Here is a 56,640-nt window from a genome sequence, read left to right as displayed (position 1 = left end):
CTTTTCCTCCCGCAATGCGCTGCTTCGTCGTGGCTCGTTTGGCAACTAATGCGTCCAGACAGGCGGCACATTCCATTGCTGAGCCACGCGCATCGTCGAAGTATCTCGCTCGCTGCTGAGTGGCACGCTTGCCGTTACCCTCGGCGGTGTTGAGCAGAATGGATAAACTCGCTCGATCAAGCTGGTCGAACGTCTCACGGAGGTGGGGATGTTGTGTGGCGCGTATTTCGATCATCAGGTCGGTGACCCAGGTGAGGATCTCGAGTTCGAGTTGATACACTTCGAGTTTCTCATGGTCGAATTGGATGCTGGTGGGCATGCGGAGCGATTTGATCGAGGACGAGTAGGAGAACGAGGACGAGTCTGAGGAGATCGCGGTCAGGCCTTCGCGAGTTCTTCGACCAAACGTTTCGCCACATCGCGGCTCGTCACGCCATCGCTCTCGGCGGTGAACGTCGTCATCACACGATGACGCAGCACTGGATCAGCGACTTCGATGACGTCCTCTAGTCGCACCATGTAGCTGCCCTGCAATGCAGCGCGTGCTTTGGCACCAAGGATCAAATTCTGCACGGCACGAGGACCCGCGCCCCAGCTGACGAGTGGCTTGAGCCACGCGGGAGCTTCGCTGCTGGCGGGGCGAGTCTTGCGCGCGAGATCGACGGCGAATTCATAGATGTGATCCGGCACGGGAACTCGACGGACGAGATCTTGAAAGGCCAAAACCTTCGGGCCATCCAAAACGTGCTCCAGTTTCGGCAAGGACTGACCGGTGGTGCTTCTCGCGATGGCGATTTCTTCATCGCGGCTGGGGTAATCGACGCCGATCATGAACATGAAGCGGTCGAGCTGTGCTTCGGGCAGCGGGTAGGTGCCTTCTTGCTCGATGGGGTTCTGCGTGGCGAGGACGAAGAACGGGCTGTCGAGCGTGTAGGTGCGGCCGGCGACGGTGACTTTGTGCTCCTGCATGGCTTCAAGCATCGCGGCCTGGGTCTTGGCGGGAGCGCGGTTGATTTCGTCGGCGAGGACGATGTTGGCGAACACAGGGCCTTTGGCGAACTCGAAGGCGCGTTTGCCGCCGGGGAGTTCTTGAAGGATGTCGGTGCCGGTGATGTCCATGGGCATCAAATCCGGCGTGAACTGGATGCGGCTGAAGCTGAGCGACATCGTTTCGGCTAGGCGTGAGATGAGCAGTGTCTTGGCGAGGCCGGGCACGCCCATGAGCAGGGCGTGACCGCGAGCGAAGAGGCAGATGGCGAGTTGCTCGACGACTTTGTCCTGGCCGACGATGATTTTTTTCAGCTCGGTGCTGAGCCGGAGGTAAACCTGGCGCAGTTCATCAATGGCGGCGACGTCGTCTTGGGGGAGTGGGGAATTGGACATGCAACCACATGGCATCAGAAAACAGGCGCTCTGGCAAGGACGTGCTGTAGAAATTGTGCGTGGGTGACGCTGAAAGTTCGGATGGCTTAGCCGTTGAGCGTCTGCACGTGGCTTTTCACGGCGCTGGCGAGGCCTGAAATGTTGTAGCCGCCTTCCAAAACGGAGACGAGGCGGTTCTGGCAGTGTGTGGCGGCGGATTCGAGCAGGAGCTTGGTCAGCGTGATGAAATCGTCGTCGGTGAGACGGAACTGGCCGAGGGGATCGTCGATGCGGGAGTCGAAACCGGCGGAGATGAGGATGAGATCGGGTTTGAACTTGTCGAGGGCGGGCAGGAGGCGGTCGGTGAAGGCGGCACCGATGTCGCTCATGCCGGTGCGGGCGGGGAAGGGGAGGTTCAACGTGCTGCCCTTGCCTTTGCCGTTGCCGGTTTCCTCAGCATGGCCGGTGAAGGGATAGAGCGGGCTTTGGTGTGTGCTGGCGAAGAAGACGCTGCCGTCTGCATAGAAGATGTCCTGCGTGCCGTTGCCGTGGTGCACGTCCCAATCGACGATGGCGATCTTCTGTGCGCCGTGCTGCTTTTGCGCATGACGGGCGGCGATGGCGATGTTGTTGAATAAGCAAAAGCCCATGCCCTGCGCCGGTCGTGCATGATGGCCTGGCGGACGCACGGCACAGAAAGCGTTCTGCGCTTTGCCAGTGAAGACCGCATCCACCGCGTTCAAGACGCCGCCGACGGCCTGCGTCGCGACATCGAAGGAGCGGGCGCAGATTTGGGTGTCGCCGGTGCTGAGATCTTCGAGGCCGGATTCGACATCGTCTTTGGCGGTTTTGATGTAACTGCGGTCATGGCAGAGGGCGAGTTCATCGAGCGTGGCGACGCGAGGATGAATGGCATGCGTTTTGGCGACGAGACCGGCATCCGTGAGCGCTTTGGTGATGGCGACGTGACGCTGGATGCTTTCAGGATGACCCGCGCCGGTGTCATGCTGCTGGTAGATGGGATCGAGTAAGAGGGCTGTCATGAGTTTACGGTGGTTGACGATGGTTTGGCCAAACCTCGTCAACCACGGTCAACAACTGTAAACTACCGTCAACTCTTCCTTAGCGTTTGCCGAAAAACTCAGCCAGCTTTTGCAGGTCTTTGCCTTCGGCGGGCTTCATGGCGCTGGCGATGGCTTCGTCCTGGATGGCGACGAGTTCTTTGATGCCTTTGCGGCCGTATTCGAGCATGGAATGAAGCTGCGCCTCGGTGAAGGTGGCTTCTTCGCCGCTGCCCTGGATTTCGACGAATTCGCCGTCTTCGGTGAGGACGATGTTGCTATCGACATCGGCGGCGGCGTCTTCGACGTAGCAGAGATCGAGGAGCGTTTCGCCTTTGACGATGCCGACGCTGACAGCGGCGAGTTTCTTCTTGAGCGGCTGACGGGTGATCTTGCCTTTTTCGAGCAGGCGGTTGAAGGCGATGGAGACGGCGATGCAGGCGCCGGTGATGGCGGCGGTGCGGGTGCCGCCATCGGCCTGGAGCACGTCGCAATCGACGTAGAGAGTGCGGGGGCCGAGTTTTTCGAGATCAACGACGGCGCGGAGGCTGCGACCGATGAGACGCTGGATTTCGGTGCTGCGGCCATCGGGCTTGCCGCGTGAACTTTCGCGGTCTTTGCGTTCCAGAGTCGAATACGGCAGCATGGAGTACTCGGCGGTGAGCCAGCCGCCTTTGACGTTCTGCACTTTCATCCAGCGCGGGACTTCCTCATTGATGCAGGCGGTGCAGATGACGCGGGTGTTGCCAAAGGCGATGAGCACGGAGCCCGCAGCGTGCGGGGCGACGTCGAGGACGTATTCAATGTTGCGAAGCTGGTCTGGGGCGCGTCCGTCGGTTCTGGGCATGGGCGTGCTTAGCACGGTGCATGGATGCGCCCAAGGGATTTGTGAAGCGGTGCTTATAAAGGTCGGGCGAACGTGATTGAACATCCGGCATGGCCGTCATTTCAAAGTGACAAACTCAACTGGCATCTGTTATGCTTGCGGTAGAAGACAGTTCACACTTGATCTCCATGACGCGCTTCCCTCGCCCTGGCTGTTGGTTCCGTTTTACTCCGACGGATTGGAATTTCATCTGCGACACACTCGCTCTGAACGAGCGCGGCAAGGCGGGCTTCAAGGCGATGATCGACGATCCCGATGCGGTGCCGATCATCCTGGACAACGACAAGCTGTTTGAAGCCGCGATCATCTCGCGCAAGGCGGCGCTGCTGTCGCCGGAGCTGTTCTTTTTCATCGTGGTGCGGCACTCGCTGAAGGAATTTGGCATCACAGAAGTCGCGGTGGCGGATTACATGGCGGTGGTATGCGCTGACTTCGGCTGCACGCCGACGAAGGGGCCGGACGAGATCAATCACAGTGTGGACAGCCTGTACAGCGTCGATTATTTGGAGGCGATTGAGAGCGCGAGCAGGCATCAGAAGTTTTTCCTGCATGTGCAGTGTGCGAACCAGTTCCTCGTGCTGACCTGCCTGTATCCCGACTTTTTGCATCGTCGCGCGGAGCGCCGTGGTGCGCCGGATGTGGACTATTACGAGCAGGTGGTCGTCAGCCATCTCGATGCGGCCCGCCAGCATGTGCTGGCGGACGAGTTTGCGCTGGAGGAGACGTTTGAAAAGGTGGCGGGATGCTTCCCGCCGGCGCGACGTGCGATGAATCACACGGTGCGTGAGTATTTGAATCTGGGGCAGTGAGCGTGGCTCAAAGCTGAGACGTGGTGAGCGTGATGGCGATGTCCTCGCGACCACGCCAAGCGCTGCGGCACCATTTGCCCTGCATGCCGCGCATGAGGTCACTGGCGCAGATCACCGTCGAAGTAGATAAGTCATTCTTCAAAGCGCTCTTCAAGCGTTTGGCATAGGCTCTCAATTCCTGCACAACGGATTCACCGCCCTTTCGAGAGCTTGTTGTACTTCTCTACCACCTCGTTGAACTCAATGGTGCGGGCGTTGAGCTTTTCGATGGCGGCGTCGCGTTCCTTGGCGAGCTGCTTGAGCAGTTCGTTCTGTTTTTCGATGGTGCTGTTCTGGGCGGTGACGGCGGCGTTGTGTTCCTTCATCACACTGCTGCCCTGGCCGAGGGCGGACTGGGCGGCGGCGAAATGGGCCTGCGTCTGCATGAGTTCGCGCATGTAAACGGCGATGGTGATGCCACGGGCGACAGAGTCGGCGGAGAGGTCGTTGTACTCGCGGGTGACTTCGACCAGCTTGGCCTCGACTTCGGCACGCAACTCGGTGAGGCGCTCGATTTCCTTCTCGTACTCGCGCACTTTGCGCTCGGCCTCAATGCGCAGGGCATTTTCGGCCTCCAGGCGTTTCACGAGGTCGGTGATGTGGCCGCGCAGGCGGGCCTCACGCTGCCATTGCACGACGCAGACGACGCAGAGGCCGAGCGCGATGAGGGCGAGCAGCGTGGTAAGCAGGCGCTTCATTTCGTGCCGGTGCTGACGGGTTTGACGTTGAAGGCGACCTTGGTGAAGCCGACACGCTTGGCGGCGTCGAGCACTTTTACCAAGTCGGCGTAGCGCGTGTTCACATCGGCGCTGATGTACACCGGCGTGGCGGGGTCTTTGCCGAAGCGTTCGGACAGTTTGCGGTCGAGTTCCGGCAGTGTGGTGGCGGTTTTGTCGAAAAAGACATCGCCGGTGGCGTTCACGGCCAGATTGATCATGTCCGGCTTGAAATCAGACTGCGCGGACGAGGCGACGGGCAGGTTGACCTTGATGGTCTGCTGCTTCGACATGGTGAGGCTAACCATCATGAAAGAGGCGAGCAGGAAGAACATCACGTCGATGAGCGGGATGATCTCGAGGCGGGTCTTTCGTTCTGGGAGTGGAGAGTGAAGCTTCACGGAGAAAATGACGAAATCAGAATGACGAATGACGATGGAATGACGAATTCCAAATGACGAACATAGAACAGGCTTGGGGGACTTTAGGCATTCGAGCTTCGGGTTTATTTCGTCATTCGGATTTACTCATTCGTCATTTCCCAGCTCCGCTTCACGCTTTCACTGCAACTTTGTCAAACCCATGCTGCGCGGCCAAAATGAGCACGTTGTTCGCAGCGGCTTCGAGATCGAACTTTAGGGCGGCGAGGCGGCTGTGGAAGTAGTTCATGGGCACCAGCGTGCCGATGGCGATGCCGAGACCGGCGGCGGTGGCGATCAGCGCCTCGCCGATGCCGCCGGTGACTTTTTCGACGGCGAGTTCGCTGCTGCCGATGCTGGTGAAGCTGCCCATGATGCCGGTGACGGTGCCGAGCAGCCCGAGCAGCGGCGCGAGTGTGACGATGGTGTCCATGGCGCTCAAAAAGCGGCCCGCATCGCGCAATTCTTGGCCGGCGGCGACTTCGAGCGCGCCCTGCATGCTGCTGTGACGATGATGGAGGCCGTGATGAATCATGCGCACGACCGGATCGCTTGATTGGGCGGATTGCGCGATGGCTTGGGCGAGGTTTCCGGCCTCAAGAGTCTCATAAACGGCATCCAACTGCTTCACGGAACGCTTGGTGGCAAAACGCAGCCACCAGAACACACGTTCGACGAAGATGCAGACGGCCACCAGCGTCACTAGCGCGATGGGATACATGATGGGACCGCCTTTGAGGAAGAGATCGACGACAGCGTTGGCGAGAAGAGGCATGGGAATGGAGGATGTTTAGCGCAGACGGAAGGTGAGCGGCAGGGTGTAGCGATTGGAGGCTCCGCCGGGCCAGCGCCAGTTGCGGCGCACCCAGGAGGCGGCGTAATCGTCCAAGGCGCTGAATCCGGTGCTGCCGATGACGCTGACGCCTTCCACGGCACCGGAGGGGCCGACGCTGATGCTCAGACGCACGGTGCCCTGCATCCCGGCTCCACGCGCGAAGCTCGGATAAGGCGGCGCGGGGAATTTTCCTTTGCCGCCGCTGCCAGAGGCGCCGGTTCCGCCTGCGCTGCCAGCTTGTGACGTCGTAGAGCGCGTGCCGCTGCTGGCCACCGGTGTGCGTGGACGCGGTGGTGTCGGTGCCGGCTTCGGTTTGACCACGGGATCGATGGGTCGCAGGGCGTCTTCGATTTTCGGCGCGGTGGGAATGGCGAAGATGTCTTCCAGCGTCATCGCTTCGGCGATCTCAGGCAGGTCGAGTTGCTCCGGCGGCGTCTCAACGGCTTCAGGAATCTCAACCGGGAGCACAGGTTCGGTCTCTGCTGGCGGATTTTCACTTGTTTCGAGCGTTTGCAGCTCGGCCATCGAGGTCTCGATCATCGGCACCTCAACGGCGTTATCGAGGTCGGCGAGCGATTTGAGATGGATGGGCGGCAAATCGGCGGCCAACATGCCAATGATGGCGATCGCCAGAAAGCTCGCGCTGATGCCCACGATCCAAGAGAGCGCGGTGACCGCCTGAACGGTGTCCTGCCGACGCCAGACACCCGCAGCGCGGGCAGTAATGGGCAAAACAGGCGTGCTGGAGAGTTCGAAGCCCATGGTGGGCAGGGAATTTATCACGAGGGAGCTCATGGCACAATGAGAGGGGCGGTTGTTGAGCATGAATCGCAAGAAAGGAGCGTCAACTTGCAATTGAGACTCTATCGCAAAAAGAACTTGCGCGTTACCTTGATCCGTTCACTCTCCGCGTCGCTGCGACACAATCTCAATAACAACCCTCTCATGAAGCCCTCCCCCAAACTCGCTCGTGCTACCGGACCCGTCATGGCTGCCGTTGCCCTCCTTTTCCTAGCCATTGCCTCCCACGCACGTTCCCAGAGCGTGAGCAAACCAAAGACGGTCACCGAACTGCCGAACATTGTCATCACCGCATACCCCCCGGAGGAGGCACAGATCAAAATCCCCTACCTGCCACCAGTCGAAGGCACCAAGATTTATGCGGGAAAGCGTGCCTCCATCATTGAACTCAAGGCGCTGCCGGAGGTGATTTCCAACAACTACCGCCAGGCGTTCGCGCTGACCCCCGGTCTGCTCGTGTCGGAGGAAACCACGCCGCTGGTCAGTTTGGGGTATCGCGGCATCGGCAGCCCGGATCGCGCCCAGTTCATGCAGATTCTGCAGGATGGCATTCCCATCAGCGCCGATCCCATCGGCTATCCCGAAGCGTACTGGACACCCCAGTTGGAGTCGGTGCAACGCATCGACTTTCTACGCGGCGGCGCCTCGCTCCTTTATGGCCCCCAGCCTGCCGGAGCCCTGAACTATGTGACGCTCATGCCGCGTGCCGACCAGCCGCTGGGCGTGCGCCAGCAGTTCATCATGGGCACGGATGATCTCATTTCTTCCTACACCGCCGTGGATGGCACGATCGGGAAGCTCGGGTATCACGGCTACTTTGCTCATCGCTCCGCCGATGGCTTCCGTCAGGCCAACAGCGACTACGAGACCAACGGCGGCCGGGTGAAACTGGTGTATCAGCAGGATGAAGACACCCGCTGGATTCTTGGTGTGGACGCCTTTGAGCAGGAAAACGGCGAGCCAGGAGGACTGAGTGCTGCCCGTTACGCTGCCGCCCGCGATCAAACGGTGCGCTTCAACGACCGCTTCAAGCTCAGCCGCTACGCGATGAGCATCGAACTACAGCACCGCATGTCCTCAGACACCGAACTCAGCATCAAAACCTGGGCGGCCTACTACGACCGCTGGAGTCGCAGACAGAATGGTGGTGGCTTTGGCATCGTGCCCGTGGGCGTGACCACCAGCATCGACCGTCAGGAGTTCTACAACTGGGGCATCGAACCACGCATCCGCCATGACTACGAGGCATGGGGCGGCAAACACACGCTCAGCGCAGGCATGCACTTCTACATGTCCCATTCCCCCACCACCACCAAAACGGGGGCCACCGTGACCTCAAATGACGGCCCCATCCTGCGCGACGCGCAGCGCGACATCATCTACGGTGCCCTCTTTTTGGAGAACAAATTCACCTTCGGCCGCCTCACCATCACGCCGGGTTTTCGCATGGAACTCGTGAATCAAGACATGACCCTGCAAAATTTCGCCGGGGGTGCCGTGCCTGAAACCAACAACAGCAAGTTCGACCGCCAGCCGCTCTTTGGTCTGGGTCTGGCCTACGATCTTGGCAGTGAAACCACCGTCTATGCCAACATCTCGCAAAGCTATCGTGCCACCACCTTCGCCCAGTCGCTCATTCCGGTGGCCGGCGGCACGGCAAACGATGCCGCACCCAGCGTCGGCTGGCACTACGAACTCGGCATGCGCGGCACGCCACGCCCCTGGATCACCTGGGACAGCGCCTTCTTTCTGGTCGATCTGGACAACAAATTCGGCACCACCGGCACGGCGCTCACCAGCGTCGGACGTTCCATCAATTACGGCTGGGACGGCGCCCTGCAGTTCGATGTCATCGGCGCCCTTGACGCCGCCAATGGCACCCATCGCGGCGATCGCCTCGGCGCATTGAACCTGTATGCGAACGCATCGCTTCTCGAAGCCCGCCTCAGCGGTGGCCCCAACAACGGCGGCACACCGCAGTTTGCCCCGTCCTACATGGTGCGCACGGGTGTCATCTACAGCCGCAAGAGCAAACTCAAGCTCGCCTTCCTCGGCACCCTGATGGCACGCCATAGTGGCAGTGACACAGCCGCCGCCGGTTTCGACATCCCCGCCTACACCACCTGGGATCTCACCGCTGAAATCCCCGTGACGCAAAACCTCAAGCTCATCGGCGGCCTCAACAACGTCTTCGACAAACAGTACTTCGCCCGCGTCAACGCCGGCGGCATCGACCCCGCCTACGGTCGCAACTTCTACTTCGGCGGCAGTGTGACCTTTTGATCCTTGTTAGGTTGGATCGAGTCCCTGCGGGGCGCGGAAGTGGTGTTTCGCCCTCGCAGGGATTTTTTTTGTGCTTTTAACCCAGCCCTTCGATCTTCCAGCCGTCGCGATACTCGCGCTTCACCAGCGCGTTGGCGGCTTCGAGGTTGGTGAATTTCAAACCGGCACGGTCCCATTCGAGCCACTGGTTGGGGAAACGATCGGCGATGGTGCCGACGACGACGGTTTCGGTCAGCGGGCCGCCGTGGCTGAAGTCGCCGCAGCTTTTTGTGCCAGCGAGAATCGCATCGACCCAGTCGAGGTAATGATCCTGTGGTTTGATGCCGCGCGGATACTTTTCCGCCGGGAAATCGGCCTCGGGCAGCACGAAAGGACGCACGCCGTAAGGTTTGAAGATCGCGCCATGCTCACCGATCCAGTAGCCGCCGCTGGCGGGGAAGTTCGTGAGCGCGGCAGGCATTTTCACCACATTCCTGTCGGGTTCGATGCCACCATCGAGCCAGGTGAGCTTCAGCGAGTCACCGGCGATGAGTTCATTGCCCGCGAACTCGAATTCGACGCGGCGTTTGTCGGCCCACAACGCACCGCTGCTGCCTGCCGTGAGCTGGCGCACGCGTTTCGGTGCGCCAAGCTTCAAACCATCGAAGGTCGCATCGAAATGATGGCAGCCCATGTCACCGAGTTCACCGCAGCCGAAATCGAACCACGCACGCCACGTCTGTGGATGATAGGTGTCGTTGAGATACGGCCGCAGTGTGCGCACGCCGAGCCAGTGGTCCCAATCGAGTCCTTCTGGGATCGCATCGCCCTGCGGCCGCAGTTCGGTGTTCTTCGGCCACCAGTTGAGCTTTTTGTTCTCCCACATGATGACCTCTTTGATTTTGCCGATGGCCTTGGTGCGCAGCAGTTCCACCATCATGCGGCTTTCGATGCTGGAGCGGCCTTGATTGCCGAGCTGCGTCACCACCCCGGCTTTGACGGCCTCTTGCGCGAGAACTCGGCATTCATGCGGCGTGGGAGCCATCGGTTTCTGCAAATAGACGTGCTGCTTGCCGCGCAGGGCCGTGATGGCGATGGCGGCATGCATGTGATCCGGCGTTCCCACCGTCACCGCATCGAATTTGTCGCCATGCTTCGACAACAGCTCGCGCCAGTCCTTGTGCTGCGTGGCTTCCGGAAAGTCTTTGGCCGCCTGGGCGATGTGGCGGGCATCCACATCACACAGCGCGACGATCTTCACCTTCGCGTGCTTCGCCACACTGCGCATCGTGTTCCCGCCCATGCGGGCGACACCGATGCTGGCGACCTGCAGCATCGAGTTCGGTGATGCAGAACGCAGAATGGCGGGAAATCCCAGCGCAGATGCAGCGCTGGCTTGCTGGATGAAGTGGCGGCGGTTCATGAGGCCATCCAAACGACCGCATGCCGCGCAATACTTCAGCGCTAAATGTCACCAAGCGCCAAAGGCGCGAAACTCCTCAGCCCAAGGTGAAACCTTGGGTCAACGATCGCGCAAGCCCGTCAGCCCTGAAAGGGCGGCACTTGACTCAGGGCTTGCACCAACATGCAAACACCCACGGTGTCGAATCCCGCGCTTTCAGCGCTCCCGCCGGTTGATCACCAAACCCAGGGTTTCACCCTGGGCTTGAGAGTCACGCGCCGTTGGCGCTCAAGATGTCGCTTACTTCCGAAACGGTGACGCGGGCATGCCCGCGCCGTTGAAAAGCGTCGCTACAGGATTGTCTTTCCACGCGTAACGAACGCCCTTCGGCTCCGCAACGGGCTTGGCGGAGACGATCACAGTTTCGCCGTCGATCTTCGCCTCCGCAGGCTGCCACTGGCCGTCAGCTCCGGCGATTTCAAATTCGGTGAGATCACCTTTGGCCTGCAAACCCTTCGCATGCTTGAAGGTGAGCACGAGTTCGCTGCCTTTGGCCGTCGCGGTGTCAATCAGCGGGCCGCAGATGGCGGGAACATCCTTTTGATACACAGTGCCGAGTGCCCACTGCGCGAGACGATAACCAACGTCCTGCTTGTTCTTTGGGTGGATGTCCTTGGCATCGCCGATGTCGAGCGTGACGGCCATGCCGCTGTTGGGAATCGTGTTGAGCGAGTTCAGCATCGACTCGCGCATGAGCGGCCATGAGTCGCCGGGGCGGGTGTAGTTCGGGAGCTGCACCCAGGCGAAGGGAAATTCGTCGGCCCAGCGGGTGCGCCAGTCTTTGGCGAGGAGCGGCAGTTGATATTGATAAAACGCCACCTTGGTCGGCTGGGCGTTGGCTTCGCCCTGATACCAGATGGCGCCGCGAATCGCGAATGGGATGAGCGGCGCAATCTTGCCGTTGAACAGACCGCCGACATCGCCTTTGCGCTCGCGGGTGGCGACGGGGTCACGCGGCTTGCGCGGCAGTGGTTGGCCGTCGGCTTTCGCCTTTCTCACGTCCTCGGTCCATTTGGCAACCTGGCGTTCATACAGCGCCTTCATTTTGACCGGATCAAACTTGGCGTCGTCCTGCTGCATCGCTGCAAAGAACGGTTTCAGCTCGGCGCTCGCGTGCTGTGCCTCGGGACTGATCCAGGACTCGATGGGCGTGCCGCCGACGGAGGAGTTGATGAGGCCGACCGGTGTTTTGAGCGCCGCATGCAGCGTGCGGCCAAAGAAAAATGCCGTGGCGGAGAATTTACCGACCGTTTCGGGCGTGCAGATGATCCAAGCGCCTTTGCCCTCCGATTTCGCCGTCGGGGAAGCACCACTGCCTTCAGTGAAGACGCGGATGAGCGGCAGATTCGCGGCGGCCTTGCTGCCTTCGAGGTCGTTGCTGCGCTCCACGGTCATCGCCATGTTTGACTGGCCGGAACCGAGCCACACTTCGCCGATGAGCACGTCCTTGATGGTTTTGTCGCCGATGGTGAGTGTTTGTGGTTCGGCGGCAGCGGTGAGCGCATCAAGTTTGAGCGACCATTTGCCTTCGGCATCGGCGGTGGTGGTCTTTTTCTGACCGGCGATGGCCACAGTGACTTCAGCGCCAGGAGCAGCAGCGCCCCAAACAGGAACAGGCTTGCCGCTTTGCAGGACCATGTGATCGGAGAACACGGCGGGCAGCGTGATGGCGGCATGCGTTGAGAGAGTGAAAAGGAGGAGGGCGGCGAGTGTTTTCATGGCTGGAATGAGAAGCGGCTTGTCAACGTCCGCGCCTCCACCTTTGATTCACCAATGTCATCCGCTCTTTATTCCGCCGGACTTGGGGATGTGATCCGAGTCTGCTACCTAAACGCCGCCTATCGGATCCTCAGCGAGACCACGCAGCCGCTGCCGGTGCTCGTGGCGTCGCACAATCCGTTTGCGCTGGAGATTTTCCGTCATCATCGCAACGCGAAAAACTTCATCCTCTACGACCTGGGGCATAAGTATCAGGAGTATCTCGACGCCGGGCTGCGTGGCGCGGACATCAGCCGGGCGTTGTGCGAATTTGCGGGCGTGGACTACGCAGGCATCATTCGTGGCAACGCGGACGGACATGTGCCGGTGTTTGATGCGCCGGATGACGTGGATTCGAACGGGCACATCGTGTTCCAGCCGTTTGCGGGTGTTCCGCAGCGCTCGCTGTCGCCGGCGTTGATCGAAACGATCGTGGGCATGCTGCGCACGCTGCCGTGGCGGACTTTCATCGTGACACGCAGCTATCCACGTTCCGGTGGCAGTGGGAAACTCATCCACGCTGCCGAGGATGCGCGCTGCTTTGAGGGCGGCAATGTGACGGTGTTGGAGAATCTCTCCACACCGGCGGCGCTGAACCTCATCAAGACGTGCCGCGCCTATGTGGGAAGCTGGTCTAGCCTCCAGCAGGCGGCGTGGTTTGAACACAAGCCGGTGGCGGTGTTTTACCCGGTGGATTACGTCGATGTGAAACAGCGCACGGGCTACGCCTTTGGCATGGACCGTGAGAACACGCTGGGCCGTGAGTTTCCGCAGGTGGATGCAGTGGAGTTGGAGGCGTTTCTGCGGCGCTGGTGAGCGGAGTTTGCCAGAAGTGCTCAGTGCTCAGTGCTTAGTGCTCAGTCAGGAATGACGTCACGCATTCATGCCAAAACACTGCTGCGGGCCACCCAGGAGGACGTAACGGCATCACGCGCCGGTGAACCGCCGCAAAACGTCGAAATGACCGGCGGCGGTGGCGATGTCTGCGGTCAGTTCCTCCACACGCAGCTTGTACGGCACATCGACGGGCGTGATGAACGGCACGCGGTTCGTCCGGGCGAAGATCATGCCGTGATAACGGCCGGTGATGACGAAACGCGAGTGGGCGATGCAGTCAAACGCCGCCTGCGGGCCGGGATTGGCGATGATGTGTGAATCAGGAAAGCAGCGCAGCGCATGCTCCAGCAGCGGAGCGTCATCAACCGGTGCTCCCATGCTCAGCCAGGTGACGGACAGGCCGGAGGACGCAAGCTGGCGCAGGTGGTGGTTGATCAGCGTGTTGCGCGGATTGACGAAGCCGGCGGGAACGAGCGTGACGGCATGGGCCGCCGCCGTTGGTGCCGCCAGCACCGGTTGGTAAAGATAAGCGGCATCGGGAAAGCACATGGCATCATCTCTGCCGCTGATCTCACGGGCGATGCGTACGCATGACGACGAGCGCAGCGTGATGAAATGCGCCTGCTGCAAATAAGGCACCCACGGCTTGAGCGCGGTGGCGTACGCGGCATCACGCTGTCCCTCAAATTGAAAGCCGCAGGAGATGAAGCCCCACGGAATGTCGCGTGCGATGGCGGCATCCAGGTAAAACTTCATGCAGCGGAAGTGCGGCGACTCAGCGTCCTCCGGCTCGGCACCGACATTGTGCAACACCCCGCCGCCGCCGATGACCAGCAGGCCGAGATCATCGGGCAGGCGGTCGGGCAGGTCGGAGTTGTAAAACACCAGCTCGTGCTCCGGCAACTGCTGCGCGAAGACGAGCGGATAGGTGTCGTCGCCGACGTTGCCATAACCGGAAGCGCCGACGCAGGCGATTTTCATGCGTGCACTGGCCGTTTGGCGGATTTTTTGCGCATAGCCGGGGCAAGGATGGCGAGGAACTGTGCCGCGATGTTGTGCCAGTCGAAGTCACGACGGCGCACATGCGCGAGGCTCTGCGCGGAGAGCTTCGCACGCAGGGCTTTGTCGGCGTAAAGCGACTGCAACGCGGCCACGAACGGCGCGTGATCGACCAAGGCACCGGTGGTGTTGATCTCGGGATTCATCAGCAGGCGTGAGCACGGGATTTTCACGGCCGGCACGGCCCATTCGGCGAGTGCCGAGGAGTCTGGCACGAGTTGCGGGATGCCGCAGGCCATGCCTTCCATCGTGGTTAGGCCCCAGCCTTCGCCGAGCGTGGTGGTCATCTGCACGTCGAGGCTGTTGTAGATGAGCCGGAGGTGCTGCGGGCTTTGCAGACTGCGGATGTCATCACTGCCGGTGAGCAGCAGGCGGTCAGCGACGCCGTGGAAGGCGGCGACGCGGCGCAGATCCCAGCCGGTGTCTTTTTGCGCGCAATGGAGCAGCAGGAAGGCGTTGGTGACGCGATGCTGCTTAATCCAGTCGGCAAAAATCTGAATCGTTAGGTCGAGACGCTTGCGCGGCTGGTTGCGATTGAGATTGCCGACGATGAAGGCGTTTTTTGGCACGTTCAGATCAAGCTGCCGCCGCGCTTCGCTGCGGTTCAGCGGCTGGAACACGCCGGTGTCGATGCCATGCGGAACGACATGGCGTTTGCCGTTGAATCCGGCCTGCACGGCCTCACGATGGCCGAAATTCGTGTACCAAACAGCCGCGTGAATCTTGTTCAGTTCGCGCATGGCCGCCGGATCGAGATTGCCGCCATCGACGGGCATGTAGCCGATGATGGGAACACCTTTGGGGGCGATTTTGGCAAACTCAGCGACATTCCACCAGTCGTTGTTGATGATGACGGCGGCGGGATCGAACTCGGCGCAGAGGTGCGCGAAGCGGTTCATGCCCCACATGTCGCCGCCCTGCCAGGCGGGCATGACGCGATAGGGCAGCTCATGCGTAGAGCCGTCGTAGTTGATGCCGGAGACGACGATCTCCCAGTCATGCTGCAGATGATTCAACACGGCATGCGTGACGGTGGCGAAGCCGGTGGGCACGAGAGCGTCGCCGATCCACAGCAGGCGCGGCTTGCTGCGGGTGACGCCGAAGAACCGCCGGAACCAGCCTTTTTTGGGAGATTCTGTTCGAACCGTGGTGCCGATGGCAGGTTCACCGCTGGCCATCACCGGCGTCGAAAGCGCGCCGGTCGGACGGGTGGTGGCGGTTTTTTTCGAGGCGGGCTGCTGTTTCAACCGAGCCACCTGCTGTGGCACCGCAACCTTCTTGCTGGCAGCAGCACGGCGTTTCACTAGAACTTTTTTCCTGGCGGCTGCGGGCTTCTGCTTGGCTGGCGCTTTGTTCAAGGCGGGCTGCTTGCGGGCTTTGGGTTGCTTGCTCTGACGTTGGGCGGTTTTGCTGGTGTTGGAGCGTTTGTTCATGATGAGGTGTGATGTGATTTAAGGCGGTGGCGTCATGCTTGGCAAGGCAAGCGAGCGATGTGCCGCAAAATAATCACTAGAAACCACCGCAGGCGGCCTGAAAAGCCGCCAGCATTATTCATCATCATGAATGCCACACTCCGGCAGCAGCGGGCGGAGTTGCTCAATGACGGCGGCATCCCCCACGCGCAGCAGTTTTAGCTGCGTGCAGGCGGCGAGGAGAGGGACCGCCTCCAGAGTGACCGCAGGGCTGGACATCAGATCAAGGCTGGTAAGCGTCGGGATGTCTGCCAGATGCTTGAGTGCGTCCGTGGGCACTGCCAAGCCATGCAGATTCAGATTTGAAACCGTGCCGGCCGCCCGGATCAGCGCAACGAGTTCTTCAAAGGCACCCAAGTCGGTGATGGGGGCTTCCAAAAACGAGACACGCCAGACGGTGATGGGTCCGGCGGGCAGTTCGTGAGCGAAGTGTATGTCGGCATAGCCGCCCTGCTGTTTTTCCGTGCCGGTGGGAGTCAGTACATTCACCACTCCGCCATGCTCCATCACCCAGCGGGCGAGATTCAACTGCTCTGACGCGGCGGGAGCAGGCTGCGGCGGTGGTGGTACTGAAACCGAAGCCATGACCTCCGGCTTCGACAGCCAGCCTGCCTGCCAAGCGGCGGAAAAACCAACTCCCAGCAGCAGCACTGTTGCAGTTGCCCAGATCGGCGTGTGCTTGGCCGGCAGTTTGCCATGCTTGAGCTTCACCGTGACAGCGCCGGTGGAAATCGGGCCGACAGGGTCTCCGGCAACGCTGATGTTACTCTTCTCGGGCCGGCGGTAGTTCTTCCAGTTGTCACTGTTCACCAGCAGCTTTTCGAGCACCTGCGTCATCTCGCTGACCTGCTGGTAGCGTTTGTCGGGATCATTCTGCATGGCCCGGTTGACGACGGCATCCATGCGCTTGTCCGAGCCGGAACAGGTCGAGGGCGGCTCCCATGCGCCCTTGGGCACATGGCCGGTGAGCAGCTCATAAATCATCACGCCCAGCGAGTAGATGTCGGCGCGATGGTCGATCTTGCTGCTTTGATCCAGCGCCTCGGGCGCGATATAGTCAGGCGTGCCCAGCGTCGCGCCGGTGGCGGTGTAACCATCAGCTTCAGGACCGACGATCTTCACCAGCCCGAAGTCTGCCACCTTCACATTGCCACGTTCGTCGATGAGGATGTTCGCTGGCTTGATGTCGCGATGCACAATGCCGCGCTCGTGCGCAAACTGCAGCGCCTCACACACCTGGGTGACGATCTTGAAAATCTGCTTCGGTCCAGGCGGCGCACGCTTCAAGAGCTGCTGCAGGTCCATGCCGGCAACGAACTCCATGGCATAGTACATCTGGCCTTCCTGCGTCTCGCCGAAATCATGCACGGCAATGATATGCGGATGGTTCAACTGGGCCAGCGCATGCGCCTCGCGTTTGAAACGTTCGGCAAAGCTTTCTTTGTTGCGATGCACCTGCGGCAGCAGCTTCACCGCCACCGTGCGGTTCAGGCTTTTCTGCAGCGCCTTGTACACCGCGCCCATGCCGCCGCAGTCGATGAACTCGAGAAACGTGTAGCCGGGAATCAGCGCGTCGAGCTCCGCCGTCGAAGGGGGAGTGAAGGGCTCGAACTTGATGGCATCACCGCCTTGATCTTTCACCGGCTGCATGCGGTTGATTTAAGATGGCAGCGCCAGTGTTGGCAAGCTATCCGAGCGGTTTGCCGCAAACTAATCGCTAGATTGGGTTTGAAAGCACTTGAGCGGCACAATCCGACTGATGCGCTGGCATTAGCGTGAACATCACCTCCCTCTTGCCATCCACACACCGGCCACCGCCACCACCATGCCGATGAGCGACAAGCCCGTCAGCGTCTCGCCAAAGATGCTCCAGGCCATCAGCGCCGTCACGGCGGGCACGGTGTAAAACAGGCTCGCCACATTCACTGCCGTGCCGCTGCGGATCAGATGATTGAGCAGACTGATCGCCCCGATGGACAGCACCAGCGCCACCCACAGCAGCGCAAACACAAACTGCCCGCTCCACTCGATGCGCATCGTCTCCGTGGTGAAAGCGAGCAGCGCTGTGATGAGCAGACTCGCCGCATACTGCACCACCGTGCTCGTGCGCAGGTCAAAACGCGGGCAATGCCGCTTCTGCCACAGCGTCCCCGCCGTGATGCCGATCAGCGACAGAATTGCTGGCACCGTCATCAGAAAAGTCAGCCCGCTGCCCGTCTTGTGCGCCACCACCATCGCCGTGCCGACAAACCCCAGCGCCAAACCTGTCCACTGACGCGGCAGCACCCGCTCACCGAGTGTCACACCGGCAAACGCCGCCGTGAACAGCGGTTGCAGCGACACGATCAGGCTCACAATCCCCGCCGGCAGTCCCAGCCGCAGCGACCACACACAGCCGCTCAGATACAGCGCATGAATCAGCAGCCCCGCGAACGCCACATGCGCCATCTGTCCCTTCCCCTGCGGCCACGGTGCCCGTGACACGAGCGCAATCGGCACCAGGATCGCCAGCACGATGCAGTACCGCAGCGTCAAAAATGTGAACGGCTCCGCATACGGCACCCCCAGCTTCGACCCGATGAACCCACTGCTCCACAGCAGCACAAACAACCATGGGGTGACTGCGGTCCAGCGTGAGGCACGCGGCGTGGTGCTCATGCTGGAATGATGGATGGTGTGGTTGGCATGTAGCGCATCAGAGTGACGAATCTACTGAGCAGCCTTGCCACCGAAGTGTGCAAAGGGCTTGGGAAAGTAGCCGTCATCGCTCCGCGTGACGAGCATGGCGTGTGTTGAAGGCAAAGAGGGTGGAATGTCCATTTCGCGTTCGTCATGCTGGCGTAGGCGCTGTGCTCATCACGCGGAGCGATGATGGCTACTGTGCGCATGCAATTTCACATGCAGATGAATGTGATCATTCACGACATGCTTGCCGAGAAACGCAAACAGCCTGCCGAACTGCGTGCGGTCGAGTTCAAACTGCGCCTGACCGGTGAGATGATCCGCATCCGCCGCAGCGATGACGGCGGGGAAGCTCAAGGGCTGCGTGACACTTGCTTGCAGCGTCTTCAGTTCGGCGGCGGAGATCGTTTTCATGCGGCCATCGTGGGATAGTCGGTGTAGCCCGCAGGTCCAGGCGAGTAGAATCGCGCAGCGTTCGGCGCATTGAGTTCCGCCTTGGCGGCGATGCGAGCTGGCAGATCGGGATTGGCGAGGAAGCTGGTGCCGAAGGCGACAGCGTCGAGCTGACCGGCGCTGATGGCCTGCTCGGCTTCGTCGGCGGTGTAGCCCATGTTGCCGACGAGTACCCCTTTGAAAGCGGCACGCGCGGGCGTCATGACATCGCCCTGTTGCGCTTGGAAGAAGTCACTGCGCATCACATGGAGGTAAGCAAGACCACGAGCGCTGGCTTGCTCGGCGATGTAGGTGGTGATGGCGACGGGATCGCTGTCGATCATGCTGTTGTAGCTGTTCAGTGGCGAGATGCGCAGGCCGACGCGATCCGCACCCCAGACGCTGATGACAGCGTCGAGCACTTCGAGCATGAGACGAGCGCGATTTTCGATGGAGCCGCCGTAGGGGCCAGTGCGCTTATTGGCACCGTCGCGCAGGAATTCATCAAGGAGGTAGCCATTGGCACCGTGGACTTCGACGCCATCGAATCCGGCGGCTTTGGCGTTCTCGGCGGCCTTTGTGAAACCAGCAACGATGCCAGGGATCTCGTCGTCGCGAAGTTCTCGCGGCGTGACGTAGGGTTTCTTGCCTTCGGGCGTGTGAACTTCATCACCGATGATCGGAATGGCACTTGGGGCCACAGGTTGTGCTCCGCCATTGAGCAGCGGATGACAGGCGCGGCCGCCATGCCAGAGTTGCAGCACGATCTGGCCGCCTTTGGCATGAACCGCGTCAGTCACGGCTTTCCAGCCTTGGACTTGAGCCTCGGAGTAGATGCCTGGCTCCAGCCAGAAGGACGAATTGCCCTCCATCACCATCGTGGCTTCGGCGATGATGAGTCCGGCACTGGCTCGCTGAGCATAATACTCGGCCATGAGCGGTGTGGGATTGTGGTCGGCATCGGCACGGCAGCGTGTGAGCGGAGCCATGAGGATGCGGTTGGGCAGAGTGAGAGCACCGGCTTTGAGGGGAGAGAGAAGTAAGGCGTGGGACATGGTGAGAAGGGAATGACGAATGAACGAATGACGAAGGTGTTTCACTTCGCAGCGAACAGGGCGCTGGTGAAGTCCTTGCGGCCTGCGAGCGCCACGAGGGACAACACGCCGAGCAGCACGGGCATTTCATAGCCGCCTTTGACGAGAAGGAAGTGATACAACGCAATGTTGACGACGACCGGACCGACCAAGGTGAGGCCGAGGTTCACGAAGCGGCCACTGAGCAGCAGCAGGCCGCCGGTGAGTTCCAACACCTTCACCACGGTGAGATAGCCGCTGACATAGATCGCGAACATGAAGTTCGCCGCAGGTGTTTCCTCTTTAGGCAGTGGAATGGGAATGAAGTGCAGCCAGAAATTCAGGCTGAAGACGACGAAGATGAGGCCAAGGAGGAGGCGGGCGATGGTGGGGATGTGTTTCATGGGAGTTTGCAGTTCATCCTTCGCAGTTCTGCTACGGAGAATGGATGGTTTGCAGTTGTTGACGGTGGTTTACGATGGTTGGGGAGAATCAGACGAGATCAAAAAGCAGCGCTTCGGCGTCCTCGATGGCGGTGATAGTCAAAGTGCCTGTATCATCGGTGCTGGCGGCATCGCCGGGATTCAGCGTGGTGCTGTTGACAGTGACGCTGCCTTTGATGAGCTGGAGCCAGGCACCACGACCAACGCGGACTTCGTGCGTGGTCGATTTGCCAGTGGCAAGACGAACGCGGTAGATGTCAGCATCCTGATGGATGGTGGCGGAGCCTTCACGGCCATCGGCGGAGATGACGAGCACTTTGGCGGCGGTCTCATGCTCGGGCTGCGGATGCCATTCGGTGTAACTGGGCTTCAGGCCGCTCTGACGCGGACGAATCCAGATTTGCAGGAGGCTGCCGGGCTCGGTCTTCGACGGATTGAACTCGCTGTGCGTCACACCACTGCCAGCGCTCATGAGCTGGATCTGGCCCGGTAGCAGGGTGCGGGCGGTGCCCATGCTGTCCTTGTGCGCCAGTGCGCCGTAGAGGATGTAGCTGAAGATTTCCATGTCGCGATGCGGATGGGTGGGAAAACCAGCTCCGCCGGCGATGACATCCTGATTGATCACACGCAGGCTGCGGAAGCCCATGTGCGCCGGATCGTGGTAGTCGGCGAAACTGAAGGTGTGATAGCTGTCGAGCCAGCCGTGGTCGGCGTGGCCGCGTTCGTTGGATTGGCGAAGTTTGAGTTTCATAACAGCGTTGCATTCGCGCAGCCGCCGTCATCTCTCCAGTGCTTACTGCTTCACAACTTCATGCCGGCGGGTAATCAAGGCGGCGTATGGTATCGAACGCGGGCCAACGGCCCGCAGGATTTAGCCCAGGACGCCAGTCCTGGGTTTCGGACCAAGCACCGCAATTTCCCAAGGTCGCGCCCTAAATGGGCGCAGGAGTCGTGCGCATGCGAAAGTGTTCCCGCGCTCCTTCAGAGCCCACTCTTCATGCACATGGTTTCACGATGCGAACCCAGGGCTTGCGCCCTGGGCTGGCTCCTGCGGCCCGTTGGGCCGTGGTTGTCGTGTGAATTTCACTTCTCGCCCTTGATGACCTTCCGCAGGGCGCGATAGCCGTGCTCATTGAGCAAGGCGATGGCGCCGCGATCGGTGGAGTCGCGGGCGACGTCGGAATAGGAGTTCAGCGCGTTGTAGATCGACTCCATGGCGGCTTCGAGCGATTCGGCGCGAGTGGCGGGATCGTGGGACTTGTAGAGGGACTCGATGCCACTGATGAAGTGGAAGGTGAACTCGAGCCGCTTGGCATTGTAGAGCGTGAAGCTGCGTGAACCTTCGCGGGCGCGGGTGTTGGCGCGATACATCTCATTCATCGCGGTGGTGTAGAGCGTTTTGACCTCGGTGAGCCAGGCGGGCAGAGCTGCCTTCGAGTTCAAATGACGCAGCAGCATGTCCGGCGCGGGCACGCCGAGCTTGGGATCGTGTTGCGCGATCAGTTGCGAGGCTTTGTCGATGGCCTGGAAGCCCAGCCAGAGGCGCTCGGCCACACCTTCGCCGCACATCGGTGTGACGAGGTCGCTGAGGGATTTTTCATCGCTGAACTCGTTTTTCGGCAGCACCGAGGCTTCCACCGGCTCAGCTGTGACGATCTCGAAGCCGAGCTTGGTGGCTTTTTCGCGCAGCCGGGCCGTGATGGCCGCCACATCGGGATTTTCGAAGGTGGTCGCACCACGGAAGGCTTTGCGGCCTGGAGTGTCGCCATCAACGCGGATCGGCGTGAAGGGCTTCACTGTCTTTGGAATCGCGATGGCGGTGTAGTTGAGCTTCTTGAGTTGTGCGAGTCGTGTTTCGAGTTCCGCATCGCTCCACGCCTCCTGGCCCATCGCATTGCCGGTGTAGCCATTCCACACGCGTGAGCCGCTGACGGGCTGTGAGGTGAGTTCGATCATGTTCGGCATCGAAGCCGCTTTTTCGACTGCCACCAAGGCTGGCGGCGCGGCACTGGCGGACACGCACAGGAGGCTTTCGCGGGTGCGAACGAACAGACGGCCATCGGCGATGGCTGGGGTGGCGATGATTTCCTCGCCCATGTCGTGTTTGCCGAGGACTTTCAGCTCCGGGGCGTCCTCCAACTCGACGATGAAGCCGTTCTTGGCCGCGATGTACACTTTGCCGCCTGCGGCGATGGGCGAGGCGAAGTAATCGCCGAAATTGCCGAGACGGCTGCGATCCCAGAGCGTTTTGCCGTCTTTTGCGTCGTAGCAGCTCGACATGCCGCCGCTTTTCACGAGGTAGAGGCGGTTGTTATAAAAGAGCGGCGAAGAAAGGTTCGACGGCGTCTTGGGATCGAGGTTCCAGAGGACGTGCGTCTTCGTCACATCGCCGCTGCCGCCACCTTGGATGGCTTGGATGATGTTGCCGCCCGCAGCCATGTTGTTGGGCGATTGGAAGGCGGTGTCGATCTCCTCGGGGCCGATGACTTTGTCTTTGTTTTTGTCGGAGGCATCGAAGCGCTCGTGAAATTCCTTCGGTGTCTCATCGCGGGAGAGGATTTTGTCCTGATTCGTGTCCAGCCACTCCAGCAGCGCATGTTTCAAAGTGCGCGTGGCATCGCCATAACTCTGCACCGCGATGTAGATGACGCCGTCATGCACGACGGGGGAGGTCATGATGGTGCGCAGCAGTGTGTTGCAGGTCCAGAGTTCCTTGCCGGTGGCGGGATCGTAGCCTTTCAATTTGCCGCTGCCGGCGATGACGAGATCGGTGCGGCCATTGGCCTCGCACAACACCGGCAGCGCATAACCGGCGAGCATTTCTTTGCGCAGCGTTTTCCACTTCTCTTTGCCCGTCTTCGCATCCACGGCGACGACGAAGGGTGCGAGATCGTCGTCCTGGCAGAAAATGACCATGCCATCATGCACGATGGGCGAGGAAGCCGCGCCCCAGTCCATCAAGTAAGCGGGCCGGGTCATCGTGTGACGCCAGACTTCCTTCCCCGTGGCGAAATCGAAGGCCAGCAGGCCGATGGTGCTGAAATAGACATACACACGCTCACCATCCGTCGCGGGAGTCGATGACGCATGACTGTTCGGCGGCGTGATGCGCGGCAGCGTGCCGGTGTCGAAGTCGCTGCGCCAGAGCTGCTTGCCGCTCGCGGTATCGAAGCTGAACACGCCGAGCTTTTGTTCCCCCAGCATCGCCGTCGTTAACACGCGACCGTTCTTCACGATGGGCGAGCCGATGCCGTCGCCGATCTTCGCCTTCCACGCGATGTTTTTGTCGGCGGAGAACTCTTGCGGCAGATTTTTCGAGGAGGAAACTCCTGTTCCATTGCTACCCCGGAACTGCGGCCAGTCCTCGGCGTGAATTGTGACGGCGAGAGACAGGACGGCAAGGATCGGTCGATGCATAAGATGGTGGAAGATGATCAACCAAACAACTCCGTCAGCGGCTTGCCATCATCGAGCAGGTTGTAGGGACGGCCGAGCTTGTCCTTGGCTTCGAGATCACTGATGCCCATCGCATAATAAACGGTCTTGGTGATGTCCTCGGGCCGAATGGGGCGATCTTTGGGCAGTTCGGCACGCGCATCGGTTTCGCCGACGACTTGACCGCCACGAATGCCGGCGCCGGCCATGAGCACGCTCATGCAGGAAGTCCAGTGATCGCGACCGGCACCGAGGGGGCCGCCGGAACGACGATCGCCGACCTTGGGCATGCGGCCCATCTCGCTGGTGACCATCACGAGTGTTTCATCGAGCAGTCCGCGATTCGACAGGTCCTCCATGAAGGCGGAGAAGGCCTGATCAAACTGTGGCAGCAGGTCATCGCGCAGGCAGTTGAAGTTGTTGCCGTGCGTGTCCCAGCCACCGGCGCTCTTGCACTTCGCATGCAGGCTTTCGTCCTCTTTCCAGAACACGGTGACGAACGGCACGCCTGCCTCGACCAGACGACGCGCCATGAGCAGGCTGGTGCCGTTGATGGTGTTGCCGTAGCGCTCGCGTAGCTTGTCCGGCTCGGCTTTGATGTCGAAGGCGCTCGTGGTGCTGCTGGATGAAAGCAGCTCAAACGCACGCTCCTGCTGCTTCACATAGTCTTGTATCGCGACTTCATGATCCAGCTCGCGCCGCGCTTGATTCATCGCATTGAGCAGCGAATGGCGGTCCTGCATGCGTGCGGCGGTCATGCTGCCGGACATGGAGATCGTCGGCGCGCTGAACTTCAGCGGCTCATCGAAGCTGCCGTTGAGATAAAACGGATCGTACTCCATGCCGATGCGGCCCGCGAACTGGCCGGGGCGTGTGTAGGGCAGCTTGCTGGGCTTGTGCGGCAGCGAGATGATCTGCGGCAGCGTGGGATGCTGCGGGCGCTTCATGCCGACGACGCTGCCCATGTACGGCCAGTCTTCAGGATACGGGCGGCGGTCATTGCCCTGCTGCTTGAAGGTGGGATCGGGCGCATGGCCGGTGAGATTGTAATAGTAACCGGCGTGATGATCGCCCGTGGCGAGACCGCTGTCGGTGATGCCATGCACGAGGGCGAAGTTGTGCGCCTGCTTGGCTAGCAGCGGCAGATGCTCGCACAAGCGGATGTCATCGCCCGTGGTGCGGATCGGTTTGAACTCACCGCGATACTCCAGCGGCGCTTCCGGCTTCATGTCCCACATGTCGATGTGCGAGGCACCGCCGCAGAGGAAGAACAGCACCGTCGATTTTGCCGGTTTCGCGAGCGTGGGCGCTGCCACGGCGGGGCCGGTCGAGGCATTCAGCGCAGGCCCGAAGCGCAGCGACGCCAGTCCCAGCGTCGAGGCCGTGAGAAAGGCGCGGCGGTCCATGGCGGGACGGAATAAGGGAGTGGGCATGGTGTGCGGAGGCCTGCCAATTACGCTCCTAAGGCGGCGACCTTCCCAGAAGCTCACGTTTTTGTTTTGTTCAGCTTTATCCTCATTCTCATTCTCGCCACGGTGTGCCGGCGAGATAAGCACCACGCTCCATTTGAAGCTGGTGTGCCAACCCTGGAAAGCTGGCAGCGAGGCTGAGGGCCTGCTGGGCGGCTGCTGCGGCCTTGGGATACTGCCCGACCTCCGCGTAGGCGGCGGCAAGTGTATGCAGAAGATGCAGCCTGCTGCCGCCGGGTAGTTGCAGCGCATGCTCCATCAGCTCCACTGCTTGGGTGCCAGAGCGCAAAGAGTCATCTTTGCTGGTGGCGAGTAGCCAGGCGAGGTTGTTGAGCGCAGGCAGATGATTTGGATCGGCTGCGAGGGCCTGTTGATAATGCTCTTTCGCTGCTTTCTGCTTTCCCTGGCTGGCATGAGCCACGCCCAGACTGAAATGCGAGTCGGCATGCGCTGGATTGACCTTGAGGGCACGCAGGAAGCTGTCGATGGCCGCGGGCACCTGCCCGGCCTGCATCTGGGCGTTGCCGAGATTGCACCAAGCGGCGACGTCTGGACGAATGTCCGCTGCCGCCATGAAATGACGGATCGCTTTTGGTTGCTCGCCTTTGTGCAGAAAGATAAAGCCGAGGGTGCTGTGCGCATCAGTTGACTGCGGATCATCCAATACGGTTCGGCGTAGCTGGAGCTCAGCTTCATCGATCCTGCCCATGCGGAGCAGGGTGATGCCTAGATTCATGCGGGCCTGGACATGATAAGGGCTGAGCACGAGGGCGTGTCTGTAGCTTTCCACCGCTTCAGACTGCCGCCCAGCCTCGATCAAGGCGGTGCCAAGACTCGCATAAGCGGCGCAGTCCTCTGGGTTGCACTCGACCGCATGCGTCCAGAGTGCCAGCGTGTTCCGCCAATGCGCGACCTGGGAGTGCGCGGTTATCGACAGCACGAGCAGCGCAACCGCTGCCATGCTTCCAAGCGCAAGACGACGCGCTCGTACTTTTCCTGCCCACTCAGCTGCCGACCAGGTCACCATCAGGCTCAGTCCGATCATGGAGAGGTAAGTGTAACGGTCCGCATGCGCTTGATCACCTGCCTGCCTGAACAAACCCACCACTGGCACCAGCATGCCGAGATACCACAGCCAGCCGACGACCAGAAAACGACGTGCGTGCTGCCACCCTACCAGAGCGGTGATGACCACAAGCACCGCGATGGCGAGCCAGGTCTGGCCAAGTGGAAGATAAATTCCTGGGAAAGGATAAAAACAGGTTAGCTCCGCCGGCCACACGGTTTGCCAGATGTAGATGCCGTACGACAGCAGCGCATTGCCCACGCGGTAGTGCCACGACAGTGTGCCCCACAAGGCGTCATTGGCAGCACCGCCGCCGCTGAGAGTGAGGCTTGCGGTGATCGCCGCCATGACGAAGATCGGGATTTTCTCCATCAGCAGTTGTTTCAAAGGCACGTTGCCAAGCCGGTTCAGCGGCCACAAGTCCACCAGCAGCAGCACACATGGCGTCGTCACGAGCATCGGCTTGCTCATCATCGCCAGCGCTGCCATCAGCAACATGAGGATGTAGTTGCTCCAGCGAAACGAATGCCGCGCAAAACGCAGGTAAGCGCCAAGCGTGAGCACAAAAAACAAGCCGCTGAGCACATCCTTGCGCTCCGCCACCCAGGCGACGGATTCGACATGCAGCGGATGCACGGCGAACAGTGCCGCCACAAATGCCGAACGCCACAGCGCCGATGTCAGCGAGCGTAACACCATAAATAAAGCCACTGACGTCAGTGCATGCAGCAGCACGCTCATCAGGTGGTGAGCACCAGCACGCAGGCCGAAGAGGCTCACGTCCAGCATGTGCGACATCAGGCTCACCGGTCGCCAGTAGTCGGCGTCCCCCAAATCCGCCGCATCTTTACCGACTCCCGCCGTCAGAGACCAGCGCACGTTCTCCCAGGTCAGACCGCGCAGCACATGTTGGTTCTTGTACACAAAAAAACCGTCGTCGAAGTTCACGAAGGCAAACTCACGCGTCTGCCAGTACACCACGAACACCATCAAAATCAGCATCATGCAGACCATCATCACCAACAGTCGCTGGCGGTTGAAGACCGGGACGGTTCTGGCAGGTTGGGTGTCGCGAAGGGCCATGTCAGAGAATGCGCAAAGATGGATTCTGGATGCCTGGACATTCACACCGCCGTGGTCAAACGCGATGCTCCGTGAATGGACAAACCAAGAACCGCCATTATACAATGCATCACACCGCCGCAATTTGTTTGCCGCGTCCTCCCTGAAAATGAAGCCGTCCGCGTGTGAAAGAGCAGCACAACCTTGAGATTCATCAAAACCGGGAGGCCTGGCACCGAAAGCCGCTGCTGCGCCAGGTGTATCTGGACTTCCACCGGCTCATCGCTTCCTGGCTCCGCCAAGGCATGAACGGCCTGACAGTCGAGATCGGCTCCGGCATGGGAAACATCAAGCAGGTGATCCCCGCATGCATCACGACCGACATCTTCCCCAATCCGTGGCTCGACCGCCAGGAGAACGCCTGCCGGCTCAGCTTTGCCGATCACAGCGTGGCGAATCTGATTCTCTTTGATGTATGGCACCATCTCGAGTTTCCAGGCACGGCGCTCGAAGAATTCCGCCGGGTTCTTCTCCCCAAGGGCCGCCTGATCGTGTTTGAACCTGCGATGGGCCTGCTGGGACGGCTGGTTTACTCGCTCGGACACCATGAACCCGTGGCCTTTCAACAGCCGGTCCACTGGTTCGCCCCGCCAGATTTCCAAGCGGACGATCCGCCTTACTTCGCTGCCCAGTCACGCGCCCACCGCATCTTCATACAGGGGGAGGGAAGTGAGCATTTGGTGGGATGGCGTGTCATCAAGACGCTACCGCTGGCCTCGCTGGCGTATTTGGCATCGGGTGGTTTTTCAAAGCCGCAGCTTTGCCCGGCGGCGCTGCATCCTTGCCTGCGCCGGATCGACGCGGTCCTTTCGTGCCTGCCATCATTGTTCGCCGTGCGCCTGCTCGTCGTGCTGGAGAAAAACGAGGGTTGAGGTCTGCACCAACTTCAACTTGCCTCGACCAGCACGTCAATCCCGCCGCGCTTCGGCGCTCGTGCGAAGGCCGCCTCATTCAACAACCTGCCGGTGCGAAGTTCACTCAGGCGGTAGCCTGGGCCAAGCACATTTTCGTAGTCCTTGAGGGTGAGTTTTCGCTCTTCGAGAAGATACGGACACATTTCCATCACGATGCGCGGACGGCTGGTGGCGATGAGCCTTTGCGCTCCCGCCAGCACCTCCAGCTCATGGCCGTCGGTGTCGATCTTCAGCAGATGCACATTCGGGATGCCGTGTGAGGCCACATAGTCGTCGAGAGTCGTCATGTTCGTTGCGGCTTCCATCAGGTGTCCGCAATGCGTTCCATGCGCCTCTGCTCCAGGCGGACCGTCCACGCGCCAGCTCGCATAGGCCGCCGCAGGCGTCACGGCACCCGAGACGCGGCCAACGAAGGATGCGTTCACCGTCACTCGTGGTGCGAGCGCGGGGTTCAGCGCCAGATTGCGCCGAAGCTTCGTCAGCGCGAAATGCGTTGGCTCGAAGCTGTGAATGCGCGCAAGCGGATTCCTCTTCGCCAAAGCCAGCGTGATCGCTCCGATGTTCGCCCCGACATCCAAGATCACCGCGTCCTCCACTCCAGGCGACACAGCGGCAACGTGATCTTGAAAGCTGCCGAACAGAAAAATCGCCAGATCGATGCCTTCGCGTAGATCCAGATGAAAGCGCACGCCCGAGCGCGTCACAACCTGCTCGTCCTTGGAACCCGCGATCTTCAGCAGCCGGTAAAGCAGGCGTGCGGCCTTGATTTTGGATTCGGTGGAAAGCATGTGAGTCGATTTTACACAAACTTTAGTTTTCTCGCGGCGAACCACACCATGCGCAGCAGCAGCCAGCCGTGACGCCAGCGATGGATGTTCGTCGTGCCATAGGTGCGGTCGCAGTAGCGGATCGGGATGTCGGTGATGCGCAGCCCCAGTCGTGCGGCACCAAACAGAAGATCAAAATCACCGAAGGGATCGAACTCGCCGAAATACGCCCTGCCTGCCGCTAGCCGCTCGTAGTCGCGACGCAGCATCACTTTCGTGCCACACAGCGTGTCCTTGACCGGCTGCCCCAGCAGCCAGGTGAAAATCAGGCCAAATGTTTTGTTCGCACACAGATTGAGGAAGCGCATCGCCTCCTGCTGCATCGGATAGACCAGCCGCACGCCGTTCGCGAACTCAGTGCGGCCCGTGGCGATGGCGGCGTGGAATTTGGGCAACTCCTCGGGCTGCACGGTCAGGTCTGCGTCCAATATCATGAGGATGTCTCCCGTGGCCGCTGCAAATCCTGTGCGCACGGCATCACCTTTGCCTTTGCCAGATTGCTGCAGGCAGGTGATGCGCTTTTCCGGGAATGCCTGTGCCATCCGCTGAATCTCATCCCAGGTGTTGTCACTGGAATGGCCTTCTACAAAAATCAATTCGGTCCCGCCACCCATTTCGGGAGTCCGGCGCACCGCCGCCTCAATATTACCAGCCTCGTTGCGCGCTGGGATAATGACTGACACCGTCATGGCTTTCGCCGCAGACGGCGGCAGCGGTCTTGCCGTGCAAAAGATGGCAAGACACACGGGCGGCAGCAGCGGTGCCAGGCAGCGGTTGAACAGAAAATCCAGGCCAGGCACCTGGAAGGGCAGCAGAATCCGCCCGGTGGTGCTGACGGTCTCCCAGCCGGAGATGTGCAGCAGGTTGCGCACATCGTCGTGCGAGAGCCAGTTGGTCTCCGGCTGGCGCGTACGCATGCCGGTCAGTGCTGCAAGGAAGGAAAGCGGCTGCCACAGGGTGTTGAAAAAATTCACGATGAGCCGAGTCCGTGCATGGCTCACACGATGCAGCCGTTCGAAGATCAACTGCACATCAGCGGCGAAATTGATCGTCTCCGAAAGAATGATGATGTCGAACGTCTCATCGAGCGCCAGCGTCTCGCCAGCCTGCACATGAAACGTGCCATCAGGCATGCGCTCACACGCCTGCTGGATCAGCCGCTCGGACAAATCCACTCCCACACGCCTTCGCGCCTGCAAGCGGCTGAGCAGCCGCCCATTGCCGCAGCCGATCTCCAGCACGCTCGCTTCCGGCGGAATCTGTAGTTGGTAATAATGCGCCAGCATCGCGTGATACGCCGCCGCCGCCCAACCCGGCTTCAAGCCAGGATCATTGTAGAAATCCGCCAAGGACTTCAATTGATCACCCACCAACGGGGGAAGGTCGTGAGATGGAAAATCAGGCATGGCATGGCCATCGGGTGTTCATGGCCGAGCATACAAGACGCTCCCGTCTGGAACAGCCGAATTTTCACCCGCCGTGCCGGTTTGTATGAACGTAGGACGGGCGTGGCGACAGCCCGCCCGTCTCGACGCGTTCGCTAGTTCACAGGCCTCCGCACTTCTCCAGAGCCGGACGGTTCGGCGACGAACGCCGTGTTGCGATTGAGAAACCATCCCGCCGAACACATCCGGCCTGCGGTCAGATTTGCCCACGCCATCGGTCTATGGTCTGGTCCGTTGTGGAATTTCACCAGCTCCGTTACTTCATCGCCGCCGCCGAAGATTTGAGCATTTCGGGTGCGGCGAAGCGGCTGCACGTCACGCAGCTGGCGCTGGGCCGTCAGATCGCGCAGGGGCCGCATTGACGCTCTCAATACAACCTCGGCTTTTATCAATTCGAGGAACGGCAGCGGTTTGAGCAGGGTTGCGGCATGCAACAGCTCATCATCGACAAGCCCTATCGTTTCATTCCTTCCCGCAACAGCCGCTTTTGGAGCGTGCTGGTCAATCTCTGGTTGCCGGGGCATCTGCGGAAGGTCTATGGCATCCAGTCCTGTGAGTGCATTGGCGCGGAGCATCTGCGGGACTCGTTGAACGCGGGTCATGGGGTGCTGCTGGCGGCGAATCATTGCCGGCCTTGTGATCCGATGGTGATCGGGCGCAGTTTGCGGCCGCATGTGCGCTGTGATTTCAGCACGATGGCGAGCTGGCATATTTTTCATCAGAGCCGCATGCAGTCCTTCCTGCTGCCGCGCATGGGCGGCTTCAGCATGCATCGCGAAGGGATGGATCGTGAGTCGCTGAATCATGCGACGCAGATACTCGGCGAGGCACGGCGTCCGCTGATCGTGTTCCCGGAGGGCTTCATCACGCGCAGCAACGATCATCTGGCGAACCTCATGGACGGGGTGGCCTTCATGGCGCGGCTGGGAGCCAAGATGGCGGCGAAAATCGACCCGAAACGCAAGGTGGTGATCCATCCGACCTTCCTGCGCTATTTTTTCGAGGGCGGTCTCGAAGCGACGCTGCGCCCGGTGCTCAAGGACATCGAAACCAAACTCACCTGGCAGCCGCAGATGCATCTTTCCATGCGGGAACGCATTGCGAAGCTCGGTGAAGCGCTGCTCTCGCTCAAAGAGATCGAGTATCTCGGTGCCAGCCGCGCTGGATCACTCGCAGAGCGCGTTGGAACACTGATCGACCATCTGCTTTCACCCTTGGAAGCACGCTGGCTCAAAGCTCCAAGACGCGACAAGGACACCATGGAGCGCATCAAGGCCCTGCGCACCGCCATCGTGCCCGATCTGCTCGATGAAAAACTCTCCGAAGCCGACAAGACCGCTCGCTGGCGGCAACTGGCCGATCTCTACCTCGTGCAGCAACTGCACTGCTATCCCGGCAGCTATCTGGACACCTCGGAAGCACCGGAGCGGCTGCTGGAAACCGTGGAGCGCTTTGAAGAAGACCTCACGGACGTTGCGCGCCCGCATCCGCCGATGCGGGCCGTCGTGATGATCGGTGAAGCCATCGAAGTTTCGCCCGAACGACCACGCGGCGTGCCTGCTGATCCCGTCACGCTCGCAATCCGCCAGCGGCTCGAATCGCTCATGGCCGTCTCTCTCGACTATCGCCGATCCACTCAACCACAGAGACAAGATGACCACAGAGTCTGACCTCTGTGTCCATCGTGCCTCTGTGGTTCAACCCCTCACCCATCGTAAATCATGAACCTCACCACCATTCTCATCCGCCTCGGTATCGTCGTGCTGGCGCTTGGCGCCTGGCATTGGACGCAAATCCTCATCGCCCGCAAAACGGCGCCGCGTCACGGCCTGGGCGACCTCGTTCACGATCTCACCGCCCGCTGGCATGGCTGGTTCAGCCGCAATGATAGCGCGGCGAACCGGTTGCTCATCGTGAGTTCGTTCTTCATCGACGTGCTGGCGCTGTCCGTCATCGCGCTGGCGGTGTTTGGCGGCAGCTTCGCGCCGTTCATTGCGCTGCTGATTTTGTTCGGGCTGCGGCAGCTTTCACAGGCCATTTGTACGCTGCCGCCGCCTCCGGGCATGATCTGGCGGCATCCGGGCTGTCCGTCGCTGTTGGTGACCTATGAGGTGGGGAATGACTTCTTTTTCTCGGGCCACACGGCCCTGGCAGTGCTCGGCGCACTAGAACTGGCCCATATCGGCCCCGTGTGGCTCGGTATCGGCGTTGCTGTAATTGCGGTGGGTGAAATGGCGACGGTTTTGGTGCTGCGGGCTCATTACACACTGGACGTGATTGCCGGAGCTGCGGTAGCCTTCTTCGCCTATCACATCGCGGGCAGCATTTCGCCTGCGATTGATGTGTGGCTGCGTTGAACTGTGGAATTCCCCTCACCCCAACCCTCTCCCCGAAGCAAATGATGTGTGAAAAGAACGTCTTCGACGGGGAGAGGGAGATCGCTTTCGAGCCGTCCAGCACGAATCTCCTCTCCCCGCCCAAGACTTTGTTGCTCCATGATTCACTTCGGGGCTGCGAAGCCGCGTAGCGAAAGGCCGGGTGAGGGGCCACCCATTCACGCCCATGTCACCGTTGCTGGCTTGCATCACGAAAAGCAGTATTCATTCCCTCAATACAAACTCAAAGACGGTCGATTTGTCCGCCGCCCCGCCCCGCTGAAGACTCCCCTCGCATGAAAACAAGCACCTCTCCCGCGATCCCGCTGTGGCTCAAGATCCTCTACACAGCCTTCATGGCGGTTTTGATTCCCGTTTACTGGTATCACTACGGCCCGACGAACTTCCTCTACTTCTGCGACATCGCGCTGCTGCTCACTCTGGTCGGGGTGTGGATCGAGAGTCCGTTGCTCATCTCACTGCCAACGGTGGGCATTTTGATCCCGCAGGCGTTGTGGTGCGTGGATTTCTTGGTTCAGCTCTGCGGCTTCAAAATGACCGGCATGACGGCCTACATGTTTGATGAAACGAAACCGCTGTTCCTACGCGGTTTGTCCCTGTTCCACGGCTGGCTGCCGTTTCTGCTGGTGTATCTCGTGTTCAAGCTCGGTTATGACAAGCGTGCGCTGAAAGGCTGGACGCTCACCACCATCTGCTTGTGCCTGATCGCCTTCTTCCTGCTGCCCAAAGCGGGCGCCGTGCTGGCCGATCCGAATCTGCCACGCAACGTGGACTACGTCTTCGGCATGGACGATGCGCAGCCGCAGACCTGGATGAGCGCGGAACTTTATCTCGTGACATGGATTGTGCTGTTGATCATCCTCGTGTTTCTGCCCACGCACTTTGTTTTGAAGAAAATCTGCCCCACGCCCGAACAAGCTGCCGCCAAACACGCATGAACTCCTCCCCTTCCACGATCACCGAAAACAACTGGCGGCGCGGCTTCTGGTGCCTGATGGGCACGCAGTTTCAAGGAGCGTTCTCTGACAACGTGCTCAAGTGGCTGGTCATCTACCTGGTGATCGCGCAAAAGATGCCGAAGGAGCAGCTCGACAGTCTGGTGTCCGACTCGGGCATGTATTTTGCCATTCCTTTCCTGCTGCTCTCGATGTTCGGCGGCTGGATGGCGGATCGTTTCAGCAAGCGGCATGTGATGATCGGTGTGAAGACGATGGAGATCGGCATCATGGTCTTCGCCACCTATGCGCTCGCTTCTGGCAAAATGGGCCTGCAACTCGCCAGCATCTGTCTCATGGGCGTTCACAGCGCGTTCTTTGCCGCGTCGAAGTATGGCTCGCTGCCTGAAGTGGTACCGCCGAAAAAACTCTCGTGGGCGAATGGTGTGATCGAAATGCTCACCTTCCTCGCTGCGATCTTCGGCACACTGGCCGCCGCATGGCTGGCGGAGAGCTTTGCGGGCAAACCGGCGTGGTCAGGTGGCATCCTGCTTGGTCTGGCGATGATCGGCTGGCTGATGAGCCTGGGCATCACGCGTGTTCCTGCCGCGAGTCCTGACAAACCGCTGCGCCTCAACTTCCTCGGCGATCTGTGGCGTGAATTCCGCTGGATGCGCACGGATCGCGACCTGTGGCGGGCGAATCTCGGCAACACGGGCTTCTTTTTCATCGCCGTGCTGTTGCAGATGAACCTCGTTTTGTATGCAGAGCAGGTCATGCACATCAAGCCGATGGAAAACAGCGCCTTGCAGGTCGCGCTGGCTGTCGGCATGGCCGCAGGCAGCCTGCTGGCGGGAAAACTGAGCGGCGATCATGTCGAGTATGGCCTCATCCCGCTGGGAGCCTTCCTCATGGCGGCGATGGGCTTCGCTCTTGGCATCGATGACATTTCCAAGTCAATTTTCACCGTTTGCCTCACGCTGCTGGGCATTGGCGGCGGCATGTTCATCGTGCCACTGGCCGCCGTGCTGCAGCATCGGCCACCGGCGGATCGCAAAGGCTCGGTGCAGGGCGCGGCTTCATGGTTGTCGTGGGTGGGCATCAGCGCGGCGGCGTTGCTGCAAAAGGAGCTGAACATCCGCCTCGGCTGGACGCCGGGTGACATCTTCTGGTTCTGTGGAGCCTGCGCGGTCATCGGCGGCGTCTATGTGACAATGTCACGCCCGACCGCATTGCCCGCGTTGCTCAAACGCTGGTCGCATGGCAGGCTGAACGGCAATCATGGCTGAGATTCTCCTCCTTCCCTTCGGCAGCGCCGGCGATGTGTTTCCCTTCATCTGGCTGGGGCGGCAGCTCAAGGCGCGTGGGCATCGCGTGAGGCTGATCACGGCGTGCCTGTTTGAAGAAAATGTGCGGAATGCAGGACTGGAATTCATCGCGCTCGGCAAAGCGGAAGACTTTGAGGCGATGATTCATGATCCGCGCATCTGGCAGGCCGGCACCGGCACGAAGCTCGTGTTTGATTTCGCCGCCAAGTCGGTGGAGCCGTATCTCACCGCCATCGAAAGCTGCGGCCACGTTGATTTGATGCTGGCACCGATGACGGCGTTTGCCGCACGGCTGGCGCGTGAGAAGCACGGCATCCCGCTGATCACCGTGCATTTGCAGCCTGCCGTTTTCATGAGCGTGCATGAGACGCCGCTGCTGCATCCGGCGCTGCGCTGGCTGCGGCGCATGCCGGTGTGGTTCAAACGCCTGCTGTTCGCGCTGCCAAATCCGGTCGATTTCTTCGCGCTGCCGAAAGTGCGCCGCATCTGCATGGCGAATGGTGTGAAACCGCCGCGCAGCTTGTGGCGCGACTGGTGGGACTCGCCGGATGGCGTGCTCGTGCTGTTTCCCGAGTGGTTTGCCAAACCACAGCCCGACTGGCCGGTGAACTTGCTGCAATGGACGTTTCCCTTGGAAGATTTGGCAAAGGAGCAGGCACTCAAACCCGAGTTGCAGGCGTTTCTGGCCGCTGCTGAGCGCGTGGTCGTCTTCACACCGGGCAGCGCGAATGTTCAGGCCTCGCGTTTCTTTGCCGTCGCGGCCAAAGCAGTCGAACAAATCGGCTGTCGGGCCGTTTTCGTCACGCGTGAGCCGAAGCAAGTTCCGGCAAACCTGCCCGCAAACATCCTGACCGTCGATTTTGCCCCGTTCAGCACGCTGTTGCAGCACGCCACCGCGTTTGTGCATCACGGCGGCATTGGCACGATGTCGCAAGGTTTCGCGGCGGGTGTGCCACAGCTCATCATGGCGATGGCGCACGACCAGCCGGACAACGCGGATCGTTTGGAACGCCTCGGTGCTGGGATCGGCCTCAGCGTGCGGCAGTTCACGCCGGAACGCGTCACCGCCGCGCTGAGCCGTCTGCTTAACGAACGCGGGTTTCATGATTCGGCCGCGTTTTGCCAAGGCGAATTTGCTGAGCAGCCGGATGTGAACGTTTTGATGCGCTGGATCGAGGAGCGGGCCGCAAAAGATGGCTTGATTTGAAATAGGGTTGCCGGTGTAATCGCCGCATGAGCCGATTCATCACCTGCCTGCTGCTGTTCACCGCCTTCCTCCATGCCGATGAGTTTGATCCTGCCGACAACACCATCGTGCTCGGCAAGCGCGTGGGCTTGATCAAGCCCGGCATGACCTCGGTGGACATCGAGCGTGCTTACGGGAAGAAAAACCTCAAAAACATGGATCTGCCCGGCCCCGAAGGGTCCACGTTCCCCGGCGCGAAGCTGTTTGAGGGCACGGAGCGAGAATTGGAAATCGTCTGGGATCCTGAAAAGGAGAAAACCAAGCTCGTGTTCGACATCCGTGTCATCGGCACGGCGTGGAAGTTCGAGAATGGCCTCAAGAGCGGGATGACCGTCGAGGAAGTGGAGAAGATCAACGGCAAGCCGTTCAAGATCGCCGGGTTTAGCTGGGACTACGGCGGCTACGCGAACTTTGAAGGCGGCAAACTGGCTGGTAAGGTGAGCGTGCGCTTCAATCCAAGCAGCGAGGAGATCCCGGACTACCTGCAAGGCGACAAGCAACTCTCTTCCGGCGACAAAAAGTTGCGTGCGGTGAAGCCGCTCGTTGAGGAAGGCATCACGGTGTTCATGCGCTGAGCGAGCTTATTGCCTTCGACGCAGGCGCACTCCCCACCAGATGATCCAGGCAAGTGCCACCAACGCGATGATAAGGAGCAGCCACTGAATGATGAGTGTTGTGAATGCGTTGCGCGCATCCACGGCAGTTGGCGGTGGCGGAGGGTCGTTGGTTGAGCGCAAGTCTGCCAGACACTGGACCGGCACCACGAGAACGAAGAGAGCAAGCCTGAGTTTCATGCAGTGAGAGCGTACACACGCACATCAATGCCCGGCGAGCCGATGATGTGATCCGGCGGACGATTGGGGTGAGCGAACCCGGCCTGGAGAAGAGGCTTCACATCATGAGCTTCAAGGTTTGCATTCGCCAGCGGATAGGGCGTGTGATGCACCTGGCCGCAGCGGATGCCTTTCGGTGATTGCGAGAACAGCAGGTAGCGCTCGGCGAGGAAAAATTCGAGCGAGCCTGGCTCGGCGAGATGAGTTTGAGGCTGGAGGCGATAACGGAAGCGCGCTGCGCTCGGTTCGCTGCGCCGGTGGCAGGTGTAGTCGATCCACGAGTCCATATGGGCATTCAAGTCGCGCGGCAGCGTTTTGGAGTGCTCCAGCCCTCTGGAGCTTTTCGCAGGCCGGTGGACATTCGAAAGCGCCGGAGGACCGGCGCACTTCAGGACGCTCTCGCGGGCTTGCATATGCGCATGCTGATACGGCAGATGGAAGAACGTGCGCGCGGTCCAGACAGCGAGCGGTTGATTGCAGTCCAGCGAGTAAAACCACACGCCGGGGCGGCCTTGTTCATCGTGGACGTAGGTGCGCACGTTGAGTTCGAGGAAGTTGCTGATGCCGGGCACCGGCGGGCAGAAGCGCGGACGGATGCCGCGCATGAGGAACGGCACGATGGCGAGCCAGGCTTCGCCTTGAAACATGTCCACGAACAATCCGGGCGGCAGCGTGCGCTGGATTTCAGCTGCATCCCAGCGCCAGTGGAGGAACAGCAACTGCTCCCAGCGCTGATGCATCACATGCGCACGCGATGGACGCTCGCGGACAGCGAGGCGTGATTCGAGCGTGGGTGTGGTTGGCATGCGAGAGCATGATAGCACATGCTCAACCTGAAGAGCAGGCAGGAGTACCCGCTGCACCCGTCGCTCAAACGATTCGCGGCCATCCGCGTGAGGGCGAAATGGCCGCGAGAAGCGTTCTTGGATCTTGTGGTGCGTTGGACGGGCTAAAGCCCGGGACTACTCTCAGGCAAACAGCTTCGTCACCGGCTTGGCCTTCACGAGTTCACGCGGCTGATTGAGATGATTATAGACAATCGTCTCGGGATCGATGCCGACGGCGTGGTACATGGTGGCGAGGAGCTCGGTGGGATGCACGGCGTCTTCAGCCGGGGCGGAGCCGGTGGCGTCGGATTTGCCGTGGATGTAGCCGCGCTTGATGCCGGCACCACCGACGACGGCGGTGTAGCAGTATGGCCAGTGATCGCGGCCGTCGGCGCTGTTGCCGTTGCCGCTGGTGGACACACCTTTTTCGGGGCTGCGGCCGAATTCACCGAGGACGACGATCATGGTCTCGTCGAGCAGGCCGCTGGCGTCGAGATCGGAAAACAGCGCGCTGAGGCCCTGGTCGAGCATGGGACCGCTCTGGGTCTTCATGCGCGTGGTGAGGCCGACGTGGTGGTCCCAGGAGTGGTTGTCGGAGTTGGCGACCTTGGGCCAGATGACTTCGACGACGCGGGTGCCGGCTTCGAGCAGGCGGCGGGCGAGCAGGCAGCTTTGACCGAAGGTGTTGCGGCCATAGCGGTCGCGCATCGACATGGGTTCTCGATCCAGCGCGAACGCATCGCGCGCACGGCCGCTGGAGATGAGGTTCAAGGCCTGGCTGTAGTAGCTGTCGAGGCTCATGTCCTTCACGGCGGCTTCGATGGTGGGCATCTGGTCGTTGATGGCATCACGCAGCTTCGCACGGCGCTCCAGGCGCACGCTGAAGAGGTCGGGACGAAGCTGGAGGTCGTCGATCTTGATGCGGTCCATCTTGCCCATGTCGAGGTCATCGCCATCGGGGAAGAGCGTGTAAGGCTCGTAGGCCTTGCCGAGGAAGCCGGCGCCGCCGCCTTTGCCGACGACGTTGGATTCCTGCAAGGGACGTGGCAACTGCACGAACGGCAGCATGGGCTCCTTGAGCGGCTTGAGACGCACGATGTTGCTGCCGAAGTTTGGGAAGTCCTTCGCGTTTGGCGGCTCGAGCTGGCCGGATGGACTGACTTTGTCCGTCGTGTAGCCGGTCATGATCTGGTAGATGGCCGCCGTGTGGTTGAAGAGGCCATTCGGCGTGTAGCTCATCGAATTGATCATGGTGAACTTGTCGTTCACCTGCGCGAGTTTGGGCAGGATCTCGGTGAAGTGCTTGCCAGGAACCTTGGTCGGGATCGTCTTGAACGCACTGCGCACATTGTCGGGCACGTTCTCCTTCGGATCCCAGAGATCGAGGTGGCTGGGGCCGCCTTGGAGGTAAATCATGAGCACATGCTTCGCCTTGCCCCAGCCGGCACGGCCTGCACCCGCAGGTGCCGTGGCGGCACTGGCGGTCTGCGCACGCAGGATGTTGTTGAGCGTGAGGCCCATCATCGAGCCGCCGCCGACGCGCAAAATGTCGCGACGCGAGAAGCCGAGATTTTTGTCACAGAGGTCTTTGCCGGGAACGCCAGGGATGCGGAACATGGGGTGCTAGGGGTGAGTGTTTGGGGTCAATTTCAGCGGCATGTACGATCAGGCAGGGCTGATCTTGCCGTTTCGGGCCAGATCGTCCCCGGCGGGCAGGAAAGTCCATCCCCTGTAGCGGAATGCGTCAGCATTCCGGCAATGGTGATTCTCGTGCGCGCCGACGAAACTCTCACGAGTTCCGCTACTTCACCTCCGCCGCCGAAACGGATGCCAGAGCTGACCGAGGTAGTGCTTGGAAATGGGTTCATGGATGCCGAAGGACTCCGGCTCGTGATCGGGACAGCGGTAGGTGCCGAAGAGGATGTCCATGAGCGGCGAGATGTTGGCGTAGTTGCCGGCATCGCGGGCTTTGTCATGATGCCAGTGATGCAGCTCCGGCGCACCGATGAGCATGCGCAGCGGGCCGATGGGCAGGCGCACGTTCGAGTGGATGAAGATGGCCCACAACCCACGGAAGGCGAGAAAGCCCGCCAGCGTCTCCAATGGAAAGCCAAGGATGAACGCGGGAAGGTTGATGAGGCCGACGGTGTAAATCGTGTCGATGGGATGCTCGCGATGCGCCGCCAGCCAGTCGAGATGCTCGGCGCTGTGATGGATGGAATGAAAGCGCCACAAGAAGGGCACTTTGTGCTGCAACCGATGCGCCCAGTAGATGATGAAGTCGCTGAGCACGATCATTTCAATGGCCTGCAACCACCACGACTGCGCGGCGACGCTCGCGCGGAAATTTGCGGGCACGATGCCATCGAGCCAGCCACGAAAATGATTCAGCGCCCAGAACACCAGACCGCTCCAGAGTAGGTACTGGCCGAGCAAAAAGCACAGATCCGTCCAGAAGGCCGGACGCAGGAACTTCTGGCCTTCACGAGCGGGAAACAGCTTTTCCAAAGGGCGGAACAACATCACGAGGAACAGGATGCTCAGGCCGGAGGAGAGGATGACGGCGGGGAGGGTCATGGCAAGCCAGGTGATTTCGCAAATGGATCTCCGTTTGATGGTGGGGAGGACGGTGAGAAAGGATCAGCCGGCGCAAGCGAATCACCAGGAGCAAACGAAGCCGAAGATGGAAAAGGATCGGCAGTGGAAAAGCGGTTCCTGCTGTCGGATTCGAACTTTGCCTGCCAGCTTGAATAAGGTGTCGGCTGCGAAACCTTCGGTTTAACATCCGAATATGGATTCAGCGCAATTTCATACCCGAAAAATCCCAGTCGTCGCCAAGCGCCGAGTCCGAAGAAATGGACCGGGCCACTTTTGCTGCCCGCCATTATCGGGCGAACATACATGTAAGGCACGCCAACGGCTTCTGAAGGCTGGACAACCGTTGTTTTTCTCACCGAGAAAACCGGCTGATTGATGACCTTGGAACTGATGATGCGGAGGTCGCTCGCTGGTCGTTCACCCGACGGCGCTGGACTGCCGTGATTGATGAAGCCCTCGAACTCGGCGACCTCCGGCTGTAGTTCCAATTCTGCAGTGTTGAGGCCGAGCGGATCCGGCGGCGGTGTGTTCGGCGTGACCTGCGAATGCCAGACATAAGCCACCAGCAGTGTCAGTGAGAACAACACCACGGTGACTCGAGCGATTTTGGGCGGCAGGTTCATGGCTTCACGGGCGGCAGCAACGGTTTGCCGGTCTGCAAAGCGCCGGAGCTGATCGTGGTGCCGCCGGTGTAGGATTTGCTGCCGGGCATGATCAGCGTGCCGCTTTTGGAGCCGGGCATGACGGTTTGCGATGCTTTCTGGCTTTCGGCAGGGGAGATAAGATGGCTGATGCTCTTGGAGCCTGGCATGATGACCGGTTTGGCCTGCTGGTGCGTGAACCAGACGCAACCGATGAACAGTCCGAGCGAGGACAGGACGGCGATGAAGCGGAGCAGCGATTTCATGCGCAGGAGGATACCGGGAGGAGTGACCCGGCGTCGAGATTTTTTGCGCGGCTCAATCCGGCGCAAAGAGCGCGCTCAGCTCAATGCTGCTGTGGATGAGCTGGTCGCTCAGCTCGTTGCGGACGAGGCCGCTGCTGGTCACCATGGTGAGGAAGAGGGTCTTCCGGGTGCGGGTGTGGCGCTGGAAGATGTCGCGCTTCAGGTTCAGCGTCGCGGCATAAGCCTTGTCGATGAGGAAGGGCGTGTCGGTGAACTTCATCTCGCAGAGGTTGATGATATTGTCCGCGCGGTCGATGAGCAGGTCGATCTGGGCGCCACCGTCTGTTTTGCCGCGTGGCCGGTGCCGCCAGGCGGTGAGGGTGGTCTGCATGCCGGAGATGCCGAGGGCACGGCGGAGCTGCTGCCCGTGCTTGAGACAGAGCATTTCAAAAGCGTGGCCGCTCCAGTTCCGCCAGCGCGGGGTGCCGCGCAGTTGGAGCCAGTGGTCGCGCCCGGCGGCGGCCTTGGAGCGCGGTTTCATCCACGCGTGGTGAAAGAGGGAGAACTCATCGACGAGGCGGTAAATGCGGTCACGGCTGGCTTTGCGAAAGGGCGCGGTGGAGGCGATGAAGCCGCCGGCTTCCAGCTCCTCCAGCATCTGGCTCATGCCACCACCAGAGCTGAGGCCGGTCCGGGCCAGCAGCTCATCACGGCTGAGGCCCTCATCGACGGCGGCGAGCGCGGCGATGATGCGGAGGTATTCCTGATAGCCCTCGAAGAGGGAAGCATAAAGCCGCTGGAATTCCTCATACAGCGCACCTTTGGGATCAAAGCAGAGCTGGTCGATGTTTTGCGCGGCGGAAAGGCTGCCGCGCACCTGCTCAAGATAATACGGCACGCCGCCCACGGCCATGTACAGCTCCACGATCTGCCCCTGCTTCCAGCGCACGCCGCGTGATTCGAGGAAGGCGGCGGTGTCATGGAGATTGAATGGCATGAGTTGCAACTGCCGGGTGACGCGGGCGTGCAGGCCGCCACGATCACCCACGACGTGGCGCAGCATCCACGCGGCGGCGGAGCCGGTGATGATGAGCATGAGCTCCGGCCGCTTGGAGGCCCAGGCGTTCCAAAAATGCTCAAATGCGGGCAAAAAGCGTGATCTGGGCGAGGCCAGCCAAGGGAACTCGTCGAAGAACAGCACGCGCTTCTTCCCGGCGGGCAGGCGCTCGAGGTAGGCGGTCAAATCACTGAACGCCTCCTGCCAGGTGCGTGGCACGGCGGCGCGGATGCCTGCCGCCGCGCTGAGCGCGGCGGCGAAGTTTTGGAGCTGCTCGCCAAGCGTGGCCCTGCTGTTGCCCACAAGCTCAAAGGTGATGCGCCCCTCAAAGTGGCGGCGGATGAGGTAGGTCTTGCCAATCCGCCGCCGCCCATGCAGGGCCACAAACTCGGGCTTCCCGGAGCAGTACAGCCGGTCGAGCACCGCCTTCTCATAATCACGCCCGACCAGCGCAAGGCCGGGCTTGGTGCTGGTGCGGTTCTTCTTGGCGGGCATGGCAGAGGTGGCCCAGAAGTAAGTTGTGGCGAGTTTGATGGCAAGTTCAAACTCGCCACAACTTCAAATTTGCCGAGTTATGGCGAGATTGAATTCAAATCAAACTCGCCACAACTCATGCGTGGGGGCTCAATCCACAAACATGAACTCGTTGCTGATCATGAGCACCTGCGCGAGCTGGCTGAGCGGCTGCTGGGGCTTTTGGCGGCCAAAGGGCCAGCGATCGGAGCCGCAGAAGTCATTCTTGGCATGGGTGAGGACTTCGCCGTTGTCAGCGCGGGTGATTTGCGGCTGCCAGTCGAAGCTGTCGCTGTCGGTGCCGCCTTCGTTGTGAACGATGAAGCTCACGATGTCGCCGCGTTTCACGTCGGTGGAGATATGCGTGGGCACTTTTTTGTTTTGCGGCGTGCAGAAGTATTCAGAGACGATGCCGGTGCGGCTGTGGTGAATCCAGGCGCGGACGCCGTCGCCACGGTCGCTGTCGCGGCTCAACACGGCGTCGATGGTGACCTTCATATCGGCCGGCACATGCCAGCGAGCGGTGACTGCGAGGTCTTTGGGTGCGGCGTGGCCGCCGTAGTTGGCCCAGAAGGCGTGGCCCCATTTCGGATCGGCGCTGGGGATTTTCTCACTCGGGCTCCAGAGCTTCTGCCCGCCACCACCGCGCTCGGTGAGATGCGCAAAGGGCTGGAACTCGGCGAAGGCAGGTTTGCCATCGGGTGTGCGGGAGAGCTGCATCGAGCCGTAGCTCCAGCGGAAGGGTTTTTCACCATTGAGCGCTTCGGCATCCGCCGCGAAGCGATTGGCGAGTTCGACTTCATCAGGACGCGGATCGCGTGCAAGGATGCGATGATACATCGCGCGAATGGCTTCAGAATCGAGCGTGGTGCCGTTCAGCGGCGTTGCTTTGGCAACAGCATCGGCACGGGCGCGCATGAAGGGGCTGTTCATCAGGAAAAGCGCTTGCTGCGGCACGGTAGTGTTGAAACGCTGCGGGCTGTGGCTGTCGGGATTGGCGAAGTCGAACATCGCGGGCACGCTGGCCTGGTCGTAGCGGTCCACTTTGAGATAAAGCGTGCGGCGCGTGTCGGCGTCCTTCGCGTTTAGCTCGACGGCGCGTCCGCCGGAGGTTTGGGCGTTGAGTTCACCGGTGGCGGCGAGCAGTGCGTCGCGCATCGTTTCGTAATCGAGGCGCTGGCGGCTGAAACGGCTCAGCAGGTCGTTCTCGGCGTCCTGGGTGAGTTTTCCCGGCGTGGCGTGGCTGCTTTGCTGATACGTGCGGCTGGTGAGGATGAGCGTGTGCAGCTTCTTCAAGCTCCAGCCGTTTTCCATGAAGCTGGCGGCGAGATAGTCGAGCAATTCAGCCTGCACGGGTCTCGGTGTCTGCACACCGAAGTCGCTGGGCTGTGAAACGAGCGGCCTGCCGAAGTGCTGCATCCACACGCGGTTCACGATGACGCGGGCGGTGAGCGGGTTGTCCTTGCTGGCGATGTGTTTGGCAAGTTCGAGACGCCCGCTGCCATCGGTGAATTTTTCGCCGCCGAACATCGTGAGCCACGCACGCGGCGCGGGATCGCCCTGACGCGCAGGATTGCCGCGCACGAAGATGCGGCCGTCCTGCGGCTTCGACTTGTCGAGCATGACCATGGCACGCGGCGGTGCGCCGGGATGCGTGGCGTCGAGCTTGTTGCGCTCGTTTTTGATGCGCACCACGGTTTCGAGATCCTTGCGCGTGAAGAAGGCGTCTGCGCCCTCGACCGGCACGGACATCGGCGAGAGCTTGTCCTGCATGAGTTGGCGCACCGGCTCCACTTTGCTGTCGAGCATGATCTGCGCGTAGGTCGTGGCGACATCCTTCATCGACTTTGGCGGCGCTTTGGCAAAGCTGGCGGCGATCTCGGGCGAGCAACCGCTGTCAGGCTTCGCGAGTTCCTGCGTGATGGCGGGCGCCTTGGCGGCAAATTCACCCGCAGGCAGCGCGGCGAAGCGTTTCCATGCGATCATGGTGGCATGCGGCTTCGCATTGAGTGCGTAACGCTGCAAAAAGTCACGCCATTTGGCCGCCACCTTGTCGCGCAGCTTTGCCTGGCCTGCCTTGCCGTTGAAAACAGTCCTGTCGGTGATTCCAGACGCATCTTGAGCGAAGACGAGATATTCAGCGAGGCGCTCCGGCTTGCGGCACTCGTCATAGACCTGCTTCTTGTAGTCGAGTTCCTTCTGATTGATCACGTCAACCTTCGCCTCGTAATCCTTCGCGTCATTTTCGTTCGCCGTTTTGCCGATGACAGGCAGCTCGGTCTCCTCCGGCTCCTCGCTGCTGTTAAGGATGCTGTACATCGCGTAGTAGTCGCGGCTCGGGATGGGATCGAATTTGTGATCGTGGCAGCGCGCGCAGCCGATAGTGATGCCGAGCAGTCCGCGGCTGACGACATCAATGCGGTCATCGGTGATGAGCAGGCGGTCATTGATGAAGCGCTCGCCGACATTGTAGAAGCCGAGCGCAGCGAGGTGCGGCGAATTCGGCGTGGCAGCCGTGAGACGATCCGCCGCGAGCTGGTAGCTCACGAACTGGTCATACGGCATGTCATCATTGAAGGCCTTCACGATCCAGTCGCGATAGGTGTAGGCGTAAGGGTAGAAATTGCTGCGGCCCGCAACCTGGTAGCCGTTCGTGTCCGCATAGCGCACGACATCGAGCCACACGCGTGCCCAGCGCTCGCCGTAGCCCGGTTTCGAGAGCAAGGAGGAGATGAGAGATTTGAGGGCAGCGGGGTTAGAAGTGCTCAGTGCTGAGTGCTCAGTGCGCAGTTCTGCATGCGTGGGCGGCAGACCGGTGAGGGTGAGGTGGAGACGGCGGATGAGAGTCGGTGCATCAGCGGGAGCCGCGAAGTCGAGGCCGACGGCTTTAAGCTTGGCGTGAACAAACGCATCAATCGGGTTCGCACTCGGATACTGAGCACTAAGCACTGAGAACTGAGCACTTGATCCCGGCACCGGCTTGTAAGCCCAATGCTGCATGGGATCGGCCTTCGCCGCCGCGTGATCGGTCACCTCTTTCTCCGCCGGCCATGGCAGGCCGAGGCTGATCCATTTTTCGAGCGCGGCGATTTGCGGCGCAGGGAGTTTGTCGCCCTTCTTCGGCATCGCTTCGACGCCAGAGACGTGATTGATGGCCTTGATCAGCTTGCTCGTGCTCGGATTGCCGGGTTCGATGACTTTGCCATAATCGCTGCCGCGCACGACGGCGGCACGCGAGTCGAGGCGCAGACCGTTTTGATGCTTGTGCGCGCCATGGCACTCGTAGCAGCGCTCCGCGAGCACCGGGCGGATGTTCTTCTCAAAGAACTCGATCTGCTCCGGCGGAAACGAATCCACCGCCGAGGCGAACGAGCAAGCGACGGCAAGGCCGCCCAAAACAAGATAGGGAAACTGGAAACGTGGGGTCATCTGGGGGTTTTGGAGCACTGCACTCTAGTGCCGAACTCCAAAAACCAAACGCGCAGCGAACGTGCACCTTGCAGGCGGGGATCAGCGATTACTTGGGAACGTCCAAGCCGAGAGACTTGATCGAAGCCTCAGCAGCTTTGGCATCGTCGGTGCCAGGAACGGCCTTGATGACGGCTTGGAGCCGCTTGAGCGCATCCGCCTTGTCGCCGAGTTCGGCGGAGGCACGTGCGATGTTGTGCTGTACGATCCAATCACGTGGCGCAGCTATTTCGGCACGCAACAGATACTCACGACCCTCCTTCCATTCGCCGCGATAGAGATGGCGAATAGCAGCAAAGTTCAACAATTCAACATTGCCGGGCGCAAGTTCGAGCGCCTTCAACGCGCAGTCTTGAGCGAATTTATCCGTCTCATCTTTCTCAAAGCTGTAAAGCCAGCGAATACGGGCTTCGACCTCCTCAAGAGCTTTTTTGAGCGGAACTCCGTCGATTTGTTCGTTGTCGATCCAGCGCAAGGTTTGCGGATCCTTCGCTGCTGTGGCGAGAAGATCGAGAGCTGCGGTTGTGACGGCTTCGGTGTCTTTTATGCGCTGTGACATGGCCATGCGGCCAACGTGGATGTCGAGACGCTGCGGAAACTTCTTTGTCGCCGCCTTGAGGATATCCTCTGCACGCTTAATGATGGCCGGATCTGGTCCCTCAGCGATGGAACCGACCTGCTTGCCCGTCTTGGGATCGGTGAGCACCGCAATCGCGTCTTTTTGATCCCCAGCGACGATGTTGACGGTCTCTGCGGCCTTCGCCAGGGCATTGGCAGGGAGGATGTAGGCATCCGGGTTGTCGGGCTCCTGCTTGATCCACTCTGCGTGGCGCTTCTCGATTTCTGCGATACTCCGATGCTTCTGACAGAATTCGTTCACACGTTCCTTGAGCGGTCTTGTGTCGGAGGCGAAACTCGACACGACACCTAGATATAGAAAGAGAAGATGTTTCATTATTATGGGGCACAGATAGCAGTGAGATTGAGAGTGTCATCTTGCATAACGATGGCTATCCTAGCATGGAAAAATCTCCGAGAGATTACGACGCTAGGACGCTCAAACGGCCGCACGGCTTGACTGATCTGTGCAAGATCATCACGCTTCACCCTGTTCCCTGCCAACCACCATGACCAAACTGCTCATTCCAACCCTGCTGCTCGCGCTACCGCTTTGCGCCGCTGATTTGAAGTTCAAGAAACTCACGCTCTCGAATGAATTCTGGTGCGAGGGCGCGCACTTCGCCGATTTCGACCAGGACGGGCAGAACGACATCTGCGCCGGGCCGTTTGTGTGGTGGGGGCCGGAATTCAAGGAGCGCTCGGCCTACAGTGCGCCGAAGGCGGAACGCAACAAGCCGCTGACTGACGAGGCGTATGTGCCGAATCACGCCAAGTTCATCGAGTCCGCGCCTGAGTTCAAAGGCAAGGCGGTCGATCCGCTTGGTTACTCGGATTACTTCCTTAGCTACACGCACGATTTCAACGCCGACGGCAAGATGGACATCCTGGTGTTCTCCTGGCCGGGCGACATCACGGCCTGGTATGAAAACCCCGGCAAGCGCGGCACCGAAGCATGGAAGCGCCACATCATTTTCGACGTGACGGACAATGAGTCACCGCAGCTCGGCGACATGGACGGCGACGGCAAACCGGAACTGATCTGCCACACCGGCGGTCGTCTGGGTTATGCCTCGCTCGACTGGGCGAATCCCACGCAGCGTGGGACTTACCACGCCATCGCCAAGCCGGACATCAAGCGCTACTTCCGCTACACGCACGGTTACGGCTTCGGCGACATCAACGGCGACAAGCGCCCCGACATCCTCGACAAGGACGGCTGGCGCGAGCAGCCGGGCACGGCTTCGGAAGAATGGGTGTTTCATCCGGTGCCCTTTGCACCCGAAGGGGCGCGCGGTGGTTCGCAGATGCAGGTCTATGATGTGAATGGTGACGGTCGCAACGACGTGCTCACGAGCTGGGACGCGCATGGTTACGGCTTCGCGTGGTATGAGCAGCAGGCCGACGGCAGCTTCGCCACGCATCAGATTCTCGGCGAGAAGCCGGAAGACAGCCCGCACGGCGTGAAGTTCACGCAAACCCACGCCACCACGATGGCGGATGTCGATGGCGATGGCGTGCTCGATCTCATCACCGGCAAGCGTTACTGGGCCCACGGCCCGAACAAGGACGCCGAACCCGCTGCTCCTGCGGTTCTGTACTGGTTCCAGACCAAACGTGACGGCAAAGGCGGCGCGGACCTAATCCCGCATCAAATCGACGCGGACAGCGGCGTCGGCACACAAGTATCGGCTGGTGATGTGAACAAGGACGGCAAGACCGACGTGATCGTCGGCAACAAGAAGGGCGTGTTTGTGTTTTTGCAGGAGTAAAGCGTTCGTAGGGTGGGTGTGGCGACAGCCCGCCCGCCTCTTTGCGTCCACGCCAACACGATGCGCTCCCAAACCGTCGGGCGGTGCTGCGAAGTTCTCCAAGATGCTGGCGCAGGTTTCTGGCGCAGCACACACCCAACCTACAGCAACACATCGCCCGCCTGAAGCGGGTGGCCGCGCAGGAAGTCGGCGGCAGACAAACGTCTGCCGCCTTCGATTTGGACTTCGGTGAGACAAAGTAGGCCGTTGCCGCAACTGACGACGATGCCGTCGGCATTGGCACTGACAATGGTGCCAGGTGTTGGGCAGGCGTCGGCGTTGGCGATGATTTGAGCGCGATGAATCTTCATCTGCACGTCCTTGAGCATGCATGATGTACCAGGCCATGGCGTGAAGGCACGGATGAGGCGGTGGAGTTCGATGGCGGGACGCGTCCAGTCGATGCGTCCGTCCTGGCGCGTGAGTTTGCGGACGTGCGTGGCTTTCGCGGTGTCCTGTATTTCACGTAGCGGGTGGCCAGCGGTGAGGAGATCGAGCGCGGTTTCGAGCGCGGCGGGGGCCTGTTGCGCGAGTTTGTCATGCACGCTGCCGCCGGTGTCGTCAGCGGCGATGGGCAGGCGCTGCATGAGCAGGATGTCACCGGTGTCGAGACCTTCATCCATGAACATGATGGTGACGCCGGTTTCTGAGTCGCCATCGCGAATCGCGGCCTGGATCGGTGCGGCACCGCGATGACGTGGCAGCAGCGAGGCGTGGATGTTCAGGCAGCCGAATTTAGGCACGTCGAGCACAGCACGTGACAAAATCTGTCCGTAGGCGACGACGACGGCGACATCGGCATTGAACGTGCCGAGTTCCTCGACGGCGTGGCGGATTTTCGGTGGCTGGATGACCTGAATGCCAGCGGCGAGCGCACGCACCTTGATCTGCGGTGGGGTGAGCACTTGTTTGCGGCCCACGGGCTTGTCCGGCTGCGTGACAACGCCGACGACCTCGTGTTTCGTCGTGTTAAGCAGCCATTCCAGCGAGGGAAGGCCGATGTCGCCGGTGCCGATGAAAAGGACGCGCATGGCCGCTCTAGATCCGCAGCTTTTCCTGCTCGCGCCAAGCTTCCAACGTCATGATGCTGCCGATGATGTCGTAGAGCACTTTGGCGGGCGACTGGCTGGCGTCGATATCGACGATGCGGTCGCCGATGTAGTGATCGAGGATTGGCTTGGTTTCGGCCTCGTAGGTGGCGAAGCGGTTTTGTATGACGCTTTCGTTCGCATCATCGAAGCGGTTGTCCTTGAGGGCGCGTTTGCGCAGGCGGCGGGCGAGTTCCGTGCGGTCAGGACAGGAGAGATGAAAAACTTTGAGCACCTCGATGTCTGCTTCCATGTATTTGGCCTGCTCGACGTTGCGCGGGATGCCGTCGAGCACCAGGAAGTCGATCTCCGGCTTGAACTGATGCGAATCGACGCGCTGTTTGATGTTCGCGCGCCAGAGCTGCACCGTCAGATCATCAGGCACGAGTTCGCCGCGGCTGGAGAACTCGACGAACTTCTGTCCGAGGGACGTGCGGGTGTCGAGGGAGCGAAACACATCGCCGCAGGCGAGATGATGGAAACGTGGAATGGAACCAAGCACCTTGCCCTGCGTGCCTTTGCCACTGCCTGGAGCGCCAAGAATGAGGAAGGTGCGAAATTTTGCGGGCGTTTTATCGTCGGACATGAGCGGGGATGCTAACACGCTACGGTTTTGACACAACTTGCGCGACGGCCAATTTCACCCGCTCGTAAGACAGCGCGGACAAATCATGGCTGTCTTCACGCAAAACCTGCACCCAGGGCTGCGGCGGCGCCCAGACCGCCGGATCAGTGGGACCAAAGAGCAGGAGCGACGGCACGCCGCAGGCCGCAGCGAGATGGGAGATGCCGCTGTCGTGACCGAGAAAGGCGGTGCAGGTGGTGAGGCGGGTCGCGAGTTCGGAGAGTGGCAGCGAATGCCAGTTCGTATGCTGCGTGATCTTCACGCCACGGGCTTCTTCGGCTTCGCCGGTGATGAAAACGATCTCATGGTCGGGAAGTTCATCGGCGAGGCGAAGCCAGTGCTCCAAGGGCCAGTTTTTCTTCACCGAGCCGCTGCCGGGATGAATGACGATTTTTCCGGATCGCTCAACTTTCGAAGGATAGAGCGGTTTTTGAAGCAGATCGTCTTCCAAGAACATGGCGAGCTTCCCCAGGCCCTTCGCGAGTTGTTTCGAGGCATGTTCGCCGTCGTTTTGCACCCGCGATGCACATTCGATGAGCGTTGTGACGCCGACACGCTCCAGGCTGGCGCGGAAGTGGCCATCGGGGTCGTAGAGGAAGCTGACGACGAGATTGAAGCTGCGCAGATGTTCTGCGAGCGCTTCGTCGATGGGCGCGGTTTTGGCGAACAGCGGGGCCATGGTGCGATGTTCGAGACTGCGCACGGAATCGGCGAGGCCAGCGCTGCGGGCGAGTTCGGCGATGGCGGGGTAACCGATGATCTCAAGGTGGCAGCCAGCGATGGTTTCGCGCAGCAGCCGTATCGCTGGCAGCGTGAGGATGAAGTCGCCAATCGCACCGCCACGAATGACGAGGACGCGGGACTGCATCAGTAGAACAGGATTGCGGTGACGAGCAACACCACGCCGTAGGCGATGCCGGAATACACCGCCAGATTCCAGCGCTGCGGTTTGGCAAGGAGCCAGTTGATCCAGTCACGCATGAGGAAAGGCATGCCGATGAAGTACATGCCGACGATGATCCAGACATAGGCCAGAATGGGCAGCAGCAGACGGCTGGTCTGCGGTTGCAGGAAGGCGGCGGTCAACACCGGGCCGGCGACGAGTAGCATGAGTGAACCCAATGCCCGCACGGCGAGAAACTCCTTCACATAGATCAGCACGGCGACGAATCCGCCGGCGACGATCATGATGAAGATGCGGCGCATGTGGAAGAACTCGCCCATGTCCATGTTGGCGAGCGCGAAGGCACTCCAGATGAAATCAATCGTGAGCAGGATCACGCCCCATTGGTAGGTGCGGGGAAAGGCTTTGAGGAAGGCCTGGGTCTTCGCGGTGTTTTTCAGCGCCCAGCCGTGGGTCACGATCAGCGCCAGCGCCACGACGATGCCAGTTCCTTTGAGCGGAATGCCGCCGGTGGGAGCCTGGTGGTAGAGATAGTCGTAGAGATCGGCAAACATGCGCGTCGAGCGGGGGAAAACGGGCGCACAGGTGGCGCAGACCGCCCAAATGCGCAAACGCGATGTTCCTGCGGGAGGATTGAGGTTGCCCAAGCGGTGCGCAGAGACAGTTTGAAGCCGCCTCCCCCCATGAAAGAAAAAAAAGAAAACACCCCGGCATGGTATGTCGTCCACACCCGTCCGAAGTGTGAGCACATTGCGGCATCGCTGATGGCTGGACTCGAAGGCGTGGAGACCTACTGCCCACGCATCCGGTTTCAAAAGAACACGCGGCGAGGGAAGGTGTGGTTCATTGAGGCGCTGTTCCCGAGCTACTTTTTCGCCCACTTCATCCCCGCCGAGTCCATGCGGGCGGTGAACTACTCGCAGAGCGTGATCCGCGTGGTCGATTTTGGCGGCAATCTCACCTCGGTGCCGGACAAGGCGATTGCGCTGCTGAAAGCGGAGATGAAGGACGTGGAAATTTGCGAGGTGGAAGTGGGTGTGAAGGTCGGTGACATCGTGGAACTGACTGAGGGGCCGATGCGCGGCATGAAGGGCATTGTGAATGCGATGCTCACCGGTGTGGAGCGTGTGCGCATCCTGCTGGAGTTCCTGGGCCGGGAAAATGCGGTGGAGGTGCCGCTGTCAAAAATCCTCACGGAGCACCAACCGCGTGCGGTGATGGCGGGGAAGGGCCGCTAAAGCAAGTCGGGATTGATACCCAGTTCACGGAGCTTGGCGGCGAGTAGTTCCGCACGTCTGGCTGCGGTATCCGCACGTTTGGTTTCGGTATCCGCACGTTTGGCTTCTGCGTCTGCGCGCACGGAGATCTGGCGCTGGGTTTCCATGAGTTTGCCGTCCGGGCGGCGAATCCAGAGACGACCTGCGGGGTCGAGGCCGAAGGTCAAGTCGAGCAGCTTGCTGTGCCAACTGCCGTCAGCCGCAGGGGGCGTTTTATGCAGGCCGACACCACCGTTGCGGAGGAAGGAGGAAAATTTGCCCCGCCGATAGTCATAGATAAAAAACTCCCGACAGCCCATGTCTGAGTAAAAGTCGAGCTTATCCATCATCTCGTCCGCCGTGTTGCTTTTGGAGATGAACTCGAAGACCACGTCTGGCATGCGGTGCTGCTCTTCCCACTGCTTGTAGCTCAAGCGTTCGCCAGCAGGGTGATCGAGCACGACCATGACATCAGGTGCTTTGCAGATGTCTGGCCGGCCTTCGATGGGGTACCAGAGCAGATCGGCGGCCACGAAGACATCCGTGCGGTCACCAAACCAGTCCTCAAGACCGTTCTTGAGGAAGGTGATCCATTTGAGATGTTCGGTGTCGTTGCTCAAGGGTTCGCCATTGTCCACGGGATAAATCAACGTTCCCGCCCGGTCTGTCTCAAACGGTTGGGTGGGTGCCTGGATGATCATGGGGCAAGAATAACCTTCTCGGCTATCACGTCAATGCGGCATCGGCATTGCATCACGGGCATTGCAGCGTAAGTGCTGCGTCCCAAAATCATGCTTACCATTCGCGACGTCACCAAGACCTTCAATGCGCGCACGCTGTTCAGCGCTGCGTCGATGACCATCAACTATGGCGAGCGTGTGGCGCTGGTGGGGCCGAACGGGGCGGGCAAATCGACGCTGTTCTCGCTGATCCTCAAAACGGACACGCCGGATGCCGGTGAGATCATCCGTGATGAGTGGACGACGGTCGGCTACCTGCCGCAGGAGAGCGAACCCGTCGGTGAGGAGACGGTGTTGGAGGTCGCCACGGGCAAGGCGGGCGAGATTGAGGCGCTGGAGAAGATTCTGCGCGAGTTTGAAGCCGCTGGCGATGTGTCGAGCCCGGAATATTTTGAGGCACATGCCAAGCATGATGCGCTGGAGAACCCGCAGGCTGAGGCGAAGGCGAAACGCATTCTCAAGGGCCTGGGCTACAAGGAGGAGGACTTTGCACGGCCTGCGCGTGAGTTCAGCGGTGGCTGGGTGATGCGTGCGCACATGACGCGGCTGCTGGTGATGGAGCCTGATCTGCTGCTGCTCGATGAGCCAACGAATCATCTCGATCTGCTCTCGCTGATGTGGTTCCGCAATTATTTGAAGAACTACCCTGGCGCGATCCTCATGATCTCGCATGACCGCGACTTCATGGATGAGCTGGTGCAGCAGGTCTATGAGATCGACGAAGGCCGGTTCATTGCCTACCAGGGCAACTACAGCGAGCATCTGGAACAGCGTGAGGCTAACTGGGAGCGGGCGAACCAAGCTTACAAAAACCAGCAGAAGGAAATTGAGCAGATTCAGGAGTTCATCGACCGCTTCCGCTCGGTGGCATCGAAAGCCTCACAGGCGCAGAGCCGCGAGAAGCAGCTCGCGAAGATGGACAAGCTCGACAAGCCGCGACCGCTGCGGAAACCCTTCCGCTTCAATTTCCCGCAGCCACAGCGCAGCGGGCAGCGCCTGATCGCGCTGACGGACATCTATCAGGCCTATGAAACGAAGCAGGTCTATCGCGGCCTCGACCTCGAAGTCGAGCGCGGTGAGCGCACCGTGCTGGTGGGGCCGAATGGCTCGGGTAAATCGACGTTGATCAAGATTTTGGCCGGTGAAGTGCCATTTCAGAAGGGTGAGCGCAAGCTGGGCACGAATGTGAAGCTCGGTTACTTCTCGCAGCATCGCGCGGACACGCTGGACCCCGATTGCAGCGTGCTGGAGGAGTTGAAACGCGTCGCGCCGGAAATTCGCGAGGATGAAGCGCGCAGCATTCTCGGTTCATTCCTGTTCAAGCGTGAGGACGTGCATAAAAAGTGCCGCGTGCTGAGCGGTGGCGAGAAAAGCCGCGTGAATCTGGTCAAATTCCTCGTCGATCCGCCGAACCTGCTGCTGATGGACGAACCGACGACGCATCTCGACATCTGGGCCATCGAGGGCTTGATCCTGGCGCTGCAAAAGTTCGAAGGCACGCTGGTCTTCATCAGCCATGACGTGCATTTCATCCGCAGCCTCGCGACGAAGGTGCTGCACATCAGTGACGGCGTGGTCACGACCTACTCAGGCGATTACGACTACTACTTGCAAAAAACCGGCGCGGAGGAGAATGCGCGCGCGGCGGTGGTGGCGGCGTGAAGAGTCTGGTAACGGCAGGGTTGGGCCGCCCCTGCCGAGCTCACCAACGCGCCTGCCTGCCACTGCGGTTGATCCCAGGCCACGCGGTCATGCTTTCAAGGCTCACCTCGGCTGCTTGCGTTCTTCACAACTCCGTTTGTCAGCCCGTTGCAGCCTGACACCGTTTCTCGAGCCGTGGGGGCAAGACGGGAGCGCGGAGACTCCTCTCCTCTGCTTTAAACCCACTCCGCGCACAGCAGCTCCGCCTGCGCGAGCACCGTCTTCACGGCCTCTTCCTGCAAATCCGGCGGGTAGCCGTGTTTGTTGAGGATGCGCTTCACCATGACCTTGATCTTGGCACGAGCGCTTTCGCGGAGGGTCCAGTCGATGGTGACGCTCTTCTTCACCTGACTGATCAGCTCGGCGGCGATCACCTTGAGCTTCGCGTCGCCCATGGCTTGCACGGCACTGTCGTTCGCGGCGAGGGCGTCGTAGAAGGCCACCTCATCATCCGTCAGGCCCAGGTCTTCGCCGCGCTTGGTGGCGGCGTCGAGGTCCTTGGCGAGTTTGATCAGCTCTTCGATGACCTGCATCGTGCTGATGGCGCGGTTGTGGTAGGCGTTGAGGGTCTTCTTGAGTTTCTCGGAGAAGACCTGGCTCTGCACGAGGTTGCGCTTGGAGCGCACCTTGAGTTCGTCCTTGAGCAGCTTCTCCAGCAGCTCGGCGGCCACGTTCTTGTGCTTGAGGCCGCGCACTTCGGCGAGGAATTGGTCGCTCAGGATGCTGATGTCCGGCTTGGGCAATCCGGCGGCGGTGAAGACGTCGATCACTTGGCCTTCGGTGGTGATGGCCTTGCTCACGAGCTGACGGATAGCGGCGTCGATCTGCTCGGGCGTCTTGCGGTTGCTGCTGCTTTGCTTGTTCAGCGCGGCTTGCAGGGCTTGGAAGAAGCTCACGTCATCGCGGATCGCCGTGGCTTCATCGCTCGCAGCGCAGAGGGCAAAGGCGCGGGAAAGTTCCGTCACCACCTGCACCCAGCGCTTCTTGCCGTCCTCCTGTTCGAGGATGTGCTCCTGTCCGGCGGGGATGAGCGCGAGGCGCTCGGTGGGTTTGCCGCTGGTCCACTTGTCCCAGTTGAAGCCGTGCATCAGGTCGCAAGCGATGCCGTGTTTCTCCAGCATCAC

General features: G+C 60.5%; 52 protein-coding genes (1 of these 52 only partly in view). 14 read left to right on the top strand and 38 right to left on the bottom strand.

Features of this window, described 5'->3' with window-relative positions:
* From ACKVY0_RS23865 to rph, 4 genes are all read right to left on the bottom strand, one after another.
* Positions 1-319, bottom strand: the 5' portion of a protein-coding gene (locus ACKVY0_RS23865) for a four helix bundle protein (protein WP_409217369.1). 143 nt of this gene lie to the left of the window's left edge; the window shows 319 of its 462 coding nt (coding positions 1-319); its start codon is at positions 317-319; its stop codon lies off the left edge, out of view.
* Positions 320-378: 59 nt separating this feature from the next.
* Complete coding sequence (locus ACKVY0_RS23860; protein WP_409217368.1) at positions 379-1,383, bottom strand: AAA family ATPase; 1,005 nt, start codon at positions 1,381-1,383, stop codon at positions 379-381.
* Positions 1,384-1,469: 86 nt separating this feature from the next.
* A complete protein-coding gene (locus tag ACKVY0_RS23855; RefSeq protein ID WP_409217367.1) occupies positions 1,470-2,405 on the bottom strand; it encodes a histone deacetylase in 936 nt (311 codons plus the stop codon).
* 79 nt (positions 2,406-2,484) lie between these two features.
* Positions 2,485-3,270, bottom strand: coding sequence for a ribonuclease PH (rph, locus tag ACKVY0_RS23850; protein ID WP_409217366.1), 786 nt, complete (start codon positions 3,268-3,270; stop codon positions 2,485-2,487).
* Between the two features lie 167 nt (positions 3,271-3,437).
* On the opposite strand from rph, the gene ACKVY0_RS23845 reads away from it, so the two are divergent.
* On the top strand, positions 3,438-4,118 hold the full coding sequence (locus tag ACKVY0_RS23845) for a hypothetical protein (protein WP_409217365.1): 681 nt from the start codon (positions 3,438-3,440) through the stop codon (positions 4,116-4,118).
* A gap of 7 nt (positions 4,119-4,125) precedes the next feature.
* Here the strand turns inward: ACKVY0_RS23845 and ACKVY0_RS23840 are convergent, their stop codons facing one another.
* The 5 genes from ACKVY0_RS23840 to ACKVY0_RS23820 form a co-directional block, all read right to left on the bottom strand.
* Positions 4,126-4,272, bottom strand: coding sequence for a hypothetical protein (locus tag ACKVY0_RS23840; protein ID WP_409217364.1), 147 nt, complete (start codon positions 4,270-4,272; stop codon positions 4,126-4,128).
* A gap of 37 nt (positions 4,273-4,309) precedes the next feature.
* Positions 4,310-4,855 carry a hypothetical protein gene (locus tag ACKVY0_RS23835; protein ID WP_409217363.1) on the bottom strand — a complete coding sequence of 182 codons (546 nt, stop codon included), beginning with the start codon at positions 4,853-4,855 and terminating at the stop codon, positions 4,310-4,312.
* Positions 4,852-5,274: an ExbD/TolR family protein gene (locus ACKVY0_RS23830; RefSeq protein WP_409217362.1), complete on the bottom strand. Its 423-nt coding sequence runs from the start codon at positions 5,272-5,274 to the stop codon at positions 4,852-4,854. The genes ACKVY0_RS23835 and ACKVY0_RS23830 overlap by 4 nt, the downstream gene beginning before the upstream one ends.
* Before the next feature lie 151 nt (positions 5,275-5,425).
* Positions 5,426-6,067: a MotA/TolQ/ExbB proton channel family protein gene (locus tag ACKVY0_RS23825; protein WP_409217361.1), complete on the bottom strand. Its 642-nt coding sequence runs from the start codon at positions 6,065-6,067 to the stop codon at positions 5,426-5,428.
* Positions 6,068-6,082: 15 nt separating this feature from the next.
* Positions 6,083-6,922, bottom strand: a complete 840-nt coding sequence (locus tag ACKVY0_RS23820; protein ID WP_409217360.1) for an energy transducer TonB — start codon at positions 6,920-6,922, stop codon at positions 6,083-6,085.
* Between the two features lie 150 nt (positions 6,923-7,072).
* On the opposite strand from ACKVY0_RS23820, the gene ACKVY0_RS23815 reads away from it, so the two are divergent.
* Positions 7,073-9,211 carry a TonB-dependent receptor family protein gene (locus ACKVY0_RS23815; RefSeq protein ID WP_409217359.1) on the top strand — a complete coding sequence of 713 codons (2,139 nt, stop codon included), beginning with the start codon at positions 7,073-7,075 and terminating at the stop codon, positions 9,209-9,211.
* A 76-nt stretch (positions 9,212-9,287) separates the two neighbouring features.
* On the opposite strand, the gene ACKVY0_RS23810 is transcribed toward ACKVY0_RS23815, so the two are convergent.
* On the bottom strand, positions 9,288-10,613 hold the full coding sequence (locus tag ACKVY0_RS23810; RefSeq protein ID WP_409217358.1) for a Gfo/Idh/MocA family protein: 1,326 nt from the start codon (positions 10,611-10,613) through the stop codon (positions 9,288-9,290).
* A 279-nt stretch (positions 10,614-10,892) separates the two neighbouring features.
* Positions 10,893-12,371 carry a sialate O-acetylesterase gene (locus ACKVY0_RS23805; protein ID WP_409217357.1) on the bottom strand — a complete coding sequence of 493 codons (1,479 nt, stop codon included), beginning with the start codon at positions 12,369-12,371 and terminating at the stop codon, positions 10,893-10,895.
* Between the two features lie 54 nt (positions 12,372-12,425).
* On the opposite strand from ACKVY0_RS23805, the gene ACKVY0_RS23800 reads away from it, so the two are divergent.
* Complete coding sequence (locus ACKVY0_RS23800) at positions 12,426-13,226, top strand: hypothetical protein (RefSeq protein WP_409217356.1); 801 nt, start codon at positions 12,426-12,428, stop codon at positions 13,224-13,226.
* 111 nt (positions 13,227-13,337) lie between these two features.
* On the opposite strand, the gene ACKVY0_RS23795 is transcribed toward ACKVY0_RS23800, so the two are convergent.
* The 11 genes from ACKVY0_RS23795 to ACKVY0_RS23745 all read right to left on the bottom strand — a co-directional run bounded on the left by ACKVY0_RS23795 (position 13,338) and on the right by ACKVY0_RS23745 (position 27,461).
* A complete protein-coding gene (locus tag ACKVY0_RS23795) occupies positions 13,338-14,228 on the bottom strand; it encodes a polysaccharide pyruvyl transferase family protein (protein ID WP_409217355.1) in 891 nt (296 codons plus the stop codon).
* A complete protein-coding gene (locus ACKVY0_RS23790; protein ID WP_409217354.1) occupies positions 14,225-15,739 on the bottom strand; it encodes a glycosyltransferase family 4 protein in 1,515 nt (504 codons plus the stop codon). Before ACKVY0_RS23790 ends, ACKVY0_RS23795 begins: the two co-directional genes overlap by 4 nt.
* 114 nt (positions 15,740-15,853) lie before the next feature.
* Positions 15,854-17,428 (bottom strand): serine/threonine-protein kinase, encoded by a 1,575-nt coding sequence (locus ACKVY0_RS23785; protein ID WP_409217353.1) that lies wholly within the window; start codon positions 17,426-17,428, stop codon positions 15,854-15,856.
* A gap of 132 nt (positions 17,429-17,560) precedes the next feature.
* Positions 17,561-18,436, bottom strand: coding sequence for a DMT family transporter (locus tag ACKVY0_RS23780; RefSeq protein WP_409217352.1), 876 nt, complete (start codon positions 18,434-18,436; stop codon positions 17,561-17,563).
* A 198-nt stretch (positions 18,437-18,634) separates the two neighbouring features.
* Positions 18,635-18,874, bottom strand: coding sequence for a hypothetical protein (locus ACKVY0_RS23775; RefSeq protein ID WP_409217351.1), 240 nt, complete (start codon positions 18,872-18,874; stop codon positions 18,635-18,637).
* Complete coding sequence (locus ACKVY0_RS23770) at positions 18,871-19,947, bottom strand: alkene reductase (protein WP_409217350.1); 1,077 nt, start codon at positions 19,945-19,947, stop codon at positions 18,871-18,873. Before ACKVY0_RS23770 ends, ACKVY0_RS23775 begins: the two co-directional genes overlap by 4 nt.
* 41 nt (positions 19,948-19,988) lie before the next feature.
* Positions 19,989-20,369, bottom strand: a complete 381-nt coding sequence (locus tag ACKVY0_RS23765; protein WP_409217349.1) for a hypothetical protein — start codon at positions 20,367-20,369, stop codon at positions 19,989-19,991.
* Between the two features lie 88 nt (positions 20,370-20,457).
* The gene (locus ACKVY0_RS23760) at positions 20,458-21,159 is read right to left on the bottom strand and encodes a pirin family protein (RefSeq protein ID WP_409217348.1); all 702 of its coding nucleotides are present in this window, start codon (positions 21,157-21,159) and stop codon (positions 20,458-20,460) included.
* Between the two features lie 332 nt (positions 21,160-21,491).
* Positions 21,492-23,825 (bottom strand): PQQ-binding-like beta-propeller repeat protein, encoded by a 2,334-nt coding sequence (locus ACKVY0_RS23755; RefSeq protein WP_409217347.1) that lies wholly within the window; start codon positions 23,823-23,825, stop codon positions 21,492-21,494.
* A gap of 17 nt (positions 23,826-23,842) precedes the next feature.
* Positions 23,843-25,276: a DUF1501 domain-containing protein gene (locus ACKVY0_RS23750; protein WP_409217346.1), complete on the bottom strand. Its 1,434-nt coding sequence runs from the start codon at positions 25,274-25,276 to the stop codon at positions 23,843-23,845.
* 88 nt (positions 25,277-25,364) lie between these two features.
* On the bottom strand, positions 25,365-27,461 hold the full coding sequence (locus ACKVY0_RS23745; RefSeq protein WP_409217345.1) for a tetratricopeptide repeat protein: 2,097 nt from the start codon (positions 27,459-27,461) through the stop codon (positions 25,365-25,367).
* A 284-nt stretch (positions 27,462-27,745) separates the two neighbouring features.
* Between ACKVY0_RS23745 and ACKVY0_RS23740 the strand changes: the two genes are divergently transcribed.
* Positions 27,746-28,372, top strand: a complete 627-nt coding sequence (locus tag ACKVY0_RS23740) for a methyltransferase domain-containing protein (RefSeq protein WP_409217344.1) — start codon at positions 27,746-27,748, stop codon at positions 28,370-28,372.
* Positions 28,373-28,386: 14 nt separating this feature from the next.
* On the opposite strand, the gene ACKVY0_RS23735 is transcribed toward ACKVY0_RS23740, so the two are convergent.
* Together ACKVY0_RS23735 and ACKVY0_RS23730 are read right to left on the bottom strand one after the other, a co-directional pair.
* Positions 28,387-29,202 (bottom strand): FkbM family methyltransferase, encoded by an 816-nt coding sequence (locus ACKVY0_RS23735; protein ID WP_409217343.1) that lies wholly within the window; start codon positions 29,200-29,202, stop codon positions 28,387-28,389.
* Positions 29,203-29,213: 11 nt separating this feature from the next.
* Positions 29,214-30,647 carry a glycosyltransferase gene (locus tag ACKVY0_RS23730; protein WP_409217342.1) on the bottom strand — a complete coding sequence of 478 codons (1,434 nt, stop codon included), beginning with the start codon at positions 30,645-30,647 and terminating at the stop codon, positions 29,214-29,216.
* Between the two features lie 260 nt (positions 30,648-30,907).
* Between ACKVY0_RS23730 and ACKVY0_RS23725 the strand changes: the two genes are divergently transcribed.
* The 7 genes from ACKVY0_RS23725 to ACKVY0_RS23695 all read left to right on the top strand — a co-directional run bounded on the left by ACKVY0_RS23725 (position 30,908) and on the right by ACKVY0_RS23695 (position 37,166).
* The gene (locus tag ACKVY0_RS23725) at positions 30,908-31,048 is read left to right on the top strand and encodes a LysR family transcriptional regulator (RefSeq protein ID WP_409217341.1); all 141 of its coding nucleotides are present in this window, start codon (positions 30,908-30,910) and stop codon (positions 31,046-31,048) included.
* Positions 31,049-31,114: 66 nt separating this feature from the next.
* On the top strand, positions 31,115-32,356 hold the full coding sequence (locus tag ACKVY0_RS23720) for a lysophospholipid acyltransferase family protein (protein ID WP_409217340.1): 1,242 nt from the start codon (positions 31,115-31,117) through the stop codon (positions 32,354-32,356).
* Between the two features lie 51 nt (positions 32,357-32,407).
* Entirely contained in the window at positions 32,408-33,043 is a 636-nt protein-coding gene (locus tag ACKVY0_RS23715; RefSeq protein ID WP_409217339.1) for a phosphatase PAP2-related protein, read from the top strand.
* 314 nt (positions 33,044-33,357) lie between these two features.
* The gene (locus ACKVY0_RS23710; protein WP_409217338.1) at positions 33,358-34,020 is read left to right on the top strand and encodes a hypothetical protein; all 663 of its coding nucleotides are present in this window, start codon (positions 33,358-33,360) and stop codon (positions 34,018-34,020) included.
* Complete coding sequence (locus ACKVY0_RS23705) at positions 34,017-35,306, top strand: MFS transporter (RefSeq protein ID WP_409217337.1); 1,290 nt, start codon at positions 34,017-34,019, stop codon at positions 35,304-35,306. The genes ACKVY0_RS23710 and ACKVY0_RS23705 overlap by 4 nt, the downstream gene beginning before the upstream one ends.
* Positions 35,299-36,552 carry a glycosyltransferase gene (locus ACKVY0_RS23700; protein WP_409217336.1) on the top strand — a complete coding sequence of 418 codons (1,254 nt, stop codon included), beginning with the start codon at positions 35,299-35,301 and terminating at the stop codon, positions 36,550-36,552. The genes ACKVY0_RS23705 and ACKVY0_RS23700 overlap by 8 nt, the downstream gene beginning before the upstream one ends.
* A gap of 26 nt (positions 36,553-36,578) precedes the next feature.
* The gene (locus ACKVY0_RS23695) at positions 36,579-37,166 is read left to right on the top strand and encodes a hypothetical protein (RefSeq protein WP_409217335.1); all 588 of its coding nucleotides are present in this window, start codon (positions 36,579-36,581) and stop codon (positions 37,164-37,166) included.
* Positions 37,167-37,381: 215 nt separating this feature from the next.
* On the opposite strand, the gene ACKVY0_RS23690 is transcribed toward ACKVY0_RS23695, so the two are convergent.
* From ACKVY0_RS23690 to ACKVY0_RS23655, 8 genes are all read right to left on the bottom strand, one after another.
* Positions 37,382-38,230: a YqjF family protein gene (locus tag ACKVY0_RS23690; protein WP_409217334.1), complete on the bottom strand. Its 849-nt coding sequence runs from the start codon at positions 38,228-38,230 to the stop codon at positions 37,382-37,384.
* Positions 38,231-38,392: 162 nt separating this feature from the next.
* Complete coding sequence (locus tag ACKVY0_RS23685) at positions 38,393-39,868, bottom strand: DUF1501 domain-containing protein (RefSeq protein ID WP_409217333.1); 1,476 nt, start codon at positions 39,866-39,868, stop codon at positions 38,393-38,395.
* 189 nt (positions 39,869-40,057) lie between these two features.
* On the bottom strand, positions 40,058-40,828 hold the full coding sequence (locus ACKVY0_RS23680; protein ID WP_409217332.1) for a sterol desaturase family protein: 771 nt from the start codon (positions 40,826-40,828) through the stop codon (positions 40,058-40,060).
* Positions 40,825-41,472, bottom strand: coding sequence for a hypothetical protein (locus ACKVY0_RS23675; RefSeq protein ID WP_409217331.1), 648 nt, complete (start codon positions 41,470-41,472; stop codon positions 40,825-40,827). The genes ACKVY0_RS23680 and ACKVY0_RS23675 overlap by 4 nt, the downstream gene beginning before the upstream one ends.
* The gene (locus tag ACKVY0_RS23670; RefSeq protein ID WP_409217330.1) at positions 41,469-41,756 is read right to left on the bottom strand and encodes an autotransporter-associated beta strand repeat-containing protein; all 288 of its coding nucleotides are present in this window, start codon (positions 41,754-41,756) and stop codon (positions 41,469-41,471) included. The genes ACKVY0_RS23675 and ACKVY0_RS23670 overlap by 4 nt, the downstream gene beginning before the upstream one ends.
* 52 nt (positions 41,757-41,808) lie before the next feature.
* Positions 41,809-43,287 (bottom strand): AAA family ATPase, encoded by a 1,479-nt coding sequence (locus tag ACKVY0_RS23665; protein WP_409217329.1) that lies wholly within the window; start codon positions 43,285-43,287, stop codon positions 41,809-41,811.
* 129 nt (positions 43,288-43,416) lie between these two features.
* Positions 43,417-46,734 carry a PSD1 and planctomycete cytochrome C domain-containing protein gene (locus tag ACKVY0_RS23660; protein WP_409217328.1) on the bottom strand — a complete coding sequence of 1,106 codons (3,318 nt, stop codon included), beginning with the start codon at positions 46,732-46,734 and terminating at the stop codon, positions 43,417-43,419.
* Between the two features lie 88 nt (positions 46,735-46,822).
* Positions 46,823-47,728: a tetratricopeptide repeat protein gene (locus tag ACKVY0_RS23655; RefSeq protein ID WP_409217327.1), complete on the bottom strand. Its 906-nt coding sequence runs from the start codon at positions 47,726-47,728 to the stop codon at positions 46,823-46,825.
* A gap of 172 nt (positions 47,729-47,900) precedes the next feature.
* Between ACKVY0_RS23655 and ACKVY0_RS23650 the strand changes: the two genes are divergently transcribed.
* A complete protein-coding gene (locus ACKVY0_RS23650; RefSeq protein ID WP_409217326.1) occupies positions 47,901-49,163 on the top strand; it encodes an FG-GAP repeat domain-containing protein in 1,263 nt (420 codons plus the stop codon).
* Positions 49,164-49,303: 140 nt separating this feature from the next.
* On the opposite strand, the gene fmt is transcribed toward ACKVY0_RS23650, so the two are convergent.
* From fmt to ACKVY0_RS23630, 4 genes are read right to left on the bottom strand one after another with little or no spacing between them, the layout of a single operon-like run.
* On the bottom strand, positions 49,304-50,233 hold the full coding sequence (gene fmt, locus ACKVY0_RS23645; RefSeq protein ID WP_409217325.1) for a methionyl-tRNA formyltransferase: 930 nt from the start codon (positions 50,231-50,233) through the stop codon (positions 49,304-49,306).
* 7 nt (positions 50,234-50,240) lie between these two features.
* On the bottom strand, positions 50,241-50,876 hold the full coding sequence (locus ACKVY0_RS23640) for an adenylate kinase family protein (RefSeq protein ID WP_409217324.1): 636 nt from the start codon (positions 50,874-50,876) through the stop codon (positions 50,241-50,243).
* Between the two features lie 19 nt (positions 50,877-50,895).
* Entirely contained in the window at positions 50,896-51,783 is an 888-nt protein-coding gene (locus tag ACKVY0_RS23635; protein ID WP_409217323.1) for a glycosyltransferase family 9 protein, read from the bottom strand.
* Complete coding sequence (locus ACKVY0_RS23630) at positions 51,783-52,373, bottom strand: hypothetical protein (protein ID WP_409217322.1); 591 nt, start codon at positions 52,371-52,373, stop codon at positions 51,783-51,785. The genes ACKVY0_RS23635 and ACKVY0_RS23630 overlap by 1 nt, the downstream gene beginning before the upstream one ends.
* 129 nt (positions 52,374-52,502) lie before the next feature.
* Here ACKVY0_RS23630 and ACKVY0_RS23625 point away from each other — a divergent pair, with 129 nt between their 5' ends.
* Positions 52,503-53,057: a transcription termination/antitermination protein NusG gene (locus ACKVY0_RS23625; RefSeq protein WP_409217321.1), complete on the top strand. Its 555-nt coding sequence runs from the start codon at positions 52,503-52,505 to the stop codon at positions 53,055-53,057.
* Here the strand turns inward: ACKVY0_RS23625 and ACKVY0_RS23620 are convergent.
* The gene (locus tag ACKVY0_RS23620; protein ID WP_409217320.1) at positions 53,054-53,776 is read right to left on the bottom strand and encodes a Uma2 family endonuclease; all 723 of its coding nucleotides are present in this window, start codon (positions 53,774-53,776) and stop codon (positions 53,054-53,056) included. The genes ACKVY0_RS23625 and ACKVY0_RS23620 overlap by 4 nt on opposite strands.
* A gap of 90 nt (positions 53,777-53,866) precedes the next feature.
* On the opposite strand from ACKVY0_RS23620, the gene ACKVY0_RS23615 reads away from it, so the two are divergent.
* Positions 53,867-55,477, top strand: coding sequence for an ABC-F family ATP-binding cassette domain-containing protein (locus ACKVY0_RS23615; RefSeq protein ID WP_409217319.1), 1,611 nt, complete (start codon positions 53,867-53,869; stop codon positions 55,475-55,477).
* A 215-nt stretch (positions 55,478-55,692) separates the two neighbouring features.
* Here ACKVY0_RS23615 and ACKVY0_RS23610 read toward each other — a convergent pair.
* Positions 55,693-56,640 (bottom strand): DUF3387 domain-containing protein (locus ACKVY0_RS23610; RefSeq protein WP_409217318.1); only part of this gene is annotated, 948 nt, incomplete at its 5' end.

It is taken from the genome of Prosthecobacter sp., assembly GCF_046154365.1.
In the GTDB taxonomy this organism is placed as follows: domain Bacteria; phylum Verrucomicrobiota; class Verrucomicrobiia; order Verrucomicrobiales; family Verrucomicrobiaceae; genus Prosthecobacter.
This window is presented reverse-complemented; position numbering and strand designations above follow the sequence as displayed.

Bases quoted from the DNA above. Each gene is read 5' to 3' on its own strand.
- ACKVY0_RS23860 (WP_409217368.1), bottom strand. From the start codon at position 1,383: ATGTCCAATTCCCCACTCCCCCAAGACGACGTCGCCGCCATTGATGAA.
- ACKVY0_RS23855 (WP_409217367.1), bottom strand. From the start codon at position 2,405: ATGACAGCCCTCTTACTCGATCCCATCTACCAGCAGCATGACACCGGC.
- rph (WP_409217366.1), bottom strand. From the start codon at position 3,270: ATGCCCAGAACCGACGGACGCGCCCCAGACCAGCTTCGCAACATTGAA.
- ACKVY0_RS23845 (WP_409217365.1), top strand. From the start codon at position 3,438: ATGACGCGCTTCCCTCGCCCTGGCTGTTGGTTCCGTTTTACTCCGACG.
- ACKVY0_RS23835 (WP_409217363.1), bottom strand. From the start codon at position 4,855: ATGAAGCGCCTGCTTACCACGCTGCTCGCCCTCATCGCGCTCGGCCTC.
- ACKVY0_RS23825 (WP_409217361.1), bottom strand. From the start codon at position 6,067: ATGCCTCTTCTCGCCAACGCTGTCGTCGATCTCTTCCTCAAAGGCGGT.
- ACKVY0_RS23820 (WP_409217360.1), bottom strand. From the start codon at position 6,922: ATGAGCTCCCTCGTGATAAATTCCCTGCCCACCATGGGCTTCGAACTC.
- ACKVY0_RS23815 (WP_409217359.1), top strand. From the start codon at position 7,073: ATGAAGCCCTCCCCCAAACTCGCTCGTGCTACCGGACCCGTCATGGCT.
- ACKVY0_RS23810 (WP_409217358.1), bottom strand. From the start codon at position 10,613: ATGAACCGCCGCCACTTCATCCAGCAAGCCAGCGCTGCATCTGCGCTG.
- ACKVY0_RS23805 (WP_409217357.1), bottom strand. From the start codon at position 12,371: ATGAAAACACTCGCCGCCCTCCTCCTTTTCACTCTCTCAACGCATGCC.
- ACKVY0_RS23800 (WP_409217356.1), top strand. From the start codon at position 12,426: ATGTCATCCGCTCTTTATTCCGCCGGACTTGGGGATGTGATCCGAGTC.
- ACKVY0_RS23795 (WP_409217355.1), bottom strand. From the start codon at position 14,228: ATGAAAATCGCCTGCGTCGGCGCTTCCGGTTATGGCAACGTCGGCGAC.
- ACKVY0_RS23790 (WP_409217354.1), bottom strand. From the start codon at position 15,739: ATGAACAAACGCTCCAACACCAGCAAAACCGCCCAACGTCAGAGCAAG.
- ACKVY0_RS23785 (WP_409217353.1), bottom strand. From the start codon at position 17,428: ATGCAGCCGGTGAAAGATCAAGGCGGTGATGCCATCAAGTTCGAGCCC.
- ACKVY0_RS23780 (WP_409217352.1), bottom strand. From the start codon at position 18,436: ATGAGCACCACGCCGCGTGCCTCACGCTGGACCGCAGTCACCCCATGG.
- ACKVY0_RS23775 (WP_409217351.1), bottom strand. From the start codon at position 18,874: ATGAAAACGATCTCCGCCGCCGAACTGAAGACGCTGCAAGCAAGTGTC.
- ACKVY0_RS23770 (WP_409217350.1), bottom strand. From the start codon at position 19,947: ATGTCCCACGCCTTACTTCTCTCTCCCCTCAAAGCCGGTGCTCTCACT.
- ACKVY0_RS23765 (WP_409217349.1), bottom strand. From the start codon at position 20,369: ATGAAACACATCCCCACCATCGCCCGCCTCCTCCTTGGCCTCATCTTC.
- ACKVY0_RS23760 (WP_409217348.1), bottom strand. From the start codon at position 21,159: ATGAAACTCAAACTTCGCCAATCCAACGAACGCGGCCACGCCGACCAC.
- ACKVY0_RS23755 (WP_409217347.1), bottom strand. From the start codon at position 23,825: ATGCATCGACCGATCCTTGCCGTCCTGTCTCTCGCCGTCACAATTCAC.
- ACKVY0_RS23750 (WP_409217346.1), bottom strand. From the start codon at position 25,276: ATGCCCACTCCCTTATTCCGTCCCGCCATGGACCGCCGCGCCTTTCTC.
- ACKVY0_RS23745 (WP_409217345.1), bottom strand. From the start codon at position 27,461: ATGGCCCTTCGCGACACCCAACCTGCCAGAACCGTCCCGGTCTTCAAC.
- ACKVY0_RS23740 (WP_409217344.1), top strand. From the start codon at position 27,746: ATGAACGGCCTGACAGTCGAGATCGGCTCCGGCATGGGAAACATCAAG.
- ACKVY0_RS23735 (WP_409217343.1), bottom strand. From the start codon at position 29,202: ATGCTTTCCACCGAATCCAAAATCAAGGCCGCACGCCTGCTTTACCGG.
- ACKVY0_RS23730 (WP_409217342.1), bottom strand. From the start codon at position 30,647: ATGCCTGATTTTCCATCTCACGACCTTCCCCCGTTGGTGGGTGATCAA.
- ACKVY0_RS23725 (WP_409217341.1), top strand. From the start codon at position 30,908: ATGGTCTGGTCCGTTGTGGAATTTCACCAGCTCCGTTACTTCATCGCC.
- ACKVY0_RS23720 (WP_409217340.1), top strand. From the start codon at position 31,115: ATGCAACAGCTCATCATCGACAAGCCCTATCGTTTCATTCCTTCCCGC.
- ACKVY0_RS23715 (WP_409217339.1), top strand. From the start codon at position 32,408: ATGAACCTCACCACCATTCTCATCCGCCTCGGTATCGTCGTGCTGGCG.
- ACKVY0_RS23710 (WP_409217338.1), top strand. From the start codon at position 33,358: ATGAAAACAAGCACCTCTCCCGCGATCCCGCTGTGGCTCAAGATCCTC.
- ACKVY0_RS23705 (WP_409217337.1), top strand. From the start codon at position 34,017: ATGAACTCCTCCCCTTCCACGATCACCGAAAACAACTGGCGGCGCGGC.
- ACKVY0_RS23700 (WP_409217336.1), top strand. From the start codon at position 35,299: ATGGCTGAGATTCTCCTCCTTCCCTTCGGCAGCGCCGGCGATGTGTTT.
- ACKVY0_RS23695 (WP_409217335.1), top strand. From the start codon at position 36,579: ATGAGCCGATTCATCACCTGCCTGCTGCTGTTCACCGCCTTCCTCCAT.
- ACKVY0_RS23690 (WP_409217334.1), bottom strand. From the start codon at position 38,230: ATGCCAACCACACCCACGCTCGAATCACGCCTCGCTGTCCGCGAGCGT.
- ACKVY0_RS23685 (WP_409217333.1), bottom strand. From the start codon at position 39,868: ATGTTCCGCATCCCTGGCGTTCCCGGCAAAGACCTCTGTGACAAAAAT.
- ACKVY0_RS23680 (WP_409217332.1), bottom strand. From the start codon at position 40,828: ATGACCCTCCCCGCCGTCATCCTCTCCTCCGGCCTGAGCATCCTGTTC.
- ACKVY0_RS23675 (WP_409217331.1), bottom strand. From the start codon at position 41,472: ATGAACCTGCCGCCCAAAATCGCTCGAGTCACCGTGGTGTTGTTCTCA.
- ACKVY0_RS23670 (WP_409217330.1), bottom strand. From the start codon at position 41,756: ATGAAATCGCTGCTCCGCTTCATCGCCGTCCTGTCCTCGCTCGGACTG.
- ACKVY0_RS23665 (WP_409217329.1), bottom strand. From the start codon at position 43,287: ATGCCCGCCAAGAAGAACCGCACCAGCACCAAGCCCGGCCTTGCGCTG.
- ACKVY0_RS23660 (WP_409217328.1), bottom strand. From the start codon at position 46,734: ATGACCCCACGTTTCCAGTTTCCCTATCTTGTTTTGGGCGGCCTTGCC.
- ACKVY0_RS23655 (WP_409217327.1), bottom strand. From the start codon at position 47,728: ATGAAACATCTTCTCTTTCTATATCTAGGTGTCGTGTCGAGTTTCGCC.
- ACKVY0_RS23650 (WP_409217326.1), top strand. From the start codon at position 47,901: ATGACCAAACTGCTCATTCCAACCCTGCTGCTCGCGCTACCGCTTTGC.
- fmt (WP_409217325.1), bottom strand. From the start codon at position 50,233: ATGCGCGTCCTTTTCATCGGCACCGGCGACATCGGCCTTCCCTCGCTG.
- ACKVY0_RS23640 (WP_409217324.1), bottom strand. From the start codon at position 50,876: ATGTCCGACGATAAAACGCCCGCAAAATTTCGCACCTTCCTCATTCTT.
- ACKVY0_RS23635 (WP_409217323.1), bottom strand. From the start codon at position 51,783: ATGCAGTCCCGCGTCCTCGTCATTCGTGGCGGTGCGATTGGCGACTTC.
- ACKVY0_RS23630 (WP_409217322.1), bottom strand. From the start codon at position 52,373: ATGTTTGCCGATCTCTACGACTATCTCTACCACCAGGCTCCCACCGGC.
- ACKVY0_RS23625 (WP_409217321.1), top strand. From the start codon at position 52,503: ATGAAAGAAAAAAAAGAAAACACCCCGGCATGGTATGTCGTCCACACC.
- ACKVY0_RS23620 (WP_409217320.1), bottom strand. From the start codon at position 53,776: ATGATCATCCAGGCACCCACCCAACCGTTTGAGACAGACCGGGCGGGA.
- ACKVY0_RS23615 (WP_409217319.1), top strand. From the start codon at position 53,867: ATGCTTACCATTCGCGACGTCACCAAGACCTTCAATGCGCGCACGCTG.